Origin of the sequence: Mycobacterium sp. DBP42, assembly GCF_005924235.1 — a bacterium.
Classification (GTDB): Bacteria; Actinomycetota; Actinomycetes; order Mycobacteriales; family Mycobacteriaceae; genus Mycobacterium; species Mycobacterium syngnathidarum.
The window spans coordinates 55,195-97,183 of the sequence record NZ_VCMY01000021.1; the positions used below are offsets into that span (position 1 = coordinate 55,195).

Sequence of the window (41,989 nt, forward strand, 5' to 3'; positions counted from 1 at the left end):
GTTCATCGTGGTGGCCCCGGTGTACTGGCCCGCCGTCATCCCGTTGGGCGCCGGTTGTCTGATCGGCTCACGGCTGGGCCCGGTGATCGTGCGGCATGCACCGGCCACCCCGCTGCGATTCCTGATCGGCGCGGCGGGCGTGGCCCTCGCCGTCAAGCTTGCGCTCGACACGTACTGATTTCTCCGCGCGAGCAGACACATATGTACCCAAAACTCCGGCGTGTCGGGTACATATGTGTCTGCTCGCCATAGGAACTCAACCGAACGGGTTGTCTCCCTTGGCGACCCGGGTCCCGAGCGTGAGCAGGTTCTCCGCCGACGCGTGCAGTTGCTCGCCGGCATCGCGGCTGGCCCGCCCGGCCAGGTAGCGCGACCAGGTGCCCTCGATGACGATGCCCAACTTGAAGCAGGCCAACGCCACGTACCAATCCAGCCGGTCGGTTTGGCGACCCCCCGCCGCGCGGTAGGCCTCGATGAGCTCGCTGCGGTGGGCCAGACCACCGAGCGCTGCCAGCGCCGACCCCGCGTTGATCGGATTGGGCTCATCGGGCCAGCACACCAACATCCACCCGAGATCGAGCAGCGGATCGCCGATGGTGCACATCTCCCAGTCGATGAACGCGGCCAGTTCGGGCTTGTCCCAGCGCAAGAGCACGTTGTTGAGGTGCGCGTCGCCGTGCATGATGCCGGGTTCGGCATCGGGCGGGCGGTTGTCCTCCAGCCATTGCGAGAGCTCTGCCACTCCCGCCAGCGACTCGGGTGAGTAGCGCTCGTGGCGGTAGCTGTCGAGCAGCCCGAGGAACTGCGGAACCTGCCGCGCCAGAAAGGAACCCGGCCGTCGGATCGCGGCGAGTTCGCTGTTCTCCCACCCGACGTTGCCCAGTTCGGCCAGGCTCGCGGCGTAGGACAACCCGACGCGGTATCGCAGGTCAGCGTTCTGATAGGCCGGCGCGACCTCGGTGCCCGGGTTGAACCCGTCGACCTCCTCCATCAGGTAGAACACCACGCCGATCACATCGAGATCGGTGCAAGCTGCGATGAAACCCGGATGCGGCACGGCCGAGCCCGCGAGTGTGCGCAGCACCGCGATCTCCCGCAGCATGGTCTTGTCGCTGGTCGGCCGAGGATGTAAGGGCGGTCGCCGCAACACCATTCGACGGCCGTCGACGTTCATGCCCACCACGATGTTCTGGGTGCCGCCGGTCAGCGGTGCCACATCGGTCAGGGTCGTGCCGATCCGCTGGTCTCGCAGCCAGCGCGCAATGGCGTCTTGATCGGTGGCACTGAGCGTCGGCAATTCCTGTACGTCGTCGGGCATGCAGTCATGGTGCCAGCTGCCCCCGGCGATCAGTGCCGGTTCGTCACTGTCAGTAGGTATTCCCAGGGCATCGTCGCGCCGGTGAGGAATCGATCGCCGAGCGCGGCGATCTCGGCGTCGAGTGCCGCAACCCGCTCGGCATCGGCGGCGATGGCCCGGTACGCCGAGATTGTCGGGCCGTAGTTGGCCTTGAAGTGGTCACGGAACGCGGCGCCGTCGGGGTACACGGTGACGTCCAGTTCCCTGCGCTCACAGGTCAACTCGCCGACCCGGTCGCCCAGCAAGGTGCGCACGTATTCTTCGTCACCCCACAGCGGCGGAGGTGACACTCCGGGCGGCGGTGCGGGCACATACGGCTTCATCGTGGCGAACAGCTGCCCGATGAATCCTTCTGGTGTCCATGCGATCAACCCGATCCGTCCGCCCGGCCGCGTCACCCGCAGCAGTTCCTCGGCGGCTTGCTGGTGGTGCGGCGCGAACATCACCCCGATGCAGGACAGCACGGTGTCGAAGGAACCGTCGTCATACGGCAATGCCTCGGCATTGGCCTCGGCCCAGTCGATGGTCACCCCTGCGTCCGCTCCCAGCCGCCGTCCCTGTTCGACCAGTTCGGGACACAGATCGCTGGCGGTAACCCGGGCACCGGCCGCGGCGGCGGGAATGGCCACGTTGCCGGTCCCGGCGGCCACGTCCAGCACACGGTCACCCGGCCCGACCCCACTGGCCCCGACCAGCACGGGCCCCAGTGGACGCACGATATTCGCGGCGATCGCCGCATAGTCACCCAGCGCCCACAGCGCCCGATGTTTGGCCTCCAGCTCACTGTCTGTGGTCATGAGGTTCATGGCAGCACTCCTTCTTGCGGGTGGGCTTCATCGTCGGCCCTCGCCGCGCGGTCATTCCAGTACCAGATCTGTAGCGGACCTGGTTCTGGATCTGTACTGGCTTCTGGGCCCCGACAGCGGTGTACTTAGGACACCGCGCACGCTCCGGGGAGGTAGACCGCCGATGTCCACATATGGCCAGTTCTGTCCCGTGGCCAAGGCCATGGAGCTGCTCGACGAACGTTGGACCTTGCTCGTGGTCCGGGAACTGCTCCGGGGCAGTGCCCATTTCAACGATCTGCGCCGCGGGGTCCCGAAGATGTCACCGGCGCTGCTGTCCAAACGGCTCAAGTCACTGGCTCGCGCCGGAGTCATCGAGCGCTCCGAGGTGGACGGACGAACCAGCTATTCCCTCACTCCGTGCGGCCAGGAGCTCGCCGCCGTGGTCGACGCGCTCGGCTCGTGGGGGGTGCGGTGGATCGGTGAACTCGGTGAAGAGGATCTCGACCCGCACCTGCTGATGTGGGATATACGCCGCACCATCCCCGTCGCTGACTGGCCGCGGTCACGAACGACGGTCGCGTTCGTCTTCGACGAGGTGGCGGCCAAGGCCTCGCGGTGGTGGCTCACGGTGAGCGACGGGCAGGCCGATGTCTGCGATTTCGATCCGGGCTACGAGGTGGCAGGCACCGTGCAGACCCGTCTGCGCACGTTGACCGAGATCTGGCGCGGAGATATCGGCTGGGCACGAGCGGTGCTCGACGGCAGTGTCGCACTGTCAGGTCCTGCTGACGTTCGCCGAGCCATTCCGAAGTGGTTGGGCCAGAGCACGGCCGCGGCCATTCCGCGCCCGGCCTGAGAGCCCTCAGTCCAGGATGCGGCGCGCCACGTTGGTGGTGACCAGATCCAGGAGTTCGTCGGCTCGCCCGGCCAGGATGGTGCGAATCGCGTAGAGCGAGAAACCTTTTGCTTGTTCGACGGTGATCGCCGGCGGAATCGAGAGTTCTTGGCGCGCTGTGTGCACGTCGACCACTGCGGGGCCGTCGTGGCTGAGGGCATCGGCGATGGCCCGTTGCAGCTCACCCGGTTCGGTGACCCGGCGGCCGAACATGCCCATGGCCTGGGCCACCGCGGCGAAATCGGGGTTGACCAGGTCGGTGCCGAACGTGACGATGCCCGCGGCCTTCATCTCCAACTCGACGAAGTTCAGTGACGAGTTGTTGAACACGATGACCTTGACCGGCAACCGGTTCTGGATCAGCGTCACCAGCTCACCGAAGAGCATGGTCAGGCCGCCGTCCCCGGCCAAGGCGATCACCTGCCGGTCTCCGAACGCGGTCTGCGCGCCGATCGCGTGCGGCAGCGCGTTGGCCATGGTGCCGTGGTTGAAGGACCCGATCAGCCTGCGCCTGCCGTTCATGGTCAGGTACCGGGCCGCCCACACCACCGGAGACCCGACATCACAGGTGAACACCGCGTCGTCCGAGGCGAGTTGATTGGCAAGCGCGGCAACGTATTCCGGGCGGATGGGGGTCTTGTCCCGGTCGTTGACGGCCAGTGAATCGAGTGTGGCACGGGTCTTGCGGTAGTGGCGTAGCGACCGGTCCAGGTGGTCCCGGTTGGTTTTGCGTCGCAGCAGCGGCTGCAGTGCGGCCAGGGTGTCGGCGACGCTGCCGCGCAGACCGAGATCGACCGGGGTGCGACGACCGAGATTGCGGCCCCGGATATCGACCTGGACCACGGTGGCACCCTCGGGATAGAACTGCTGATACGGGAAGTCGGTCCCCAGCATCAGCAGCGTGTCCGCCTCTTTGATGGCCTTGTAACCCGAGGCGAAGCCGAGCAGCCCCGTCATCCCGACGTCGAACGGGTTGTCGTACTCGATGAATTCCTTGCCACGCAACGCGTGAACGACGGGGGCCTGCAGGGTCGACGCCAGTTCGATGAGTGCGTCGTGGGAACCGGCCACGCCCGCGCCGCCGAGGATGGTGACGCGCTCGGCCGAATTCAGGATGCCGGCGGCCCGGCGTACCGACTCGTCGTCCGGACGCACGATCGATCGCGTCGGGCGCACCGGGCAAGTCGCCCAGCCGGTCTCCCCCGCGCGTTGCAGGAAGATCTCGCCCGGGATGACGACGACGGCGACACCACCCTCCTCGACGGCCGCGCGCATCGCCATCTGCAGGATGCGCGGCGCCATCTCGGGGGTGCTGACCAGTTCGCAGTACACGCTGCACTCGCGGAAGAGGTCCTGCGGATGGGTCTCTTGGAAGTATTCCGACCCGATCTCGGTGCGCGGGATGTGCGCGGCGATCGCCAGCACCGGAACGCGGCTGCGCTGCGCGTCGAACAGTCCGTTGATCAAGTGCAGATTGCCCGGGCCGCAGCTGCCCGCACACACCGCCAGTTGACCGGTCAGTGCGGCGTCGGCGGCCGCGGCGAATGCTGCGGTTTCCTCGTGACGGACGTGCTGCCAGGTGATTTCGCCGCTGCGCCGGATCGCGTCGGTGAATCCGTTGAGGCTGTCACCGGGAAGGCCGTAGACCCGCCGGACCCCGCTCAGTGTCAGCGCGGAGATGACCTGGTCTGCGATGGTCGCCATGACGCCTCCCCGGTTGTGATTTCGGGGTGGTCAGCGACGCTCAGCGCCCGCTGACCACCCCGAAATCACTCTACTTGGGGGCGAAGCGCTGACCGGCGTCCAAACGCAGGCACTGTCCGTTGAGCATGGGGTTCTCGGCGATCGCCACGGCGAGCTTGGCGTATTCCTCGGGCTTGCCCAGACGCTTGGGGAACGCGGCGTCCTTGGTCAGCACCGCGGCGAACTCGTCGGGGATGCCCTCGGTCAGACCGGTGGCGAACAGGCTCGGCGCGATGGCCAATGCACGAATTCCCAAGCTGCCGAGATCTCTTGCCATGGTCAGGCACATGCCGGCGATGGCGGCCTTCGACGCGGTGTAGGCGACCTGACCGATCTGGCCCTCGAACGCCGCGATGGAGGCGGTGTTGATGATGACGCCGCGCTCCTCGGCCTCGGCATCGACCGGCTCGTTCTTGCTCATGTGCCAGGCCGCCAGGCGGCTGATGTTGAACGTGCCGATCAGGTTGAGGTCGATGGTGGAGCGGAACGAGTCCAGGCTGTGCGGGCCGTCCTTCTTGACGGTGCGCTCGCCGATACCGCCACCGGCGGTGGTCACGATGATGTGCAGGCCGCCCAGGGCACCGACCGCCTCTTCCAGCACCTTCTCGGTGCCGTCGAAGTCGGTGACGTCGACGGGAAAGAACGACCCCCCGATCGCGTCGGCCACTTCCTGGCCCTTGGACTGCGGCCGGTCCAGGACGGCCACACTGGCACCGCGCTTGGCCAGTGCCTCGGCAGTCGCCCGGCCGAAGCCGGACGCGCCGCCGACGACGATAGCCTTCTTGCCTTCGATCTCCATCTAGCTCCCTTTCCAAAAATGACCGAAATCGTAAAGCAACCTATCTCATCGAGCCTTCCCGTAAGCCTTTCGGGTTGGCCTTGCCGGTCCCCCGGCACCGCGACGGTGCGTGTTTGCCTCCCGACACGCCGCATTATGTCGACACTCAGCGCACCTTCGGCGCCGACGAGCGTGCATAAATCCCTCGACGCCGCTCGACGACGCGGTTAAGTTCACCCGCCATGACACCGGCACAGCGTTGGCGCGACCAACTCCGCGAGTCCCTGCTGTCGGCGCGCAAGTCCCGCGACGCCGCCGGCGTCGCCGCTCTCCGGTCGGCGCTGAGTGCTATCGACAACGCCGAGACACCGCGGGCCCACCAGACCGACACCCGCATCGGTGGACCGATCGCCGGCGCGGTGTCCGGCGTGGGCTCGACCGAGGTCGCCCGCCGCACACTCGGCGATGCCGAGATTCGTGCCCTCATCCAGGCCGAGGTCGACGAACGGCTCACCGCGGCAGACCAATACCTCGCGCACGGGCACCGGGAGCGCGCCGCCGACCTGCGATCGCAGGCGACGGTCCTCAGGCAGGTACTCGACCAAACGCCGGAGGTTGTCTGAGCCCCGTGGCACGCTGAGGACGTGTTGCTCGCCGACGTCGCCGCCGCATCCGCCGACATCGCAGCAGCGTCGGCGCGGCTGGCGAAGGTCGACCGCATCGCGGCTCTGCTGGCGTTGACCGCCGCCGAGGGCGACGCCCGGTCGGTGGCGGTGACGGTGTCCTGGCTGTCCGGGGAATTGCCGCAACGTCAGATCGGGGTGGGCTGGGCGGCTCTGCGCTCCTTGCCGGTGTCTGCGCAGAACCCGACCCTGACGGTCGACGGGGTCGATGAGCGGTTCACCCGGATCGGCGCGGTCTCCGGCAAGGGCTCTCAGGCGCTACGCGCCGAGTTGGTCCGTGAGTTGTTCCAGACAGCGACCGAGGCGGAGCAGACCTTCCTGCGACGACTCCTGGGTGGCGAATTACGCCAGGGCGCCCTGACCGGGGTGATGGCCGACGCGGTAGCCCGGGCGTCCGACATTCCGGCGGCCGAGGTGCGGCGCGCGGCGATGCTCGCCGGTGACCTGCCATCCGTCGCCGCAGCGGCGCTGACCGGTGGGCGCACCGCCCTGGCCGAGTTCCGGTTGAAGGTCGGTCGCCCCGTCGGGCCGATGCTCGCGCAGACCGCGACCGATGTCGCCGACGCGCTCGAACGCCTCGGCGGTGCAGCCATTCTGGAGGCGAAGCTGGACGGCGCCCGCGTGCAGATCCACCGCCGAGGCTCGGCCGTGTCGGTGTTCACGCGCAGCCTCGACGACGTCACCCACCGACTACCCGAGGTGGTCGAGGCGACGCTGGCCCTGCCGGCCACCAACCTGATCGCCGACGCCGAGGCCATCGCCCTGCGCCCCGACGGGCGCCCCCACCCGTTTCAGGTCACGGCCGCGCGGTTCGGCCGCAAGACCCCGAACCACCTCGAACCGTTGTCGGTCTTCTTCTTTGATCTGCTGCACCTCGACGGCCAGGATCTGCTCGATCTGCCGACCGAGCACCGACTGGCGTCGCTCGACGTACTCGTACCTCAAGACCGGCGTGTTGACCGTGTCGTGACCACCGACACCGCGGTCGCGCAAGAGTTCCTGGACCGCACCCTGTCCGCCGGACATGAGGGCGTGATGGCGAAGTCGCCGACGGCGCCATATGAGGCCGGCCGCCGCGGCGCCGGCTGGCTCAAGGTCAAGCCGGTACACACCCTCGACCTCGTTGTGCTGGCCGTCGAACGCGGGTCCGGGCGACGCACCGGCAAGCTCTCCAACATCCATCTGGGCGCCCGGGATCCGGACACCGGCGGATTCGTGATGCTGGGCAAAACGTTCAAGGGCATGACCGACGCGATGCTCGCCTGGCAGACCGAGCATTTCCGGGAACTGGAGGTGAGCGACGACGGCTGGGTGGTCACGGTCCGGCCCGAGCAGGTCGTCGAGATCGCGTTCGACGGAGTCCAACGGTCCAGCCGTTACCCAGGCGGGGTCGCGCTGCGCTTCGCTCGGGTGCTGCGCTACCGCGACGACAAGGCTCCGGAAGAGGCTGACGCGATCGATACCGTGCGCGCGTTCCTGCGCTGATTTGTCCGTGGTTCGCCGCAACGGTTCGGAAACCGGGATTCGATGGCACGCGGTTTGGCTCGATGGAAGGATCAGACGACGCGTACGACATTGGGCGAGCGAGGAGAGACCGTGGCAACACCGGACGCCCCACCGGCGGACCGCATCGAGGAGCACGACGGCGACGTCACCTATATCCGCACCGACAAAGATCTGCCGCCGGTGGCGATCATCGACCGTTCTCCGATCACCGGCAAGCACAAGGCGCTCTTCGCTACCATCGCGGTGCTGGGAGCGGTCGCTTGGGCGGTTATCGCCTTCTTCCGCGGGGAGACCGTCAACGCGGTCTGGTTCGTCATCGCCGCAATCTGCACCTATGTCATCGGCTTCCGGTTCTACGCCCGGCTGATCGAGATGAAGATCGTCCGGCCCCGCGACGACAATGCCACTCCGGCCGAGCTTTTCGAGAACGACACCGACTACATGCCGACCGACCGGCGGGTGCTGTTCGGTCACCACTTCGCCGCCATCGCCGGCGCCGGTCCGCTGGTCGGCCCGGTGTTGGCCATGCAGATGGGCTATCTGCCCGGCACCATCTGGATCATCATCGGCGCGGTGGTGGCCGGTTGTGTGCAGGACTACCTGGTGCTGTCGATCTCGACGCGCCGCCGGGGGCGCTCGCTGGGCCAGATGGCCCGCGACGAGTTGGGCTCCATCGGCGGTGCGGCCGCGATCATCGGGGTGCTGACCATCATGGTGATCCTGTTGGCGGTGCTGGCGCTGGTGGTCGTGGGTGCCCTGGCCGAAAGCCCGTGGGGCGTGTTCTCCATCGCCATGACCATTCCGATCGCCCTGTTCATGGGCGTGTACCTGCGCTTCCTGCGCCCCGGCCGGGTGTCGGAGGTGTCCTTGATCGGTGTCGCGCTGCTGTTGCTTGCCGTGGTGTCCGGTGGCTGGGTCGCCGAAACCTCCTGGGGCGCCGACTGGTTCACGTTGTCCAAGGTGACCCTGTCCTGGTGCCTGATCATCTACGGGTTCGCCGCTTCGGTGCTGCCGGTGTGGTTGCTGCTGGCTCCTCGCGACTACCTGTCGACCTTCATGAAAGTCGGCACCATCGCGCTACTGGCCGTCGGAATCCTGATCGCCCAGCCGGTGATGCAGGCCCCCGCCATCTCGGAGTTCGCCACCCGCGGCGACGGGCCGGTGTTCGCCGGTTCACTGTTCCCGTTCCTGTTCATCACGATTGCCTGCGGCGCGCTGTCGGGTTTCCACGCACTGATCTCCTCGGGGACCACACCGAAGCTGGTGGAGAAGGAAAGTCAGATGCGGTTGATCGGCTACGGCGGCATGCTCACCGAGTCGTTCGTCGCGATCATGGCGCTGATCACCGCGGCCATCCTCAACCAACACCTGTACTTCACGCTCAACGCACCCACCGCCCAGACCGGCGGCACCGCGGAGACCGCCGCAGCCTATGTCAACGGGCTCGGGCTGTCCGGGGCGGACATCACGCCCGAACAGATCACCCAAGCGGCAGAGGATGTCGGTGAAGAGTCGATCGTCTCCAGAACGGGCGGTGCGCCCACTCTGGCGATCGGTATATCCGAAGTACTGCACCAGGTGTTCGGAGGCGCGGGCCTCAAGGCCTTCTGGTATCACTTCGCGATCATGTTCGAGGCGCTGTTCATCCTCACCACCGTCGACGCCGGCACCCGGGTCGCGCGGTTCATGCTCTCGGATGGGTTGAGCAACCTGGGCGGGCCGCTGCGCAAGCTGAAGGATCCGAGTTGGCGGGCCGGGGCGTGGGTCTGCAGCGTGCTCGTGGTCGCCGGCTGGGGCAGCATCCTGTTGATGGGCGTGACCGATCCGCTGGGCGGAATCAACACGCTGTTCCCGCTGTTCGGCATCGCCAATCAGCTGCTCGCCGCGATCGCGCTGACCGTGGTCACCGTGGTCGTCATCAAGAAGGGCCTGCTGAAATGGGCGTGGATACCCGCGGTGCCGTTGATCTGGGATCTGGTCGTCACCCTGACCGCATCGTGGCAGAAGATCTTCTCGGGCGATCCCAGGGTCGGGTACTGGACGCAACACCTCCGCTACCGCGACGCGCAGGATGCGGGTGCCACGGCCTACGGCGCGGCCAAGAATCCTGATCAGATCGCCGACGTGGTCCGCAATACGTTCATCCAGGGCACGCTGTCGATCGTCTTCGCCCTGGTGGTGATCGTCGTTTTCGTGGCCGGCGTGATCGTGGCCATCCGGGCGGTTCGAGGCGCCGCCCAACCACTGAGCGAGGACGAACCAGTGCCCTCACGGATCTTCGCTCCATGCGGGTTGATTCCGACGAAAATCGAGCGGGAGGTGCAGAAACAATGGGACGCGTTGCCACCATCGCACGCCAGATCGGTTGGTACTGGGCGTCATTGATGGGCGATAACCACTACGCCCGCTACGTGGAGCGCCGCTCGCGGACGCATCCGGGTGAGCCGGTGCTTTCCGAGCGGGATTACTGGAAGATGCGGCACCGCCATATGGAGGCCAATCCCGGCGCGCGTTGCTGCTAACCGACGAATCTGCCCGTCGTCTGGCCTCGGCGATGACGCACGGTCTAAACTGTTGCCATTACGGTAAGGCAGTCGTGAATGGAGCGCGCCCGTGAACAAAGACGACATGATCCTGATCAGCGTGGACGATCACATCGTCGAACCACCTGACATGTTCAAGAACCATCTCCCGAAGAAGTACGCCGATGAGGCCCCGCGGCTGGTGCACAACCCCGACGGCAGCGACACCTGGCAGTTCCGCGACATCGTGATTCCCAACGTGGCACTGAATGCGGTCGCCGGCCGCCCCAAGGAGGAGTACGGCCTGGAACCCCAAGGCCTCGATGAGATCCGCAAGGGGTGCTACAACGTCGACGAGCGGGTCAAGGACATGAACGCCGGCGGCATCCTCGGTTCGATCTGCTTCCCGTCGTTCCCCGGTTTCGCCGGTCGCCTGTTCGCCACCGAGGACCCGGAGTTCTCGCTGGCGCTGGTTCAGGCCTACAACGACTGGCACATCGATGAATGGTGCGGCGCCTATCCGGCCCGCTTCATCCCGATGGCGCTACCGGTGATCTGGGATGCCGAGGCATGCGCACAAGAGGTGCGCCGGGTTTCGAAGAAGGGCGTGCACGCCCTGACCTTCACCGAGAACCCGGCTGCGATGGGCTACCCCAGCTTCCACGACGACTACTGGAAGCCACTGTGGAAGGCATTGTGCGACACCAACACCGTGCTCAACGTCCACATCGGATCTTCGGGCAAGCTGGCCATCACCGCGCCCGACGCACCGCTGGACGTGATGATCACGCTGCAGCCGATGAACATCGTGCAGGCCGCCGCGGACCTGTTGTGGTCCAAGCCCATCAAGGATTATCCGGATCTGAAGATCGGCTTGTCCGAAGGTGGCACGGGGTGGATCCCGTACTTCCTCGAGCGCGTCGACCGGACCTACGAGATGCACTCGACGTGGACGCATCAGAACTTCGGCGGCCAGTTGCCCAGCGAGGTGTTTCGTGAGCACTTCCTGACCTGCTTCATCTCCGACCCGGTGGGGGTGGCGCTGCGCGACAAGATCGGCATCGACAACATCAGCTGGGAAGCCGACTACCCGCACAGTGACTCGATGTGGCCCGGCGCTCCCGAGGAACTGTGGGATGTGCTGACCGAGAACAATGTTCCCGACGACGAGATCAACAAGATGACGTACGAGAACGCCATGCGCTGGTATTCGTTCGATCCGTTCACCCATATCGCGCGCGAGCAGGCCACCGTCGGCGCGCTGCGCAAAGCCGCTGAGGGCCATGATGTTTCGATCCAGGCCCTGAGCCACCACGAGCAGGGCACCCGCGGCGATGCACTGCATGCGGCGGCCCGGGGCAATTCCGGTTCCGAGTAGGCACTGTTTCTCCCGCGAGGTTTCTCCCGCGAGCAGACGCAAATGTCCCCGACACGCCGGGCGTGCGCGGACATTTGCGTCTGCTCGCGCGGCTACCGCAGTGAGTAGCGCACCGGCAGGTGCTTGAGCCCGCCGACGAACGTGGTGGCCATGTGCTGCGGTACCCCGGCAAGCTCTGCCGACTGCAGCCGCGGTAGCAGTTCGGAGAAGAAGCTGTTGATCTCCAACCGGGCCAGGGCTGCACCGAGACAGAAGTGCACACCGTAGCCGAACGAGATGTGCTTGTTGGGATCTCGCCCGATGTCGAAACGGAACGGGTCGACGAAGACGTCCTCGTCGCGATTACCCGACACATAGGACAGCAGCACCGATTCACCCTTGGCAACCCGTACACCGCGAATCTCGTAGTCCTGCTGCGCGGTGCGCATGAACTCCTTGACCGGTGTCGTCCAGCGGACCATCTCCTCAACCGCTAGCGGCATCAGACTCATATCGTTCTGCAGCCGCGCCAGTTGGTCGGGGTTCTGCAGCAGCGCGTGCATGCCGCCGGAGATGCTGGCACTGCTGGTGTCGTGGCCGGCCGCAGCGATGATCGCGTAATAGGAGACCGTGTCGATATCGGACAGCGGCTCCCCGTCCAAGGTAGCGTTGGCGATCGTCGAAGCCAGGTCGTCGGTCGGATTCGCCCGCCGGGAGGCGGTCAATTCGGTGAAATACTGGAACATCTCGAGCAGCGCCATGCCCTGCTCTTCCATGCTGGTGCCGCGCTTGAACTCGTCATCGTCGTTGCCGAACAGCTCCTGGGTGAGCTTGAGCATGAACGCGAAGTCGGACTCGGGCACACCGAGCAGCGTCATGATCATGTACAGCGGATAGTTCACCGCGACCTGCTGCACGAAGTCGCATTCCGGCCCTTCATCGACCATCCTGTCGACGAACCGCTTGGCCAGTTCGTCAGCGCGATCCTTCAACGCGCGCATGGCCTTTGGCCTGAACCAGTTGGCTCCGATGGCGCGCAGGTCACGGTGCAGTGGGTCGTCGGTGTGGATCAACGTACGGATCCCGATCGCGGCCTGCTGCTCGTCGCCTTCGCGAGTAATCAGCACCGGGCGCGGCGAGTTGGTGAAGATGTCGTTGGCGCGCTCGATCTCCATGATGTCTGCGTGCTTGGTGATCGCCCAGAACGGGGCGTAATCCGGAGCCTCCACCCAGGACACCGGGGCGTTGGCCCGCAGATGAGTCAGTGCCGTGTGCAGTGTCGCCTCGTCGGTATATGCCGACGGGTCGGCGAACATCCTGGCGACGTCGTCGACGGTGCGGACGGTCATACGTTGCTCCTCACTGGCGGGCATTCTCGAAACTCCTGCAGCACCGCGTTGATGGTTTCCGTGGATACCGCGGCGGGAAAACCTGGAAGCACCCGGTCGATGACGCCGTCGCAGCGGCGCCGCAATGCGGCAGCCAACTCGGGGATCGGCGCCACCACCGCGAACGTGTCGAGCACTTCGTCATCGATGAGCTCACCCATCGCGTCCCACTGGCCGGCCAGCGACAGCCGGTGCAGTTCGGTATGCAGATCACCCCAGCCGTGCAGCTCCAGAACTTTGCGGTAGGCCGGGGTCGAGCCATAGAACGCGAGCTGTTTGCGGGTCGCGACCGACGCCGCGGCCATCTCCTGCTCGTCGGCGCCGGTAACCAGGAACACCGGGCAGGACAGCTCGAAGTCGGCACGGTCGCGGCCGCCGCGGTCCATGCCGCGCTGCAACGCGACGGTGGTCACCTCGTCCAGATAGCGCCGGGTGGTGAACGCGTGGGCCAGGAGCCCGTCAGCCATCTCGCCGCATACCTCGGTCATCAATTCGCCCACCGCGGCCAGGAACACCTTCGGAAACGGCAGCGTCGACGGTTCCGGGGTGAACGTCGGCGTCATGATCTTGTGGGTGTAGAACTCTCCCTCGAAGCGCAGCTTGGCCCCGTCGCGCCAGCAGCCCCAAATCGCTTGCAGCGCTTCGATGTATTCGCGCATGCGGCGCGCCGGGTGACTCCACGGCATGCTGAACCGCTTCTCGATGTGCGGTTGGATCTGGGTGCCCAATCCGAGGATGAAGCGTCCACCCGAATATGTCTGCAGATCCCAGCCCAGCTGGGCCATGGTCATCGGATTGCGCGCGAAGGCCACCGCGATGCTGGTGCCGATCTGGATCCGCTCGGTGTGCTCGGCGGCCACCGCCAAGGGCAGAAACGGGTCGTGGTTGATCTCGCCGGTCCAGCAACCGTCGTATCCCTGTGCCTCGAGCTCGCGGGCGGTATCAGGAACTTCGGCCAGCCGACTGGGGATGCCGCGGTCAACCTTGACAGCGCGGGGAACCGATTCACTCATCGACGGCGCACTTCTTTGCCAGCATGTTGCACCACGCGAAAACCGACCACCTGGTCGACGCTACAGTAAGCAATTCAGTATGGTCAACGAGGTTAGGCTACAGCCAACCGCCGGTTCGAGGAGTGGAGACACGATGACCAACGCCCCCGAGTGGAAGGAAACGCTCGAGGACCTTGCCGGTCGGCGCGAACACGCATACGGCATGGGTGGACCCGACCGGCTGGCAAAGCACCACGGTAAGGGCAAGCTCGACGCACGCGCCCGAATCGCACGACTGCTCGACCCGGACACCTTTCAGGAATTCGGCACCCTCGTCGGCGGCGACATCGCCTCCGACGGGCTGGTCGCGGGTTCTGGACGCATCGAGGGCACACCGGTGATGGTGGGTGCGGAGGATTTCACCACCCTGGCGGGCAGCATCGGCCCGGGCGGCAACGCCAAACGGTATCGGCTCGCGGAGTTGGCCCTGCGCAACAAGATTCCACTGGTAATGCTGTTGGAGGGGGCCGGTTTTCGCCCCAGCGGGGAGCATTACGGTCGCACCCCCACCGACCTCATCGCGCAGGCGAAGTGCTCAGGAAAGGTACCCACCGTGTCGGCGATCCTCGGCCCGTCGGCCGGGCACGGCGCCTTGGTGGCGCCCGTGTGCGACTTCACGATCATGAGTCAACAGGGAGCCATCTTCACCGCCGGTCCACCAGTGGTGAAAGAGTCCACCGGAGAAGACATCTCGAAAGAGGACCTCGGCGGTCCCAATGTGGCCTTGTCGAGCGGCGTGATTCACAACTACGGCGAGGACGATGAGGCAGTCATCGACGACATCCGCCGTTACCTGTCGTATTTCCCGTCAAGCGCGTGGTCCTATCCGCCGACCCGCCTCGCCGACGACACCGCCGGCCCCCGGCCGACCCCCGAACTCCTCGACATCGTCTCGCGCGACAACCGCCGGATCTACGACATGCGCGCGGTGCTCGATGAGATCTTCGACCGGCCCGACTGGTTCGAGGTGCAACCGAAGTTCGGCCGGGCGATCATTTGTGCGCTCGCTCATCTCGGTGGCTATCCGGTCGCGGTGGTGGCCAATCAACCACAGGTGATGGCCGGTTCGATCGACGCCGATGCCGCCGACAAGGCCGCGCACTTCATCGCCGTGGCCGACTCATTCCACCTGCCCATCATCTTCTTGGCCGACAATCCGGGCATGCTGCCGGGCAGCAAGTCTGAACGCAGCGGCGTACTACGCAGTGGCGCAAGGATGTTCGCGGCCCAGACCGCGGCTACGACTCTGAAGCTGCATGTGACGCTACGAAAGGCCTTCGGCTTCGGCTCGATGGTCATGTCCCTGCTGGGTTTCGACGATCAGGTGGCCACGTTTGCCTATCCCGGCGCCACCATGGGCGCGATGGGCGCGGCCGCGCTGAGTGCCGCCACCCATGCCGGCGAGGACTACACCGAGGTACTCAAGCGCATGGAGCTCGAGGCGTCGTTCCGATCGGCGGGCCACCTCGGTTTCGATGAGCTCATTTCCCCAGAGGAGACGCGCAACGCACTCTTGGTGACCTTGCAGCACGGCATATTCAGCAGGCAGGCGGTGGCCGAGCCGGTTTCCCGCACCCTGATCATGCCCTGAGCCTTTCCGTCGAGCGGACGCATACCTGCCCTTTTCGGGGCAAATGGGCTGTTCTATGTCTGCTCGCGGCAGGAACCGAACCACCTCGACAGGTGGGCCATCAGGTCCGCTTGCTCCGAACCAACCCACGCCACATGCCCATCGGGCCGCAACAGCGCCGCGGGCACCGCCAACTCCTCACTCGCATCTATGGCGTGGTCGACGCGGTCCGCCCAGCCGTCCACCGAAAGTCCGCCGGTCTGGTCCAGCAGCAGCCCGCGGCCGGCGTGCATCAGGTCGTAGAGGCGCCCACCCTTGAGCGCAACGTCACGCAACCGGCGTCCGACCAGGTCATGTTCCGCGCCGAAGTCGTAGCGGATGGCGATCGCGATGATCTTCTCGGTCAGGTGACGGCTCACGCCCGGGAAGTCCATCAGGTCTGTCAGCAGGCGGCGCACCGCCTGGGCCCCGGGCTCCAGCGACATCAGCTCCATCTGCGCACGGGAGTTGTCCAACACATCGGCGGCCACGGGGCGCCGTTCGGTGTCATAGCTGTCCAGCAGTTCCGCCGGAGCCCATCCGGCCACCTCGGCTGCCAGTTTCCAGCCGAGGTTGAAGGCGTCCTGGACTCCGAGGTTGAGGCCCTGCCCTCCGGTTGGAGGATGTACGTGGGCTGCGTCGCCGGCCAGCAGCACTCGCCCGCTTCGGTAGCGCTCGGCCAACCGCGTACCGTCACCGAAACGCGACAGCCAACGTGGGGAATGCACACCGAGGTCGGTGCCCGCAGTGGCAATCAGCTGCCGCTTGAATTCGTCCAGCGTCGGTGCCGTCGCTCGGTCCTCGGCCACGCGGTAGGCCGGAACGATGACGCGGTACACGCCGTCACCAACGGGCATGGCCCCGAACCGCAGCTGGGTCTTGCGAACCTCGGCCGTCACCGCGGCCAGCGTGTCCTGCGGCACGCCAAGCTCGACTTCACCCAACAGCGTCTCCACCCTCGCCGGTTCCCCGGGGAAGCCGATGCCCAGGAGCTTGCGGACCGCGCTGCGGCCACCGTCGCAGCCGACGAGATACCGCGAGCGCAACCGCGATCGGTCTGCCAGCTCGACTGTCACCCCGTCGTCATCCTGGCTCAGCCCGATCACTTCACATCCGCGGCGGATCTCGGCGCCGAGCTCCTCGGCGTGCTCGGTCAGCAGACGTTCGGTGGTGGTCTGTGGGATGCCCAGGACGTAGGCATGCGCGGTATCGAGCCCTTCGGGCTGCGGTTTGGCGATGCCGGCGAAGAATCCACCGACCGGGTACTTCTGGCCGTGCTCGAGAAACCGAGGCAGCAGACCGCGCTGGTCCATTATCTCGATGCTGCGGGCATGCAGCCCAAGCCCGCGGACCACTTTGGATGGCTCGGCCTCTTTCTCCAGTACGAGCACACCCACCCCGCGCAGTCGCAGTTCGGCGGCCAGCATGGCGCCGGTCGGCCCTGCACCAGCGATGATCACGTCGAACATGAATCCCCCTATCCAGCCCGTTTGCGCAGCTCAGAACTGCGGGAGGAGATTCTGCACCACACCCGGGGCCTTGCCGCAAGACCCCGGTTGCGCTATATGTTGAAAGTGGCAGGGAGCGGATGACGCCCCTGCTCTTCTATTTCCCGGATGCCGCCGACGCTTTCGTGGCCCGGTACTCGGTAACGATCGGCTCCAACTCATCGGGGGTGGCCCCGTGCATGATCACCGCGTCGGCGCCGTAGTCGAACTCCTTGCGGATGCGGTCGACACATTGGCGTGCCGATCCGGTGGCCGACGGTTCCAGCCATTCGTCCGGGATGAGCGTGGCAATGTGCTCGATCTGCTCGGCACTGGCCTTGTGGTCGATTCCGCCCGGAATCGACGTGACGACGGGATCCTCCCGGAAGCGTTGCAGCACAGCCGGATCCCAGTCGTTGGTGCTCACCATCAGGTCGCCGTATCCCTGCAGGTACGTGGCAAGCCGGGCAACGGTCTTCTTGAGTCGCAACTCCTCCGGCAAGTGATCGCCGACAGTGGCGAAGCACGACCACACGCGGACGCTGGCCGGGTCCCGGCCGGCCTGCTCGGCTGCCTCTTTGACCGTCTTCACCGCGCGCTGCAGCGTTTCCGGGGTGAAGTAGGTGTGCAAGATGACGTCGTCGAACTCGCGGCCGCCCAGGGCGAGGGTCTGCGGTCCGAAGGCCACGATCGCCAGCCGGATGTCCTCGTTGAAATCTGGGTCCAGGAAGAGGACTTGATATTTCCCGATCGGTCCGTCGTGGTTGAAGATCACCTCACCGTGCCACAGCTTGCGCATGACCTGCGCGAAGTCCTCCATCTGCGCGGTGGTCACCGCAGGTACCCCGAACGCGTTGTACATCGCCGCGATGCCGCGGCCGATACCGAGGGTGAACCGGCCCCGAGAAAGCCGATGCAGGGTGGTGGCCCAGGAACCGGTGATCAACGGATGCCGGGTGTTGTGATTGGTTGCCGCCGTGGCGATCTGCATGCGGTCGGTCACCGCGCAGGCGGCGCCGACGAGTGAGGACGCTTCTTTGACGTTCCACCGTTCGGAGATGAACGCGGTGCCGAACCCGAGTTCCTCCCCGCGGCGCGCCTCGTCCATCAGCGTGGCCGGTCCCTCACCGCCCGCGCCGGCCAGCAGGTAGTAGCCAAGCTCGTCGAGTACCGCTTCGTTCATGCCCAAACTCCTTGTTTGTAACCACAATTCCACACTTCGACGATGCGGCCGCCGACGACCCGGAATATCTCCATGCTGCTGATCGTCATGGCGTTGCCGTCGGTCAGTGTCATCGGGGATTCGTACGCGATCGCGACGTGCTCGCCGTCATCGCCCGCGACAACCAGGTTCAGGTCGAACCGGATCGTCTCGAACATCGCCCAATGGTCGATGATGCGCTGGACGGCCTGCCGGTGGGTCAGAGTCTGCGTCTCCCCCACGTCGTGACGGATCACACTGTCGCCCATCAGCTCTTCGGCAAGGGCGAAGTCTCGTTTGTTCCACACCACCAGGTTGTACAGCTCGACCACCTCACGAGCGGTACGAACGGTCACCCGAACACCTCCAAGGCATTGACATCTTCGATGGCAGCCACGGCTCGGTCGATGAGCGTCAGACAGAGTTGCCGAGACCGTTCTGGTGCGACATCCCAGGTAAGGAGTGCGACCACCGGCATGTACAGCAACAGGGCAGTCGCGAACCGATAATGCCGCCAGGCCTCGTCGAACGAGTACCCGTCGACCTGGCCGACGTACTCGCGTAGCAGCTCCGCGTCGTGGCCGCGGCGCACCTCGGTGGGCAGACCCTGGCTGACCAGATACGCGATATCGGCCGCACCCGCACCGCGGACGGTCAGCTGGAAGTCCACAACTTTGAGTGCATCGTCACGGAAGAACATGTTGTCGGCGCGGATATCTCCATGCAGCAGCATGTTTCGATCCGAGAGCGCGGCGAGCGCGGCTGGTGCCAGATCGATAAATCGTTCGGCGAACTCGGCGACCGCCGCCGGTACCGGTTGGCGGCTGTGCTCCCGGTAGAGCTGCCAACCGGGCGCGAACGCGGGCAGGAACAGGTCCCGGGTCAATGTGCTGTCGATGCTAGGGAATTCCTGAAGCACAGCATCGTCGACGCCCGTCGACCACTTGTGCAGACCGGCCAACTGTTGGATGCACAACCGGGCACGCCGGAGCGACAGCCCGGCCAGGTGGTCGGCGTTCTCCCAGTCCCGCAGATCTTCGAGCACGAGCACGAAGTCCGCGCCGGACATCCGCGCGACGTAGCAGTGCGGCGTGGCGATGGGTGCATTTGGCGCGATGTGCCGGTAGAAGTCCAACTCGCGCCGGTAGCCGCCGAGCATCTCCATCCCGCCACGCGCCAGCGACTCGGCCGGCAGCTTGACGATCAAAGTCTTTGGCACATCCGCTGATCCGCTCAGGTGGATCCGGTACAACGCCGCGGAGAAACCGGTGTCCAAGGCGATCCGTTCGGCCCGCACCGTCGTCACCTCGGCACCCAGAGCCTCCGCCAACCAGGCCGCGGTGACCTCGTCAATGCCGGAAGGCACCGATGCCGTGACTGCTGCCATTCTGGACCTCCACAGAAATTTGACGCTGAGCAACTAAGTTAGTTGTCGACCGTCTAATATGCAAGGGTGCCTTCACCCACCCAGGGGCTCACCCAACCCGAGCGCGTCGAGCAGTCCTCGCGCCGGCTGTTGCAGGCCGCCGCCGAGTTGATCGTCGAAAAAGGCTGGGAGGCAACAACAGCCGCCGAGATCGGCCGTCGCGCCGGGTACAGCCGAGCCATGGTGCATGCCCGCTACGGCAGCAAGGACGCCATCCTCGACGCCTTCCAGGATGTCTATGTGACGCGCCTGAACCCCGACCCCGAACCGGGCGCCTCCGGGCTGCAGCAGGTACTCGCCCATTTCGACCGAGTGCAGGAGATGCACGCCGACGATGCCGCGGTGACGCGCGCAATGTTCGTGTCGGCATTCGAGGCCGCGAAGACCACATCACCGCTGCGCGACGGCGTGCGCAGTCAGCTGGCCGGGGCGGCCGTCAAGGTCGAGGCCGGCCTGCAGGCGGGGATCGCGGACGGTTCACTGCGGCCCGATATCGACGTCGACATCGCACTGCGGGACATCACGGGATCGATCTTCGGGATCGCGTTCCAATGGGCGGTCCTGCCCGAGGAGCACGATCTCGACCACGAGATCAATTGTGTGCGTGCACGGATCACGTCAAGCTACGGTCGTTAGGAACCGCTCGGTCGCATCCTGTACCGCACCGGAGAACAGCTGCCCGACATGACTGCCGTCGTGCCAGTGGAGTTCCCCACCCCATTGCTCATGCATGGCCAGCGCCGAACTGCGCATCGCCATCCGGTCATGCCAGGCACCGACGATGAGGCGCCGATCGGCCCGCGGCCGGGTGTGCAGCGGGTCGATCACCGAGGTCATCGCCGCGACGGTGGTGGACTGCAACTCCCGCGCCGCCTGCTGTCCCGCGGACCCCCAGCGCCCCATATGCATCCCGATCATCGTGTTGAGACACAGAATTGGCGTGTACAGCGCCACCGCGTCAACCCGGGGGTCCAGATGCGATACCAGTGCCGCCACCGCACTGCCCAGTGACAGACCGGCAACTGCGATCGATGAGGATTGCGGTTCGAGCCAGCCGATCAACGCTCGCACCTCCGACACCGCGCGCATCATGCCGGCGATGTTGGCCAGCGGGTCGCGGGCGGGGTACTCCGGCCATGACCCGCGTCGCGGTCCGTGTCCGGGCTGAACCGGCAAGGCCACGTTGAATCCGAGTTCACGCAGCCGCCGCACCCGCGCCACCAGTAGATCCATCGAGTCGCCCTGACCAGCCCCGTGCATCCAGATCAGCCAGGGCCGCGCATCGTCACCGCAGCGATACAACCGCGCCCTGGCGGTGGCGACGCCGCCGTGGCCGTCGGCGAGCACCGAGGTCGGCAACGCGGATTCGTGGTCGAAGACCAGCTCATCGAACGTCAGGGCGCCGAACCGGCGTGGCCGGATGCTCTTGACCTCCAGTGGATCCGGCTCTGCGTGCGCGCCGTCGATACCGAGTGCGCCGAGTTCGTCGGCGGCCCACTGATACTCGCCCAGTGGCCGCGGCAGCTGCGGCGGTGGGCCCGCCAGCGTCATTCCCGTGACCACGAGCTCGTCGAGGGCAACCTCGCCGAGCTGACGCAGACCGGTGACCGACAACGGATTCCACTCCCCGGCCAGCGCCCCCACCGAGCGGGGCACCACGCCGCCGAGCTCCCACGCTATCCGGGTAGCTCTAAGCAACAGTGAATCCCGTGTATCCGGCAGCGGCGATCTCGTCACAACGGCGACGGTACTCGGGGATGCCCGCGGTGTATCCGAGGTACATCCTCTTCTTCCCGGGGACATTGCCGCCGTTGTACCAGGAATTGCAGGTCGGGTGCACCAGCACGGTGGGTGCCACCAGGGCCGTGGTGTGTTCCGACCAGTCGGCCTGTGCCTGCGACGTCGCCTCGATACTCGAGTACCCGCCAGCCCTCAGGTACGCCATGCAGTCCGCGATCCACTCCACATGCTGCTCCAGGGCTGCGACGAAATTCGTTGCTGCCGAAGGGCTTCCCGGGCCCTGGATCGTGAACAAGTTCGGGAACCCCGCCACGGCCAAACCGAGATAGGACAGTGCCCCTTCCTTGGACCAGTACTCCCCCAAGACCAGGCCGTCACGGCCTCGCACGTCGATCCGGCTCAGGGCGCCGGTCATGGCGTCGAACCCGGTGGCATACACGATCACATCGAGATCGAAGTCGCCTTGTTCGGTGGAGATTCCGCTCGTGGTCACCTCGCGGATGGCGCCCTTGCGCAGGTCGACGAGGGTGACGTTGTCCCGGTTGTAGGTGTCGTAGTAACCCTGGTCGATGATCGGGCGCTTGCAGGCGAACGGGTGGCTCGGGGTCAACGACGCCGCCGTCTGGGGGTCACTGACAATGCGGGCCACGGCCTGGCCGTACAGCTCGGTGGCCATCCGGTTGGCGTCGATGTCGAAGAAGACGTCGCCCCAGTTGAGTGCGCCCATCACGCCGTGTTCCTCGACGGCACGGTGTTTCTCCTCCGGCGAGGCCGATTTCACCGGTGGCCGCACCAACATGTCGAGCAGTACCGAGAACGCGCTGAGCCGAGCCGCCCCGACCGGATGTTCCCGCTGCGCCGCCCGAATGTTCGCGTAGTCCGCCTTGAGGGCGTCGAGCTCCCCTGGTTCGAAGGGCCGGACCTGCCAGGGCAGGGTGAACGCCGGCGAGCGCTGGAACACCGTGAGGTGTGCACACTGCCCGGCCACCACCGGGATCAGCTGTACACCGGTGGATCCTGTGCCGATCACCCCGACTCGTTTGCCGGTGAGGTCGATTCCGTCGCGCGGCCAGCGGCTGGTGAACAGCGAGATACCCGCGAATCGGCTCATTCCGGGAATGTCGGGTTCCAATGGCACCGACAGGATTCCGGTGGCGGCCACCACGAACGGGGTACGCAGCGTTTGGCCGTCGGCCGTGGAGACCGTCCAGTGGGACGTGCCTTCGTCGAAGGTCATCGCCACGACCTCGGTTCCGAAGGCGATGTCGCGTCGCAGGTCCAGCCGGTCGGCGACGAAATTCAGGTACGCCTCGATCTCTGGCTGGGCCGGCATCGTCTCCGTCCAGACCCACTCCTGTTGGATCTCATCGCTGAAGCTGTAGGAGTATTCGATGCTCTCGATGTCGCAGCGAGCGCCCGGATACCGGTTGACCAGCCAGGTGCCGCCGACAGCGTCGGCCTTCTCCAGAACGCGCACCCGTAAGCCCAGTTCTCGCAGCCGGTGCAAGGCGTACAGGCCGGAGAATCCGGCGCCGACGACGATCGCGTCGAAATCCGCGGCGCTCACAGATCGATGACCTTCTCGTCGCGGTCCTTGCGTTCGACGTAGAACTGCGCGGCGCGGGCGATCGATTCGGCTGCCGGTGCCGGTTTCCACCCCAAGTCCCGCGTCGCCTTGCTGTGATCGGCCGGCGAGGTCAGCCACATCAGCCGGGCCGCAGTGAGATTCATCGGAAAATCCGTTCCGAACAGGCGATTCGACAAGCCCAACACCCAGCCCATGGCATACAGCGGGGCCATCGGGATTCCGAATCTTGGCGGTCGCGCACCCACTGCCTGTGCCGCGGCAGTGAACATTTCGCGCTGGCTCATATACCTTTCCGAGACGATGTAGCGTTCCCCGATCCGACCATTCTCGGCGGCAAGGACGAGCGCCGCGGCGGCATCGTCTATCCCCACCACCTCCGAGCCGACACCGCGCACATAGACAGGCAACTTGCCGAATGCCGCCATGGCGACGAGCGCACCCTGTCGCGGTTGCCAGTCCGGTGGTCCGTAGGGGTTCGACACGCACAGGGCGACCGCGGGCAGGCCGCGCTCCCTCGCATAGGACAGCACCAGATCTTCTGCCTGGCGCCGCGATTCGATGTACGGACCACCCTTGCCGGCCCAGTTGAACGGGGTGTCCTCGTCGACGGTCGCGCCGTCGTCGCCGACGGCGATGGTCCCGATGGTGGACAGGAACACGAAGCGCTGCAGGTCGGCATTCACCGCGACGTCGAGGACGTTGCGCAGGCCCTCCACGTTGGTGGAGAACAGAGGTGCCGGGTCGGCCAAGTGGGCACGGGTGTCGACGACGCAGTAGAACACCACGTCCCGATCGGCCATGGCGGCCGCGACCGCCTCGGTGTCGAAGATGTCGCCATAGCAGCGTTCGACCTCGACGCCGTCGATGCCCTTGGTCGAACTGCTCCGCCGAAGCAGGACCCGCACGTCGTCGCCGCGCTCGACGAGCTGGCGGGTGACGCAGGCGCCCACGTTTCCGCTTGCGCCCATGACGAGTACTTTGCGCCGGCCGGCCATCATCACTCCATCCCGTCTGACAATTATGGGTGGATGTTACGGTAATGCTTTCAGTATGGTGCCGAAACGGGGAGACCGATGAAGTACACCCTGGAATATCCCAGCGAACTGCCCACCGCACCTGACGATTTCCTGCACCCCGAGGCGATCCGGGCGGTAGCCACCCAGGCCGAAGCGGCGGGGTTCTCGGCTGTCGCACTGAGCGAACATCCCGCCCCCTCGGTCAAGTGGCGGAACAACGGCGGCCACAACACGCTGGACCCGATCTCCGCACTGAGCTTCATGGCAGCAGTCACCACGCACCTTCGCCTGATGACCAATCTCTACGTGCTCCCATTCCGCAACCCGTACCTGTCCGCCAAGGCTCTCGGCAGCCTCGATCTGGTATCCGGCGGCCGGCTCATCGCGGGCGTCGGGGCTGGTTATCTGCGATCCGAGTTTGCGGCGGTCGGGGTCAGCCTCGAGCGTCGCGCCGAGTTGCTCGACGAAGCGCTGACGGCGTTGCGCGCTATCTGGAATGAACCTCAAACACCGGTTTCCGGAGCCGATTTCGCCGCCGTCGGCCCGGTCTGGCTGCAATCTCCGACTCAGCGACCGCATCCGCCGATCTGGATCGGCGGGAACGGCGCCGCGGCCATCCGGCGCGTCGTCGAGCACGGTGACGGCTGGATGCCGATCATCGCCGCGGCGGGAATGGCAGCGTCGATGCGCACGACGGCCATCGAGGACGCCGATCAGTTCGGCGCCGCCGTACGGCGCCTGCACCACCGCCTCGCCGATGCCGGCCGCGACCCCCGCTCTGTCGACATTCAGGTGGTCTGTCCGCCAGTCGATCTCGACGACGATGTGTCAATTGGCCATGCGCGCGACGTGCTGGCCGAACTCGAGGGTCACGGTGCCACCTGGGCCGTCATCCACGTGGATGGCAGCGGCCCGCAGGCCGCGCTGGACTACATCAAAGCCTTCGGCGAGGAGATGGATCTTGTTGCAGATCAGAGCATCTCGGAGTCACGCTTGTAACGCCACGGCGGCGAACCGCGCAAATTCCCGCCACAGCGCTACAAACGCAAGCCGCGCAGGGGCTATGCGCCCTTGAACTTCAACAGCGTCCGGGTCAGGTGCAGACTGGTGATCTGCCATGTGCCGTCCCGCTTTTCGTAGGTCTCGTGATAGTGGCCGGCCCCGTGCAACTCGCTGCCGTCGGAGAAGAAGAGCATGTCTTCCATGGCCCAGATACCAGTCGCCGTGGTGTCGGAGGTCAGCATGATCTCAGGCGTGTGGCAGTGGTGGACCGTCGCCGCATTCTCCACGCCGCCCCAGACCACCGGGAAGAACTCGTCGAAGCTCTTCAAAGGAGGCGCGGTCTGTGGATCGGCCCCGCCGGTCGACACGGCCATGTCGAGTTTCACCACGACGTCGTCGACGAACAATCCCCGCCAGGCATCGATGTCCTTGGTGTCCAGGAACCGGCAATAGCGGGCTTTGAGCTGCTTGATCGCTTCGATGTCGTCGGACAACGGGCCACCTCCTGATCGACTGCGGTGCACTATATCTCCGTCTGGGGCACCCGTGGTCAGTCCAGCACACGAACCGGCACGTTGCTCCAGCCCGCGACGTTCTGCATGTTCACCCGTTTGCAGCCGTCCCAGTCCACTTCATAGCGCGGCATGAAGTCCAGCATCTTGTCCAGCGCGATGGCGCTCTCCAGGCGAGCCAACGCGGCACCGAGGCAGCTGTGAATCCCGTAGCCCAGCCCGAGATTCTGCGCTTGGGAGCGGTCGCGATCGATGTCCAACCGGTCCGGTTCGGTCCACGCCTCGGGATCTCGGTTGGCCGAACCACCCACCAGGAACACCGGCTTACCGGCCGGGATCGTCACGCCGTGCAGTTCGATCTCACGCATCGAGCGCCGCACGTTGTACTGCGCCGGCGCCTCGTAGCGCAGCAGTTCCTCCACGGCCAGCGGTACCTTGCTGCGGTCGTCGAGCAGCTTCTGCCACTGCTCTGGATTCTGGGCGAAGACCACCGCCGCGTTGCCGAGCAGCTTGGTCACTGTCTCCGCGCCGGCACCACCGAGAAGCGTGGCGAATTCGGTGATCTCGATGTTGGTCAGCGGCTCCATCTCGCCGGTGTCCCGTTCGATCTCGGCCTCGATCAGTTGACTGATCAGGTCATCGCCGAGCTCCCCGCGGCGCTTCTTGGTCAGTCGGAAGTAGTAGATGGCCATGTCGACGGCGGACTTGATACCGACCTCGCCCATCTCGATCTCGCCGGGTTCCCGGTGGAGTAGATCATCGATCCACAGCCGGATCTGCTGTCGGTCGTCCTCGGGAACGCCCTGCAACGTGGTCATCACGTCGACCGGAAACAGGGCGGAGAAATTCTGGACGAAGTCGAAACCGGCCGGGTCCACCGCCGAAAGGTGCTTGTCGACCAGCTCGGTCACCAGTTCCCGTTTCGACTGGATGGCGCGCGGGGTGAAGACCTTGTTCAGCAGGCTACGCATCCGGCGATGCGCCGGCGGGTCCATCGCGATGATCGAACCATGTTCGGTGACATCGCCTTTGCGCACCTGCGCGAGGTCGACGCCGTAGGCCGAGGAGTAGGTGTCGTAGTCCTTGAACGCCGCGGCGACGTCCTCATGGCGGGTCAGCGCATAGAAGTCGTATTGCTCGCTGTAGTAGACGGGTGCGTGCTCGCGCATCTGGCGGTACATCTCGTACGGACTGTTGAAGAAGTCCTCCGAGAACGGGTCGAACACCACCGTGGCCGCAGTCATCGATATCCTTTTCCGCCTCCGTGAGCGAGTCACGGTCCGTGACGTAACGCTTTTTTGTAAACGCTACCGTAAGCCATTCGATAGAATCAACGCCGTCGCCCGGCATTCGAACTCGTCCTGCACTTTCTATGCAGAAAGCACTACTGTAATGTATTCCGTACCTAATGTGGGAGCGACGAAGCAGGGAGGCAGCCGCCCATGAAAGTGCCGTTCACCTGGAAGGTCACCGGCTGGTTCATGATCGGCTGGTCGGCCGAGTACGAGGTCGGCGATGTGAAGGCACTGAAGTATTTCGGCGAGGACCTCGCCATCTACCGCGACGAGTCCGGCGAGCTGCATGTACTGGAAGCCCACTGCAAGCATCTCGGAGCGCACATCGGGCACGGCGGCAAGGTGGTCGGCGACTGCGTCGAATGCCCATTCCACGGCTGGCGATGGGGCCCGGAAGGCAACAACACCTACATCCCCTACCAACCCGACAAGCCGAACCGCGGCCTGCGGCTGCGGTCCTATCCCGTCAAAGAGCAATACGGCTGCATCTTCATGTGGTTCCAGCCCGACGGTAAGGAACCGCAATGGGAACTGCCCGACATCTTCCACAAGTTCCCGCAATTCGAAACCGACCCGAACGCGTACTACCGGCCCTACCCGGAGTTCTCCAGCCGAGCCGACGCGATCCCGGTGCACCCCCAGATCGTCGCCGAAAACGGCCCGGACAGTTCACACTTCCGCTACGTGCACGGCGCCACCGTCACTCCGGTCTGCCTGCACTGGGAACACGTCGACGAGGAATGGCGGTTCCTGACGGGCTGGCCCGACGCCCGCAGTGACGATCCAGACAAGATGGCACTGAGGATTCACAGCCACTTCTCCGGGCTGGGCTTCGCGATGAGCGCCTTCGAGGGCTCGTCGAATCACCGGCTGATCTTCGCCTGCACCCCCGTCGACGACGAGGTGTCCGACATGTTCTATTCGATCTGGTGGCCCAAGATCCCGGGTGAAACCTCCGACATCCCGCCCCAGCAGGTCCGCAAACAGGTCGAGAAGCAGTTCCTCAAAACCGTGTGGGAGGACTGCGACATCTGGCGCTACCAGAAGTACGTCGAACACCCGCCACTGGCCAAGATCGACGCGAAACCATATATGGCCATGCGTAAGTGGGCCACCCAGTTCTACGAAGTTCCCGCCACCCCACCCGGCGAGGTCCCTCCCGCCGACAGTGTTGCGCACGCATGAAGATCGACCTGGCCGAACTGGTCGCACCCGAGCACACCGCCATAGTCACCCAGGAATGTCAGGGCGCGGTGGTCGGCCCCGACGCCGGGCTGGCCGCGCTGGCCGACGAGGCCCGCCGAGAGGCATTGCCCAACATCGCCAAGCTGTTGCCGGCGGCGCGTGCCGCCTCGGCCCGGGTGGTGCACTGCCTGGTGCAGCGACGCCCCGACGGGTTGGGGTCCAATCACAACGCCAAGATCTTCGCCATCGGCCGTAGCGACGTCGGTATCCTGCCCGGCAGTCCCGGCGCCACCTTGCTACCTGAGTTCGGTCCGGAGCCGGACGATCTCGTGCTGTCGCGGTGGCATGGCCTGGGTCCGATGGGCGGCACCGATCTCGATGCGATCCTGCGCAACCTCGGGGTGCGCACCATCGTGGCCGTAGGGGTCTCGGTGAACATCGCGATCACCAACCTGGTGATGGACGCGGTCAACGCCGGGTACCGGGTGGTCCTGCCACGGGATGCGGTAGCCGGAATCCCGACCGCCTACGCCGACGCGGTCATCGACAACACCCTGTCCCTGCTCGCCACCGTCACCACCACCGACCGCCTGCTGCAGGCCTGGCAGCGCTGACCCGCCCGATAGGAGAAACCGTGCAGTTCACCGTTCCAGCCGTCGCAGAGGCCGTCGCCGCGGCCATCGGAGACCGCCCGCTGATCGTCCAAGGCGAGCGGCGGTTGACCTACCGCCAGATCGTGGAGCGGTCGAATCGGCTGGCGGCATACCTGCATTCGCGCGGGCTGGGCGCACAGACCGAGCGTCACGAGCTCGCCGGGCACGAGGTGGGCCAAGACCTCCTGGGCATCTACGCCTACAACGGACCCGAGTTCGTCGAGTCCCTGCTCGGCTCGTTCCGCGCCCGGGTCGCCCCGTTCAACGTCAACTACCGCTACGTCAAGAACGAATTGCAGTACCTGCTCGCCGACTCCGGAGCGTCCGCGCTGGTCTACCACGCGGCCTTCGCCCACCGAGTGGCCGAGATCCTGCCCGATCTTCCGGCGCTGCGGGTACTGATCCAGATCGCCGACGACTCCGGCAACGAACTGCTCGACGGTGCGGTCGATTACGAGACGATCGTCAGCACCACGACGTTGGCAACTCCTCCAGTCGAACCCAGCCCCGACGATCTCTACGTGCTCTACACCGGCGGCACCACGGGAATGCCCAAGGGGGTACTGTGGCGCCAGCACGACATCTTCATGACCGCGTTCGGCGGACGCAACATGGTGACCGGTGAGAAGGCACAGTCCGTCGAGGAGATCGTGGGGCGTGCGGTCGACAACCCGGGTACCAAGCTGCTCATCCTGCCGCCGCTGATCCACGGTGCGGCCCAATGGGGTGCGATGACCGCGGTGACCACCGGACAGACCGTCGTATTCCCCAGTGTGGTCGACCGTTTCGACGCCGACGACGTGGTGCGCACCATCGAACGCGAACAGGTGTTGGTCGCCACCGTGGTGGGCGACGCGATGGCCCGGCCCTTGCTTGATACGATCAGGGCAGGGACCGCAGATGTGTCCTCACTGTCGGTGGTGGCCAACGGCGGCGCGCAGTTGACGCCCTACGTCAAACAGCAACTCATCGATGCCAAGGAAAACCTCATCGTCGTCGACGGCGTGGGGTCCTCCGAAACCGGCGCCCAGATGAGCCACATGTCGGCCCCTGGTGCGGTGTCGACCGGAACCTTCAACGCCGGGCCCGATACCTGCGTGGTGACCGAGGATTTCACCGCGGTCCTGCCCGCCGGCCACGAGGGGCTGGGCTGGCTGGCGCAACGCGGATTCGTGCCGCTGGGCTACAAGGGCGACGCCGCCAAGACCGCGGTGACCTTTCCGGTGATCGACGGGATTCGCTATGCCACGCCTGGTGACCGCGCCCGCCACCTCGACACCGGCGCGATCGAATTGCTCGGCCGCGACTCGGTGACCATCAACTCCGGTGGGGAGAAGATCTTCGCCGAAGAGGTCGAATCCGCGATCGCCTCGCATCCCGCGGTACGCGACGTCGTGGTCACCGGCCGCCCCAGTGAACGCTGGGGACAGGAGGTGGTCGCTGTCGTCGCGCTGGCCCAGGACGCGACGGCGCGCGCCGACGAGCTCATCCGGCACGCCGAGTCCTCGATAGCGCGCTACAAGCTGCCGAAGGCCGTGGTGTTCCGCCCAGTCATCGAGCGCAGCCCGGCCGGTAAGGCCGACTACCGCTGGGCCCGCGAGCAGGCGGTCAGCGAAACTTCCTGAGCCGGGCCGCGGTTCGGTTGCGGGCCCGGCGCAGGTTGAGGTCGGCGCTGACCCGCATCGACCCGGTGAACGGCTTGGCCGCCTGACCGGTGATGCTGAACGGCAGATCGGACCCCACCACGGTGCGGTAGTGGCTGAACGCATCGAAACCGGCCTTGCCGTGGTAGGCACCGGTCCCGCTACGGCCGACCCCTCCGAACGGCGCACTCGACGGGATCATGTGTGCGGCAAAGTCATTGCGGGCCACCCCACCGCTACGGGTGTGACCGACGAAGTGCCGGAAATCGGCGTCGTCCGGGCCGAACCAGTACGCCACCAGTGGGGACGGGTTGGCGTTGATGTGGTCGATCGGCTCGGCAAGGCGGGAATAGCCACGGACCACCAGCACCGGCCCGAACACCTCCTCGCTCGCGATCAGCATCTGGTCGTCGACGTCACGCACGATGGTCGGGGCGATCTTGCGTGAGCCCGGATCGGGCAGCACCTCCCCCGCGGGCACCACGGAGTCGATCCGGGCCCCGTGGGCACGGGCATCGGCAATGAGGCCGACCACCCGGTCGAAGTTGGCGGCGTTGACCGACGAGCAGTAATCGGGGTTGCCGACGATGGTGGGAAAAAGATCGCTCAGCGTCTTACGCGCCACCGCGACGAACCGGTCCACCTGAGCGTCCGGCACGAAGACATAGTCGGGGCAGACACACACCTGACCGCCGTTTACCATGCGCGCCTGGGCGATTCGGTTCGCCGCCCGCTCGATGTCGGCTCCGGGCGCCACCACCACGGGGTTCTTGCCGCCCAGCTCCAACGTCACCGGGACGAGATTGGCCGCTGCCGCGCGCGCCACCAACGCCCCGATCGACGGGGATCCGGTGAAGAACAGGTGGTCGAACGGAAGACCGGAGAACTCGGCGGCCACCTCCGGACCGCCGGTCACGACCCGCAGTTCGGTCGCGTCGAAATACTTCGGGGCGGTGGCGGCCATCAGCTCAGCGGTGCGCGGGGTGACCTCCGACATCTTGATCATCACCCGATTGCCGGCAGCGAATGCCGCCGCCGCGGGCAGCACGGTCAATTGGATCGGGAAGTTCCACGGACCGATGATTCCGACCACGCCGAGCGGACTCGGCAGTACCTCGGCGCGCAACCCCGCGAACCGGGCAGCCCGCATCAGTCTCGTCGCGCGCATCCATTGCGGGATGTGCGCCCTGGTGTGCTCGATGACCGAGAGCATTCCCAGGATCTCGGCAAAGAACGCCGCCGAGCGAGATCGCGATCCGTAGTCCGCAGCGGTGGCGGCAACGAAGTCCTCTGAGTTGTCGAGGATCATCGCGAGCAGCCGATCAATACGGTTGCGGCGCAGCGCGACATCAGGCGGACCATCGGCGATGAAGGACCGGCGCTGGGCGGCCAGCAGCTCATCCAGGCCTTCACGCTGCGGCTGCACTGCCGCCCGCTCTTCGATCGCGCTCATTCGAATCCGTCTCCTCGCCAGGCACGCGTCAGGACCATGCCGAAAATGCCTCCGGTAAGGCTAACGGTAGCACCCACCACACAGGTCGCAGCCGATTGTCCGACCAGCCCGAATTGTTTACAGTCATCCTTACTGTCGTTTATTCAGTGAGAGGTTGGCGCATGTCTGAGAGCGCACGCAGGATCGTCGTCGTCGGAGCCGGATCCGGGATCGGAGCTGCCACCGCGGCGCACTTCTTCGAACGGGGTGACCACGTGCTCGCGGTCGACGTGCGACCCAATGACACCGCCGCATCGGAGCACGCCACCTGCGATCTCCGGGACGCCGCAGACATCACCCGACTGCTGGGCGAGATCGGTGACGGCTGGGACATGCTCGCCCACGTGGCCGGGGTCCCGGGCACCGCGCCGGCCGCCGACGTCCTCAAGGTCAACTATCTGGGCATGCGACTGATGGCCGAGGGCATGCTGCCCCTGCTGCGGCACGGCGGTTCGATCGTCACGGTGGCCTCGACCGCAGCCCTCGGCTGGCAACAGCGCATCGACATCCTCGACGGGCTCCTCGAACTCACCGACGGAGATGCGGTGGCGCAGTGGCAGACCGGACAGGACCCGGATTTCCCGGTATACACCACTTCCAAGCAGGCGGCGATCCTGTTCGTCAAGCGGATTGCGGGGCCGGCCTGGGGCAAGTACGGGGTGCGGGTCAACACCGTCAGCCCCGGCCCGGTCGAGACGCCCATCCTCACCGACTTCGAACAAACGATGGGTAAAGACGTCCTCGACCTGGTGCGGACCACGGTCGGTCGGCACGCCACCGTCGACGACGTGGTTCCACTGATCGCCTTCCTGGCGTCGGCCGAGGCACGCTGGATCAACGGTCAGGACATCCAGGTCGATGCCGGATTCATCGCGTCGATGAGCAATGGAGCCCCGATCTCGCTCTGAATCCCGCCGATTCCACTACTGTAAGATTTACAGTAATATGCATCAGCAGGTGGGTGCGTTCCGAATGGTGGGGTGAACTGTGGAGAGTGACGTTCAGGGATTGGCCGTCGACGAGTCTGCCGTCGACACCGCCTCCCTGCTGCGCGATCCGTACCCGATATTCGCGCGACACCGCGCCCAGCACGGGGTATTCCGTGGCTCGGTGATGGACTGGTCCAAGACACCGGAATCGCTTCTGCCCAAACACCAATTCGCGGCGGTCTCCTTCGACGCGGTCAACACGGTGTTCAGGGACGGCAAGTCGTTCAACTCGAAGATCTACGACAACACGATCGGCCTGTTCATCGGTCCATCCATCTTGGCGATGGAGGGCAAGACCCACCGCGACCACCGCAACCTGGTCTCAGCCGCCTTCAAATCACGCTCGCTGCAGCGCTGGGAACCCGAGATCGTCCGCCCCATCTGTGAGGCCCTGGTCGACGAGTTCATCGAAGCGGGCACCGCCGATCTGGTACGCGACTTCACTTTCGAGTTCCCCACCAGGGTGATCTCCGAATTGCTCGGCCTGCCCGAGAAAGACCTGCCGTGGTTCCGGCAGCGCGCGGTCGAACTGATCAGCTACACGGTCAAGTACAAGCGCGCTTTCGAAGCGTCCGCGGCCCTCAAGGACTACTTCCTCACGCAGATCGACCTGCGCCGCTCCCAGCCCACCGACGACATCATCGGCGACCTGGTCACCGCGGAGATCGACGGCGAGAAGCTGACCGACGAGGCCATCTACTCGTTCCTGCGACTGCTCCTGCCCGCCGGACTGGAGACCACCTATCGTTCGTCGGGCAATCTGCTGTACCTGCTGCTCACCCATCCCGAGCAGTTCGCCGCGGTGCAGGCCGACCATGAACTGATCGGTCAGGCGATCGAAGAGGGGTTGCGTTTCGAAACCCCGCTCACCACCGTGCAACGCTCAGCCACCCAGGACACGGAACTCGACGGTGTCGCGCTGCCGGCCGGCGCGGTGATCGACGTCTGCATGGGATCGGCCAACCGCGACGAGAGCCGCTGGGAACGGGCCGAGGAGTTCGACATATTCCGGAAACGGGTGCCGCACATCACCTTCGCCGCCGGCGAACACACCTGCATGGGACTGCACCTGGCGCGGATGGAAACCCGGGTGGCCATGGAGAGCCTGCTCGGCCGGGTACACAACATCGAACTCGTCACCGACGACGACCCACACATCTTCGGTCAGCCGTTCCGCTCCCCCACCGCCATTCCCGTCACATTCGACCCGATCCGCTGAAGGACGAAGCCATGGCCAGTCCCGCGCACACCAACGGTCGCCGGCGCCGCGAACGCGGGTCGATCAGCGTCGACGAGATCCTGCGCGGTGCATTCGAGATCGCCGACGAGGTGTCGATCGACAACCTGAGCATGCCCCAGCTGGCCCGCCATCTCGATGTCGGCGTCACCAGTATCTACTGGTACTTCCGGCGCAAGGATCAGCTGCTCGACGCGATGACCGAACGCGTCCTGCTCGACTACGACCTCAGCGTGCTGTCCATCGACGCCGGCAGCTGGCGCGAATCCCTGCGGGCCCACGCCCATCGGATGCGCGAGATGTTCAACTCGAATCCGATCATGTGCGATCTCATCCTGATCCGCGGTACCCGGGGCGTGCCGGCGTCCCGCACGGCACTGGAGAAGATCGAGCAGCCGGTCGCTGCGCTGGTGGCCGCCGGGCTCACCGCCAAGCAGGCGTTCGACATCTATGCTGCGATCTCGGTCCTCGTGCGCAGTTCCGCTGTGCTGCAACGCTTGCAGAGCCGCACCGCCGAAGGACAGTTCCCCCGCGAATACTGGGAACAGGTGATCGACGCCGAGGCGATGCCTCTGATCGCCTCGATTCCCGGGCGCGGGTATCGCATCGGAATGGCCGACGACGGAAACTTCGACCACATCCTCGACAGCATCCTCGATCGCGCCGAGGCGTTGAGCCGCACCGCTGCACAGGGGTAACTTCCCCCCGCCGAGCAGGGAAAGCTACTGCCGCGGCAGGCGCCACCCGATGGTCTTGGTCTCGGTGTACTGCGCGAAACCCTCGATCCCGCACTGCCTTCCGACGCCGCTGTTCTTGTAGCCACCGAACGGGGCGTCGGCGCCGTAGTACATACCGCCGTTGACCCCGATCGCTCCGGTGCGGATGCGCCGCGCGATCGCCATCGCCCGCTCCGATGATGCCGACATTACCGCCCCGGCCAGGCCGAATGCGCTGTCGTTGGCGATCCGCACCGCCTCGTCGTCGTCATCGAACGGCAGCATCACCAACACCGGCCCGAACACCTCGTCCTGGGCGATCGACGAGCGCGGGTCGGCTCCGACGATGACCGTCGGCGCGACGAAGTGCCCGTCGACCAGATGCGCGGGCAGCCCCTCGGGCACCCCGCCGCCGACCACGATGTCGGCGCCGTCGCGGCGGGCGCCGTCGATGGCGTCGAGCACGCGTTGCTTCTGCGCCGCGCTGATCAATGGCCCGACCAGGGTGGTCGACAATGCGGGATCACCCACCGGGACCGCGCCGAACGCCATCGTGACGTTGGCAACCGCCTCGTCGAACAGGCTGCGGTGCACCAGCATCCGGGTGTTGGCCGCACAGGCCTGTCCGGCGTGCACGCACGCGCCGATCGCGCCGGGGATGATGTGACCGGGCTTCGCGTCGTTGAGAACGATCATCGCCGACTTGCCGCCGAGTTCGAGGAAGGTGCGCTTCATGGTGTCGGCGCCCGCCCGCATCAGATGCCTGCCGACGGCCGTCGAACCCGTGAACGACACCATGTCGACGCGTGGGTCGGTGCCCAGTTGCCCGGCCACCTCGTTGGAGGGAGTGGGCACCACGTTGACGACGCCGGGCGGCATGTCGGTGCGTTCGGCGATCAGCCGGCCCAGCCGGGTGGCGTTCCACGGCGTGTTCGGATCGGGTTTGAGCACCACGGTGTTGCCGGCGGCCAGCGCCGGTCCGAGCTTGTTGAGGATCACCTCGATCGGGAAGTTCGACGGGGTGATCGCGGCGACCACCCCGACGGGCTCTTTGACCACCGTGCGGGCGTTGCGCTCACCGAACAGACCGCCACCGTCGAGCGTGCGTTCCCATTCGAATTCGTCGATCAGCGTGGCCGGGTACCGCAACGCATCGGCCAACGGCCAGTCGAGCTGGGCATTCTCCGTCGTCATCGCCGGGCAACCCACCTCGGCGATCAATTCCTCACGCAGGTCCTCTTTTTCGGCCTCGATCGCCTGCTGCAACTGGGCCAGCACTTGCTGCCGCAATCCCCGGTTGGTGCTCCAGTCGGATTCATCGAACGCGCGTCGGGCCGCGCCGATCGCGGCATCCATGTCCTGCGCGTCGGCCGCCGCGGTGGTCCCGAGGACCAGACCGGTGGCCGGACTCAGGTTGTCGAATTCGGCACCGGAGGCCGCGGGCACCAATTCGCCGTCGATGAGCATGCGCTTCTCGGCTCGGCCGGCGGCCCGCCGACCGACGTCCACACTGGTGACGGCCTCATCCACGACTTCGCTCACATCGACAACTGTAACACTTACAGTAATGCACCCAGTCGTCGAAACCGCATTCCAGCAGAGAAAGCTCGAGAACGGGCTTGCCGGAATGCCGTTTCGCGGGAAGGTCAGGCGTGCTCGACCTGTACGGGAACACCGGTCAGCCAGGACATGCCGGCCAGCGCCTCGACGTCGGCCGGCTCACTCGACATCAACTGGTTGACGTTGGCCCCGCCCGCCTGATTGGCGATCCGCCAGCTCCCACTCCCCTTGTGCCCCCACCCGTGCGGTATCGCCACCGCGCCTCGGACGATGTCGTCGGTGAGCGACAGCGCGATGTCGATCTGGCCGTACGGCGACCGGACGCGCACCGCGTCACCATCTGCCAAGTGCCGCGCCGCAGCATCCTCGGTGTGCATGAGTGCGCGGTGAATTCTCTTGCCACGCATGAGCAACGGTGAATTGTGCAACCAAGAGTTCTCGGAACGAGGTTCCCGCATGCCGATCATCCGCAGTGGGTAGTCGTCGGGCTTGGCTCGTCGCGACAGAGCGGCGATCTCGGAAGCGATGTCGTCGTGCGCAAGCCGTATCCGACCCTTCGGATACACCACGACCTCCCCCAGCACCCCGGTCCGGATGTTCGGTGACACCACCACACCGTGCGGATGCTGTTCGGCGAGGCGGCGGAACGTCAGCCCGCCCCGGCGCAGCCCGAAGCGGTCACCGCCGTCGGCTATCCGGATCATCATGTCGATCATCGGCCGCGGGCTGAGCCGGTTGCCGCGTCGCGCGGCTCGTTTGGCCGCCAGCCGAAGGGCCGCGAAAACCGGTGTGCGCACCTTCATTCGGCTGATCAGGTCCACGACGATGTCCCATTCGGTGCGAGCCTGGCCGCGCGGTGCCACCACCGCGTCGGTGGCCTGACGGAACGGAGTGGCCTGGAACATCTGGAACGTGACGGCGAAGTCGTCCCGCTCGTACATCGTCGTCACGGGTAACACGTAGTCGCAGTGTGCGGTGGTCTCGTTGACGTAGAGATCCAGACCGACTGACAGGTCCAAGGATTCGAGTGCTTGTTCCATTTCCAAGCCGTTGGGCACCGACAACACCGGATTGCCCGCACCGATGAACATCGCCTTGACCTGCCTCTGACCGGGCGTCGTGATCTCCTTGGCCATGAATGCCGCGGGTTCGGCCCCGATCACCGAACGGAACCCACCGACCCGGGTTCGCTTGTTCCGGTAGCTGCGGCGCAGCGAGGCGCCCATCGCCATCGATCCCCACTTCTGACCGGGGATACCCAGGGTGCTGAACACACTGCCGCCCGGGGTGTCCAGGTTGCCCGCGACGAGATTGACGGCGTCGAGCAGGTAGGTCGTCAACGTGCCGTTGCGCCCCACGCAGGTGCCCAGCCGACCGTAGACCGCCGCCCTCTCGGTGCCGGCGAGATCACGGGCCAATGCGCGCACCGTTTCCGGCTCGATGCCGGTGTGTCGTTGCGTGGCCTCAGGACTGAAGCGCGCGGATTGCGCTTCCAGCCAGTCCAGGCCCTCGGCCTGCATCCGGGCCCGCGCACTGACGAGCCCCTCGGCGAACAGCACCTGCAGGATCGACAACAGCAGGAATGCATCGGCATCCGGGGTGATGCCCAGCCATTCGAACTGGGCAGCTGTCTCACTGCGTCGTGGATCGACGACGATGACCCGCCCGCCCCGCTTCACGATGTCGTGCATGCGGTCTTTGATCCGCGGTGCGGTGAGGAAACTCCCGTGCGACACCACCGGATTCGCACCGAACATGACCAGGAGATCGGTACGTGTCAGGTCCGGAATCGGCACCGGAAACGGGGCGCCGTACAGGAACTGGTTGGCCAGCAGCCGGCTACTGGTGTCCTGGGTCGACGAGCTGAAGAAATGGCTGTCGCCGCCGACGCCCTTGGCGAAGGCCATCGCTGCGAACAGGTGTGAATAACTGAAGGCCGCGGGGTTGCCCATGTACCACGCGAACGCGCCCGATCCGTGGCGCCGGTGAATCTCGGTGAGCCTGGCCGCGATGTCGTCGAGCGCCACATCCCAGCCGACGGGTTCGAATCCGTCCCCCACGCGCTTCAGTGGCGTCGTCACACGATCGGGGTCGTTGACCACCTCGGTGAACGCGATGCCCTTCTGGCAGGCGAAGCCGGCCGAGAGCGGGTGGTCTTTGTCCGGACGCAGCGCGGTGAGCTTGCCGTCCTCGACAGTGGCGATCATGCCGCACAGCGGCTCGCAGATCCGGCAGAACGTCACCTTGGACTCAGCCTCGCGCTCGATCACTTGGACTACGTTACTGTAAGAGTTACAGTTGCTAGACATTTTTGGCCGAACACGGAGGAATCGGACGCATGCAGAAGGCCCTCGCGCCGGAGATCTCGACCTGGCCTGACGCCGAACCCCAGCTGATCGGCAGCCGCTGCACCGACTGCACGGCCACCACCTTCCCAGCACAGGCCCGCTGCCCCAAGTGCTCCGGCGGCAACACCTCCGAAACACGCCTTCCCCGGCGCGGCACCGTCATCGCCTGGACCACCCAGGGCTTCCCACCCGGCGCACCCTACAAAGGCCCCACCGGAAAGAACTTCGTGCCCTTCGGCGTCGGACTCGTCGAACTTACCGACGACACCGGCCCCGTCATCCGCGTCGAAGGCCGACTCACCGAAAACGACCCGACGAAACTGCAATTCGGCATGGACGTCGAACTCACCATGATCCCGTTCACCACCGACGAAGACGGCAACGAGGTTGTCACCTTCGCCTTCGCGCCCACGACAGGAGCCTCATGAACGATGTAGCCATCATCGGTGTCGGTATCCACCCGTTCGGCCGCTTCGAGGGCAAGTCCGCGATGGCGATGGGTGTAGACGCCATCTTCGCCGCAGTTGCCGACGCCGGAGTCGACTGGAAGGACATCGGCGCCGCGACCGGAGGCAGCTGGACGGTGGCCAACCCCGACGCGATCGTCGGGATGGTCGGGCTGACCGGCATCCCGTTCACCAACGTGTTCAACGCCTGCGCCACCGCGGCCAGTGCCACCAAGGCCTGCGCGGACGGCATCCGGCTCGGCGACTACGACATCGGCATCGCCGTCGGCCTCGACAAGCACCCCCGCGGCGCGTTCACCGAGGACCCGTCACTTGTCGGGATGCCGAGCTGGTACGCCGAGAACGGCCAGTACCTCACCACCCAGTTCTTCGGCATGAAGGCCAACCGCTACTTGCACGAGCACAACATCTCGCAACGTACCTTGGCCAAGGTGGCCAACAAGAACTTCCGCAACGGAGCTCTGAACCCGAACGCGTTCCGGCGCAAGCCGATCAGCGAGGACGACATCCTCAACTCGACGATGCTCAACTACCCGTTGACCCAGTACATGTTCTGCGCGCCCGACGAAGGTGCGGCCGCGCTCGTGATGTGCCGTGCCGACATCGCCCATCGGTACACGGACAAACCGGTGTATCTGAAGGCCGTCGAAGTCCGTACGCGGCGGTACGGCGCCTACGAGGTCAACACCACCTGTGCGCCGGTGGAAGAAGATGTTGCGCCGACGGTGTACGCCGCCCGCGCCGCGTTCGAGAAGGCCGGCTTAGCGCCTGAAGACGTCGACGTCGTGCAGCTGCAGGACACCGACGCCGGAGCCGAGATCATCCACATGGCCGAATGCGGATTTTGCGCCGACGGCGACCAGGAGAAGCTGCTGGCCGACGGCGCCACCGAGATCGGCGGCTCACTGCCCATCAACACCGATGGCGGCCTCATCGCCAACGGCGAGCCCATCGGCGCCTCCGGGCTGCGCCAGATCCACGAGTTGGTGCGCCAACTCCGCGGCCAGGCCGGCGACCGGCAGGTGCCCGGCAACCCGCGCGTCGGTTTCGCACAACTCTACGGCGCCCCCGGCACCGCCGGCGCCACCGTCCTGACACTCTGACTTTCATTTCGCGAGCAGACACAGAAGCGCACTTTCGCCGACGGAAACATATGAGTCTGCGTCTGCTCGCCGGATAGGGAGACCACCAACATGACTGAACAGTTCAGGGAAGCGCCGATTTTCGATGCTGACCAGCACATGTATGAGACCGGGGATGCACTTACGAAGTTCCTGCCGGAGAAGTACAGCCGCGCCGTGCAGTACGCGCAGTTCGGCCGTCAGACCCGGATCGTGATCAACAACATGGTCACCGACTTCATCCCCAATCCGACCTTCGAGCGGGTGGCGGCTCCCGGTGCGCACGAGAAGTTCTTCGCCGGCGAGAACACCGAAGGTTTGACGCTGCGCGAGATGCAGGGCAAGGCCATCGACGCGCCGGCGGCCACCCGCAACCCGGAAGACCGGGTCAAGGAATTGGACCGCCAGGGTGTGGTCGAGGCCCTGAACTATCCCACGCTGGGCAGCCTCGTCGAGCACTCCAGCGCCGACGACCCTCAGCTGACCCTGGCGATCGTCCACGCGCTCAACGAGTGGATCCTCGAGCACTGGAGCTTCAACCACGTCGACCGGGTGTTCTCGACGCCGATCATCAATCTGTCCGAAGTCGATGCGGCGCAGCGCGAATTGGAATGGATCCTCGATCACGGGGCCAAGGTCGCACTGATCAAACCGGGCCCGGTCAACGGTCTGCACGGCTGGCGCTCCCCCGCCCTGCCGGAGTTCGACCCGTTCTGGCGCGACGTCGAGGCCGCCGGCCTGCCCATCGTGTTGCACGCCAGCTATCCGCCGCTCGATGAGTACGTCAACAAGTGGGAACCGCCGTACACCCAGAACTTCATGGCGCAGAGTGCTTTCCGTTGGATGGTGCTGGGACACCGCGAGATCGCCGACATGCTGACGGCTCTGATCTGCCACGGCACGCTGACCCGGTTCCCGAAGTTGCGCATCGCCAGCGTCGAGAACGGCAGCAGCTGGATCCTCCCGCTGTTCCACGATTTCGCCGACTTGTACAAGAAGATGCCCCAGAACTTCCCCGAGCATCCGCACGACGTGTTCCGTCGCAATATCTGGGTCAGCCCGTTCTGGGAGGGCTGCGTGTCCGACGTCGTCGAGACCGTCGGGTGGGACAAGGTGCTGTTCGGCTCTGACTTCCCGCACCCCGAGGGACTGGCCGAACCGAAAGGCTTCTGGAAGTACGCCGAGGGCATGGACATTCGCCGCACCTACGATTTCATGGGCGACAACGCCCGCCGGTTCATGGGCCTGCCGATCGCCAACCCCGATCCGGATGCGGTGAAGCCGCCTTCGCTCGCTAGGGCCTGATTCACGTCGGCAACTTGATGCTCCAATTGGCGTCAAGCGGCTTGCAGCCAGTGTCCGTAGTTCTCGGCGAAGGTGGGTCCGGTGATGGTGATACCGCCCCGATGATGGTATGGGCATACCAGCGCCGGCTAACTAGTTTGTAGTGTGCCCTCCGGGTCGTAGGTGAGGGATTCGACGGAGCCGCGGGTCATGCGCAGTGGGTGAATCGCCCTGGAAATCCCGGAGGCTCCTGACCTTGGAAACGAGGATGCAGGTATGCCGAAGGAACAGTGTGCCGGGAAGCCCACGGCGCGTCGTTACAGCCCGGAGGAGAAGGCCGCCGCGGTGC

The 41,989-nt window shown here is 65.6% G+C and carries 37 protein-coding genes (1 of these 37 cut by a window edge); 19 read left to right on the plus strand and 18 right to left on the minus strand.

Annotation, left to right across the window (positions count from 1 at the left end; genetic code table 11):
• Window positions 1-178, plus strand: the 3' portion of a protein-coding gene (locus E0T84_RS19010; RefSeq protein ID WP_070188871.1) for a sulfite exporter TauE/SafE family protein. The gene continues 584 nt to the left of window position 1, outside the view; the window shows 178 of its 762 coding nt (coding positions 585-762); the start codon falls outside the window, past its left edge; it ends in the stop codon at window positions 176-178.
• A 78-nt stretch (window positions 179-256) separates the two neighbouring features.
• Here E0T84_RS19010 and E0T84_RS19015 read toward each other — a convergent pair whose 3' ends face one another.
• A complete protein-coding gene (locus E0T84_RS19015) occupies window positions 257-1,318 on the minus strand; it encodes a phosphotransferase family protein (RefSeq protein WP_070945217.1) in 1,062 nt (353 codons plus the stop codon).
• Between the two features lie 29 nt (window positions 1,319-1,347).
• Window positions 1,348-2,163 carry a class I SAM-dependent methyltransferase gene (locus tag E0T84_RS19020; protein ID WP_070945216.1) on the minus strand — a complete coding sequence of 272 codons (816 nt, stop codon included), beginning with the start codon at window positions 2,161-2,163 and terminating at the stop codon, window positions 1,348-1,350.
• 163 nt (window positions 2,164-2,326) lie between these two features.
• Here E0T84_RS19020 and E0T84_RS19025 point away from each other — a divergent pair, with 163 nt between their 5' ends.
• Window positions 2,327-3,001 carry a helix-turn-helix domain-containing protein gene (locus tag E0T84_RS19025; protein ID WP_070945215.1) on the plus strand — a complete coding sequence of 225 codons (675 nt, stop codon included), beginning with the start codon at window positions 2,327-2,329 and terminating at the stop codon, window positions 2,999-3,001.
• A gap of 6 nt (window positions 3,002-3,007) precedes the next feature.
• Here E0T84_RS19025 and poxB read toward each other — a convergent pair whose 3' ends face one another.
• Window positions 3,008-4,744, minus strand: coding sequence for a ubiquinone-dependent pyruvate dehydrogenase (poxB, locus tag E0T84_RS19030; RefSeq protein ID WP_070945214.1), 1,737 nt, complete (start codon window positions 4,742-4,744; stop codon window positions 3,008-3,010).
• Between the two features lie 70 nt (window positions 4,745-4,814).
• Complete coding sequence (locus E0T84_RS19035) at window positions 4,815-5,582, minus strand: SDR family NAD(P)-dependent oxidoreductase (protein WP_070187461.1); 768 nt, start codon at window positions 5,580-5,582, stop codon at window positions 4,815-4,817.
• Window positions 5,583-5,803: 221 nt separating this feature from the next.
• Between E0T84_RS19035 and E0T84_RS19040 the strand changes: the two genes are divergently transcribed.
• The 5 genes from E0T84_RS19040 (at window position 5,804) to E0T84_RS19060 (ending at window position 11,650) form a co-directional block, all read left to right on the plus strand.
• Entirely contained in the window at window positions 5,804-6,184 is a 381-nt protein-coding gene (locus E0T84_RS19040; protein WP_070187460.1) for a glutamyl-tRNA amidotransferase, read from the plus strand.
• Between the two features lie 21 nt (window positions 6,185-6,205).
• Window positions 6,206-7,729, plus strand: a complete 1,524-nt coding sequence (locus E0T84_RS19045; RefSeq protein ID WP_070187459.1) for an ATP-dependent DNA ligase — start codon at window positions 6,206-6,208, stop codon at window positions 7,727-7,729.
• Between the two features lie 111 nt (window positions 7,730-7,840).
• Complete coding sequence (locus tag E0T84_RS19050) at window positions 7,841-10,135, plus strand: carbon starvation CstA family protein (RefSeq protein WP_070187458.1); 2,295 nt, start codon at window positions 7,841-7,843, stop codon at window positions 10,133-10,135.
• Window positions 10,135-10,272 carry a YbdD/YjiX family protein gene (locus tag E0T84_RS19055; RefSeq protein ID WP_371726080.1) on the plus strand — a complete coding sequence of 46 codons (138 nt, stop codon included), beginning with the start codon at window positions 10,135-10,137 and terminating at the stop codon, window positions 10,270-10,272. Before E0T84_RS19050 ends, E0T84_RS19055 begins: the two co-directional genes overlap by 1 nt.
• A gap of 91 nt (window positions 10,273-10,363) precedes the next feature.
• Window positions 10,364-11,650 (plus strand): amidohydrolase family protein, encoded by a 1,287-nt coding sequence (locus E0T84_RS19060; RefSeq protein WP_070187457.1) that lies wholly within the window; start codon window positions 10,364-10,366, stop codon window positions 11,648-11,650.
• Window positions 11,651-11,742: 92 nt separating this feature from the next.
• Here the strand turns inward: E0T84_RS19060 and E0T84_RS19065 are convergent, their stop codons facing one another.
• Both E0T84_RS19065 and E0T84_RS19070 read right to left on the minus strand, forming a co-directional pair.
• Window positions 11,743-12,978, minus strand: a complete 1,236-nt coding sequence (locus E0T84_RS19065) for a cytochrome P450 (protein ID WP_138745212.1) — start codon at window positions 12,976-12,978, stop codon at window positions 11,743-11,745.
• A complete protein-coding gene (locus E0T84_RS19070) occupies window positions 12,975-14,030 on the minus strand; it encodes an LLM class F420-dependent oxidoreductase (RefSeq protein WP_070187455.1) in 1,056 nt (351 codons plus the stop codon). Before E0T84_RS19070 ends, E0T84_RS19065 begins: the two co-directional genes overlap by 4 nt.
• A 133-nt stretch (window positions 14,031-14,163) precedes the next feature.
• Between E0T84_RS19070 and E0T84_RS19075 the strand changes: the two genes are divergently transcribed.
• On the plus strand, window positions 14,164-15,660 hold the full coding sequence (locus tag E0T84_RS19075) for an acyl-CoA carboxylase subunit beta (protein WP_138745213.1): 1,497 nt from the start codon (window positions 14,164-14,166) through the stop codon (window positions 15,658-15,660).
• A gap of 53 nt (window positions 15,661-15,713) precedes the next feature.
• On the opposite strand, the gene rox is transcribed toward E0T84_RS19075, so the two are convergent.
• The 4 genes from rox to E0T84_RS19095 all read right to left on the minus strand — a co-directional run bounded on the left by rox (window position 15,714) and on the right by E0T84_RS19095 (window position 19,753).
• Window positions 15,714-17,147, minus strand: coding sequence for a rifampin monooxygenase (rox, locus tag E0T84_RS19080; RefSeq protein WP_138745214.1), 1,434 nt, complete (start codon window positions 17,145-17,147; stop codon window positions 15,714-15,716).
• 136 nt (window positions 17,148-17,283) lie between these two features.
• Complete coding sequence (locus E0T84_RS19085; RefSeq protein WP_070187452.1) at window positions 17,284-18,348, minus strand: TIGR03857 family LLM class F420-dependent oxidoreductase; 1,065 nt, start codon at window positions 18,346-18,348, stop codon at window positions 17,284-17,286.
• A complete protein-coding gene (locus E0T84_RS19090) occupies window positions 18,345-18,722 on the minus strand; it encodes a nuclear transport factor 2 family protein (protein ID WP_070187451.1) in 378 nt (125 codons plus the stop codon). Before E0T84_RS19090 ends, E0T84_RS19085 begins: the two co-directional genes overlap by 4 nt.
• Window positions 18,719-19,753: a phosphotransferase gene (locus E0T84_RS19095; RefSeq protein ID WP_070187450.1), complete on the minus strand. Its 1,035-nt coding sequence runs from the start codon at window positions 19,751-19,753 to the stop codon at window positions 18,719-18,721. Before E0T84_RS19095 ends, E0T84_RS19090 begins: the two co-directional genes overlap by 4 nt.
• A 66-nt stretch (window positions 19,754-19,819) precedes the next feature.
• Here E0T84_RS19095 and E0T84_RS19100 point away from each other — a divergent pair, with 66 nt between their 5' ends.
• Window positions 19,820-20,428 (plus strand): TetR/AcrR family transcriptional regulator, encoded by a 609-nt coding sequence (locus tag E0T84_RS19100; protein ID WP_070187449.1) that lies wholly within the window; start codon window positions 19,820-19,822, stop codon window positions 20,426-20,428.
• Here the strand turns inward: E0T84_RS19100 and E0T84_RS19105 are convergent.
• The 3 genes from E0T84_RS19105 to E0T84_RS19115 are packed head-to-tail and all read right to left on the minus strand — an operon-like array spanning window position 20,411 to window position 24,115.
• Complete coding sequence (locus tag E0T84_RS19105; protein ID WP_110765071.1) at window positions 20,411-21,451, minus strand: alpha/beta fold hydrolase; 1,041 nt, start codon at window positions 21,449-21,451, stop codon at window positions 20,411-20,413. The genes E0T84_RS19100 and E0T84_RS19105 overlap by 18 nt on opposite strands.
• 31 nt (window positions 21,452-21,482) lie before the next feature.
• Window positions 21,483-23,099, minus strand: coding sequence for an NAD(P)/FAD-dependent oxidoreductase (locus E0T84_RS19110; RefSeq protein WP_138745215.1), 1,617 nt, complete (start codon window positions 23,097-23,099; stop codon window positions 21,483-21,485).
• Window positions 23,096-24,115, minus strand: coding sequence for an NAD-dependent epimerase/dehydratase family protein (locus E0T84_RS19115; RefSeq protein ID WP_138745216.1), 1,020 nt, complete (start codon window positions 24,113-24,115; stop codon window positions 23,096-23,098). The genes E0T84_RS19110 and E0T84_RS19115 overlap by 4 nt, the downstream gene beginning before the upstream one ends.
• 78 nt (window positions 24,116-24,193) lie before the next feature.
• Between E0T84_RS19115 and E0T84_RS19120 the strand changes: the two genes are divergently transcribed.
• Complete coding sequence (locus E0T84_RS19120) at window positions 24,194-25,135, plus strand: TIGR03619 family F420-dependent LLM class oxidoreductase (protein ID WP_138745217.1); 942 nt, start codon at window positions 24,194-24,196, stop codon at window positions 25,133-25,135.
• A gap of 62 nt (window positions 25,136-25,197) precedes the next feature.
• Here the strand turns inward: E0T84_RS19120 and E0T84_RS19125 are convergent, their stop codons facing one another.
• Window positions 25,198-25,632 (minus strand): nuclear transport factor 2 family protein, encoded by a 435-nt coding sequence (locus tag E0T84_RS19125; RefSeq protein ID WP_070184910.1) that lies wholly within the window; start codon window positions 25,630-25,632, stop codon window positions 25,198-25,200.
• A 56-nt stretch (window positions 25,633-25,688) separates the two neighbouring features.
• Window positions 25,689-26,894: a cytochrome P450 gene (locus tag E0T84_RS19130; RefSeq protein WP_070184911.1), complete on the minus strand. Its 1,206-nt coding sequence runs from the start codon at window positions 26,892-26,894 to the stop codon at window positions 25,689-25,691.
• Window positions 26,895-27,092: 198 nt separating this feature from the next.
• Here E0T84_RS19130 and E0T84_RS19135 point away from each other — a divergent pair, with 198 nt between their 5' ends.
• The 3 genes from E0T84_RS19135 to E0T84_RS19145 are packed head-to-tail and all read left to right on the plus strand — an operon-like array spanning window position 27,093 to window position 30,408.
• The gene (locus E0T84_RS19135) at window positions 27,093-28,130 is read left to right on the plus strand and encodes a Rieske 2Fe-2S domain-containing protein (RefSeq protein WP_138745218.1); all 1,038 of its coding nucleotides are present in this window, start codon (window positions 27,093-27,095) and stop codon (window positions 28,128-28,130) included.
• On the plus strand, window positions 28,127-28,744 hold the full coding sequence (locus tag E0T84_RS19140; protein WP_138745219.1) for a cysteine hydrolase: 618 nt from the start codon (window positions 28,127-28,129) through the stop codon (window positions 28,742-28,744). Before E0T84_RS19135 ends, E0T84_RS19140 begins: the two co-directional genes overlap by 4 nt.
• 8 nt (window positions 28,745-28,752) lie before the next feature.
• A complete protein-coding gene (locus E0T84_RS19145; protein WP_171055087.1) occupies window positions 28,753-30,408 on the plus strand; it encodes an acyl-CoA synthetase in 1,656 nt (551 codons plus the stop codon).
• On the opposite strand, the gene E0T84_RS19150 is transcribed toward E0T84_RS19145, so the two are convergent.
• Window positions 30,392-31,879: an aldehyde dehydrogenase family protein gene (locus tag E0T84_RS19150; RefSeq protein ID WP_138745221.1), complete on the minus strand. Its 1,488-nt coding sequence runs from the start codon at window positions 31,877-31,879 to the stop codon at window positions 30,392-30,394. The two genes, E0T84_RS19145 and E0T84_RS19150, sit on opposite strands and share 17 nt — an antisense overlap.
• 161 nt (window positions 31,880-32,040) lie before the next feature.
• Here E0T84_RS19150 and E0T84_RS19155 point away from each other — a divergent pair, with 161 nt between their 5' ends.
• The 3 genes from E0T84_RS19155 to E0T84_RS19165 all read left to right on the plus strand — a co-directional run bounded on the left by E0T84_RS19155 (window position 32,041) and on the right by E0T84_RS19165 (window position 34,842).
• Window positions 32,041-32,826 (plus strand): SDR family oxidoreductase, encoded by a 786-nt coding sequence (locus E0T84_RS19155; protein WP_138745222.1) that lies wholly within the window; start codon window positions 32,041-32,043, stop codon window positions 32,824-32,826.
• Between the two features lie 79 nt (window positions 32,827-32,905).
• Window positions 32,906-34,126, plus strand: a complete 1,221-nt coding sequence (locus E0T84_RS19160) for a cytochrome P450 (protein ID WP_171055084.1) — start codon at window positions 32,906-32,908, stop codon at window positions 34,124-34,126.
• A gap of 11 nt (window positions 34,127-34,137) precedes the next feature.
• Window positions 34,138-34,842 (plus strand): TetR/AcrR family transcriptional regulator, encoded by a 705-nt coding sequence (locus E0T84_RS19165; protein ID WP_138745223.1) that lies wholly within the window; start codon window positions 34,138-34,140, stop codon window positions 34,840-34,842.
• 24 nt (window positions 34,843-34,866) lie between these two features.
• Here the strand turns inward: E0T84_RS19165 and E0T84_RS19170 are convergent, their stop codons facing one another.
• A complete protein-coding gene (locus E0T84_RS19170; RefSeq protein ID WP_138745224.1) occupies window positions 34,867-36,402 on the minus strand; it encodes an aldehyde dehydrogenase family protein in 1,536 nt (511 codons plus the stop codon).
• 104 nt (window positions 36,403-36,506) lie between these two features.
• The gene (locus tag E0T84_RS19175; RefSeq protein ID WP_371726082.1) at window positions 36,507-38,729 is read right to left on the minus strand and encodes a molybdopterin-dependent oxidoreductase; all 2,223 of its coding nucleotides are present in this window, start codon (window positions 38,727-38,729) and stop codon (window positions 36,507-36,509) included.
• Between the two features lie 29 nt (window positions 38,730-38,758).
• On the opposite strand from E0T84_RS19175, the gene E0T84_RS19180 reads away from it, so the two are divergent.
• The 3 genes from E0T84_RS19180 to E0T84_RS19190 all read left to right on the plus strand — a co-directional run bounded on the left by E0T84_RS19180 (window position 38,759) and on the right by E0T84_RS19190 (window position 41,661).
• Window positions 38,759-39,196: a Zn-ribbon domain-containing OB-fold protein gene (locus E0T84_RS19180; protein WP_138745226.1), complete on the plus strand. Its 438-nt coding sequence runs from the start codon at window positions 38,759-38,761 to the stop codon at window positions 39,194-39,196.
• Window positions 39,193-40,338, plus strand: coding sequence for a thiolase family protein (locus tag E0T84_RS19185; RefSeq protein ID WP_138745227.1), 1,146 nt, complete (start codon window positions 39,193-39,195; stop codon window positions 40,336-40,338). The genes E0T84_RS19180 and E0T84_RS19185 overlap by 4 nt, the downstream gene beginning before the upstream one ends.
• A gap of 90 nt (window positions 40,339-40,428) precedes the next feature.
• A complete protein-coding gene (locus tag E0T84_RS19190; protein WP_138745228.1) occupies window positions 40,429-41,661 on the plus strand; it encodes an amidohydrolase family protein in 1,233 nt (410 codons plus the stop codon).
• The last annotated feature ends 328 nt before the right edge of the window (window positions 41,662-41,989 follow it).

Bases quoted from the DNA above. Each gene is read 5' to 3' on its own strand.
- E0T84_RS19015 (WP_070945217.1), bottom strand. From the start codon at position 1,318: ATGCCCGACGACGTACAGGAATTGCCGACGCTCAGTGCCACCGATCAA.
- E0T84_RS19020 (WP_070945216.1), bottom strand. From the start codon at position 2,163: ATGAACCTCATGACCACAGACAGTGAGCTGGAGGCCAAACATCGGGCG.
- E0T84_RS19025 (WP_070945215.1), top strand. From the start codon at position 2,327: ATGTCCACATATGGCCAGTTCTGTCCCGTGGCCAAGGCCATGGAGCTG.
- poxB (WP_070945214.1), bottom strand. From the start codon at position 4,744: ATGGCGACCATCGCAGACCAGGTCATCTCCGCGCTGACACTGAGCGGG.
- E0T84_RS19035 (WP_070187461.1), bottom strand. From the start codon at position 5,582: ATGGAGATCGAAGGCAAGAAGGCTATCGTCGTCGGCGGCGCGTCCGGC.
- E0T84_RS19040 (WP_070187460.1), top strand. From the start codon at position 5,804: ATGACACCGGCACAGCGTTGGCGCGACCAACTCCGCGAGTCCCTGCTG.
- E0T84_RS19055 (WP_371726080.1), top strand. From the start codon at position 10,135: ATGGGCGATAACCACTACGCCCGCTACGTGGAGCGCCGCTCGCGGACG.
- E0T84_RS19065 (WP_138745212.1), bottom strand. From the start codon at position 12,978: ATGACCGTCCGCACCGTCGACGACGTCGCCAGGATGTTCGCCGACCCG.
- E0T84_RS19070 (WP_070187455.1), bottom strand. From the start codon at position 14,030: ATGAGTGAATCGGTTCCCCGCGCTGTCAAGGTTGACCGCGGCATCCCC.
- E0T84_RS19075 (WP_138745213.1), top strand. From the start codon at position 14,164: ATGACCAACGCCCCCGAGTGGAAGGAAACGCTCGAGGACCTTGCCGGT.
- rox (WP_138745214.1), bottom strand. From the start codon at position 17,147: ATGTTCGACGTGATCATCGCTGGTGCAGGGCCGACCGGCGCCATGCTG.
- E0T84_RS19085 (WP_070187452.1), bottom strand. From the start codon at position 18,348: ATGAACGAAGCGGTACTCGACGAGCTTGGCTACTACCTGCTGGCCGGC.
- E0T84_RS19095 (WP_070187450.1), bottom strand. From the start codon at position 19,753: ATGGCAGCAGTCACGGCATCGGTGCCTTCCGGCATTGACGAGGTCACC.
- E0T84_RS19115 (WP_138745216.1), bottom strand. From the start codon at position 24,115: ATGGCCGGCCGGCGCAAAGTACTCGTCATGGGCGCAAGCGGAAACGTG.
- E0T84_RS19120 (WP_138745217.1), top strand. From the start codon at position 24,194: ATGAAGTACACCCTGGAATATCCCAGCGAACTGCCCACCGCACCTGAC.
- E0T84_RS19130 (WP_070184911.1), bottom strand. From the start codon at position 26,894: ATGACTGCGGCCACGGTGGTGTTCGACCCGTTCTCGGAGGACTTCTTC.
- E0T84_RS19135 (WP_138745218.1), top strand. From the start codon at position 27,093: ATGAAAGTGCCGTTCACCTGGAAGGTCACCGGCTGGTTCATGATCGGC.
- E0T84_RS19140 (WP_138745219.1), top strand. From the start codon at position 28,127: ATGAAGATCGACCTGGCCGAACTGGTCGCACCCGAGCACACCGCCATA.
- E0T84_RS19150 (WP_138745221.1), bottom strand. From the start codon at position 31,879: ATGAGCGCGATCGAAGAGCGGGCGGCAGTGCAGCCGCAGCGTGAAGGC.
- E0T84_RS19155 (WP_138745222.1), top strand. From the start codon at position 32,041: ATGTCTGAGAGCGCACGCAGGATCGTCGTCGTCGGAGCCGGATCCGGG.
- E0T84_RS19165 (WP_138745223.1), top strand. From the start codon at position 34,138: ATGGCCAGTCCCGCGCACACCAACGGTCGCCGGCGCCGCGAACGCGGG.
- E0T84_RS19175 (WP_371726082.1), bottom strand. From the start codon at position 38,729: ATGTCTAGCAACTGTAACTCTTACAGTAACGTAGTCCAAGTGATCGAG.
- E0T84_RS19180 (WP_138745226.1), top strand. From the start codon at position 38,759: ATGCAGAAGGCCCTCGCGCCGGAGATCTCGACCTGGCCTGACGCCGAA.
- E0T84_RS19185 (WP_138745227.1), top strand. From the start codon at position 39,193: ATGAACGATGTAGCCATCATCGGTGTCGGTATCCACCCGTTCGGCCGC.
- E0T84_RS19190 (WP_138745228.1), top strand. From the start codon at position 40,429: ATGACTGAACAGTTCAGGGAAGCGCCGATTTTCGATGCTGACCAGCAC.